Source organism: Rhizobium moroccans, assembly GCF_057559155.1.
On record NZ_JBHFJG010000009.1, the window covers coordinates 84,807 to 141,386 of the forward strand.

The following is a 56,580-nucleotide window of genomic DNA, read 5'->3' on the forward strand; positions in this document are numbered from 1 at the left end:
CGGGGGGGGGGCGGCGAAACCCCTAACCTCAGGCGGCGTCGGAAACGGCGGCGACGGCACCTTTTTGCCATGGAAACCCGCATCATGCTGAACAGGACGAATTCCTCCCCGACCGAAAGCCGTTCCAGGGAATGGTACAGATCCGCAACCCGCTGGACCCAGCTTACATTCGCGGAGGACGATCCGGCGCGCTACGATCCGGAGTTCTGGATCGACCTTTTCCGAAGGACGAAATCCAACGCGGTTTGCCTGTCGGCCGGCGGCTATATCGCCTATTATCCGAGCGATATTCCGCTGCACTACGTTTCGAAGTTCATCGGAGATAGCGATCCCTTCGGCGAGATCGTCGAGGGCGCACGCAGGTTAGGCATGCATGTCATGGCACGCGTGGATCCGCATGCCATACATGAGGAGGCCGCATGGGCGCATCCGGAATGGGTCGCGATCGACAAGGACGGAAATCCGCGGGAGCACTGGGCGTTTCCCGGTATCTATGTGACCGATGCGCTGGGAAGCTATAACCGCGATTTCACCACGGACGTCATCCGCGAGATCGTCGAGCGCTATGACATCGATGCGGTTTTTGCCAATCGCTGGCAGGGACATGGCATTTCCTACAGTGAAGAGAACCGAAAGCGCTTCCGCGACGAAACCGGCTTCGAGCTGCCGCTTGCCGCCGATGCAACGGATCCGGCATGGCAGGCATGGGCTGCGTGGCGCCGGCGCATTCTCACGGACCTCGTCATCCACTGGGACGAAACGGTCAAGGCGATCCGGCCGCATGCGTCTTTCATTCCGAACATGAGCGGCTCCTCGCTGATGGAATTCGATCTCTCGCTGATCCAGAAGCACTGCCCGATCCTTTTCGTCGACCACCAGGCGCGCCGGGGCGTGGAAGTGGGCTGGTCGGCAGGCCGGAACGGCAAGAGGATTCGCGGCACGTTTCGCGATCGTCCTGTCGGCCTGATCACCTCCATCGGCCCGGAGGAGGAATATCGCTGGAAGGATTCCGTGCAGAGTGGAGAGGAAATCAAGCTTTGGATCCATGACGGGATCGCCCAGGGGCTCTTTCCGTGGTTCACGAAGTTCAACGCCTGCGTTCCCGATCAGCGATGGGTCAAGCCGGTCGTGGAGGCCTTCAATCTGCATGCGGATATAGAGCCTTGGCTGGAGAACATGCAGCCAACCGCCGAGATCGCCGTTATCGATCCCTCGACCACACTGCGCCACTGGGCTCCCGAGGAGCGGCATCTCGCCGAAAGGAACGATCTCGGTTTCTATCATGCGCTGGTAGAAGCCCGCATACCGTTCGAGTTCCTTTCCGATCAGGTGATGACCCGGGAGGAACTGGATCGGTTCAAGCTGATCATCCTGGCCAACGCCACGTATCTGTCCGATGCGCAGTGCGAGGCGATCGATGCCTACGTCAGGCGCGGCGGCTCGGTGGTCGCGGCCAACGAGACGTCGCTCTACGATGCCGCCGGAAGACGACGTGCCGATTTCGGCTTGGCGGAAACCTTCGCCGCGTCGATGACCGCACCGGCGCGCGGCCCGGTGAAGAACACCTATATCGCCCTTTCAAGTACTCATCCTCTGAATGACGGCTACGAAGGCGCCTCGCGCATCATCGGGGGCACGCGGCTGATCGCGGTGGAACCGAAGGAAGGGGTGAGCACGCCGTTCCTCTATGTGCCGGATTTCCCGGACCTGCCGATGGAGGAGGTCTATCCACGCGAGGAGCCGAAAGGCGCTGCAATGGTCGCCCGCGACACCGGCTACGGCGGCAGGACCGTCTACATCCCGTGGAATATCGGCGAAATATTCTGGGAGGTCCTGGCCCCCGACCATGGCAGGCTGATCGCCAATGCCGTGAACTGGGCACTCGGGAAGGATCATCGCGTCACGGTCGAGGGAAAAGGCGTTCTCGACATCGCGGTTCACGAGAGCCGGGAGGCGCTTGCGGTCTGCCTTGTCAACCTGACCAACCCGATGATGATGAAAGGGCCGCTGCGGGAAATCTTCCCCATCGGTCAGCAGCGTGTTTCGGTGGCGTTGCCGCAAGGCTGTAAAGGCGCCTCCGCGCGGCTGCTCGTCAGCGACCAGGAGTGCATCTGCAGCGCAGTTCACGGCCGGGTCGAAATCGAAATACCTTCAATCGAGGCCATGGAGGTGGTCCATCTCACCTGGAAATGAGATGCATGCGAGGAGGGAGGAGAAATCATGCTCGCCTACATCATCCGGCGCGTACTCTACATGGTTCCGACACTGTTCGGCATGTCGTTGATCGCCTTCATGATCATCCAGCTTCCGCCCGGCGACTACCTGACATCGCTCCTGTCGACGATGGCGGATGGCGGGCAGAATCTCGATGAGGCGACGATCGCGCGCCTGCGCAGTCAGTACGGCCTCGACCAACCGGTCTATGTCCAATATCTCGTGTGGATCACGGGAATTCTGACGCGCGGCGATTTCGGCTATTCGTTCGAATGGAACCAGCCCGTATCGACCCTCATCTGGGAGCGCATGGGTTCGACCCTTCTGATTTCGCTGGCGAGCCTTTTTCTCGTCTGGGCGATATCCCTGCCGATCGGCATCTATTCGGCGGTGCGCCGCCATTCCTTCGGCGACCATGCCTTTACTTTCCTCGGCTTCATCGGCCTTGCGGTGCCGAACTTCATCCTTGCCCTGACGCTGATGTATGTCGGGTATCGTTTTTTCGGTCAGAGCGTCGGCGGCATATTCTCGCCTCAGTATGCCGACGCGCCGTGGAGCATGGCCAAATTCCTGGACATGCTGTCCCATATGTGGATTCCGTTGATCGTCATCGCCATGTCCGGCACGGCGGCGATGATCCGTGTGCTCCGCGCCAATCTTTCCGACGAGCTGAGCCGGCCCTATGTGGTGACCGCTCGCGCCAAGGGGCTTCCCGAGTACAAGGTGATCCTGAAATACCCGGTTCGCATCGCGCTCAATCCGTTCGTCAGCTCGATCGGGTGGGTCCTGCCTGATCTCGTTTCCGGGGTCACCATTACCGCGATCGTCCTCAATCTGCCGACCGCCGGTCCACTGCTGCTTCGAGCCCTGGTCGGCCAGGACATGTATCTCGCCGGCAGCTTTATCCTGCTGATGGGCGTCCTGACGCTGGTCGGAATGCTCATCTCGGACATCCTGCTTGCGGTGCTCGATCCGCGCATCCGGTTCAACTGATATCGAGAGGATCTGACCCATGTTGGCTGACAGCAGACCTCTCCCGTCCATTGATGCCGGTCCGGCGATAAGTCCCCTGAAACCGGGAGGTTCGATTACGTCGGAGGCCGCCGCCGGGCAATGGACCCTCATCCGGCACCGCTTTTTCCGCAACAAGGTCGCGGCATTCGCGGGATGCGTTATCCTGCTTCTCTACCTTGTCGGCGCATTCGCCGAATTCCTGGCGCCTGGGCTGCCGAATGCCTCCCGGCCGCAATATACTTTCGCACCGCCGCAGCGCATCTCCTTCTTCGCTCCGACGGCGGGCGGGGGGCACGAATTTCTTCCGCATGTGAAGGGTTACCGCATCGAGATCGAGCCGCAGGCCTTGCGTCGGACCTTCGTCATCGATGAGAACAAGGTGATACCCATCGGTTTTTTCGTCGACGGGCCGGCCTACAGGCTTTGGGGAATGATCCCCATGAAGACGCATCTTCTGGGTCCCCTCGACAGCCGTGAACCCATGTATCTGCTGGGATCGGACCGGCTCGGCCGCGATCTGCTCAGCCGGCTGATCTATGGGACGCGAATATCCATGTCGATCGGCCTTGTGGGCGTCGCGATCTCGCTCACGCTCGGCGTCGTCTTCGGAGCGATATCCGGCTTCTATGGCGGGTGGGTCGATACCGTCATTCAACGGATCATCGAGATCGTCAGCGCCATGCCGACGATCCCGCTTTGGCTTGGTCTGGCGGCTGCTATCCCGCTGACCTGGTCGCCCTTGTCGGTTTACTTCGTGGTGACGCTGATCGTCTCGCTGCTCGGCTGGACAGGTCTCGCCAGAGAGGTGAGAGGACGTTTCTTCGCCCTTCGCGGCGAGGATTTCGTCACCGCGGCGCGTCTCGACGGTTCCCGGGAGCGCCGGATCATCTTCCGTCATATTCTGCCGTCGCTGACCAGCCACATATTGGCGGTGGTGACCTTGGCGGTGCCGACGATGATCGTCGCGGAAACCTCGCTTTCCTTCCTGGGCGTCGGTCTGAAGCCGCCTGTGGTGAGCTGGGGCGTTCTCTTGCAGGATGCGCAGAATGTCCGCTCCGTCGCCACCGCTCCGTGGCTTCTGATCTGGCCAAGCCTGGCGGTCGTGACCGCCGTGCTTTCCTTCAATTTCTTCGGCGACGGGCTGCGTGATGCGGCCGATCCTTACGAGAGCTGAGAGGCGACATGACCATGCGGGACACCATGCTTTCTGTTCGCAACCTCTCTCTCGACTTCCACCTCAGGACGCACATTCTGCATGCCGTGCGCGATGTCAGCTTCGATCTGCGGCGGGGGAAGACGCTCTGCCTGGTCGGCGAAAGCGGATCGGGCAAATCCGTGACCGCCCGGGCATTGATGCGGATCATCGATAAACCGGGCCGACTTGTCGGCGGGCAGATCCTTCTCGATGGCCCGGACGGGGTGGTGGACATCGCTGCCCTTCCCGAACGCGGCCGCGAGATACTTGCCTTGCGTGGCGGGCGGATAGGTCTCGTATTTCAGGAGCCGATGAGTTCGTTGTCCCCGGTCCATACGGTTGGCTCGCAGATCATGGAGGCCATACGGCAGCATCGGAAACTCTCAAAAAAGGATGCTCGCGTCCGCGCGGCCGATTTGCTGCGGCAGGTGGAGATTCCCGATCCCGAACGCATGCTTGACCGTTACACGTTCGAGTTTTCCGGCGGTATGCGGCAGCGCGCCATGATCGCCATGGCGCTCGCCTGCGACCCCGATATCCTGATTGCCGACGAGCCGACCACGGCGCTCGACGTTACCACGCAGGCGGAAATCCTCGACCTCATCAGGAGGTTGCAACAGGAGCGCGGCATGGCGATGCTCCTGATCACCCATGACATGGGCGTCGTCGCGGAGACGGCCGACGACGTGGCGGTGATGCGCTATGGCCGGATCGTGGAAAACGGTCCGGTGGACCGGATATTTCACGCTCCGACGCATCCCTATACGAGACAGTTGCTCGATGCCACGATGAAGCTGGAAAGAGGCGCGGCCGGATCTCCGGCGACCGCGTTGTTCGAGGCGAAGGCGGTCGAACCCGTGATTTCGGTACGCGGCCTGACCAAGTCCTACGGTTCGGTCGGCAAAATCTTTGGTTTCGGCTCCGGAAATGGTGGCGCACTGAAGGCGGTCGATAACGTCGATTTCGACCTTTACCCAGGCGAAAGCCTCGGTATCGTCGGTGAGAGCGGTTCCGGCAAGACGACGCTCGGTCGTCTCGTTCTTCGCATCACGGAGCCGACATCGGGACGCATCACCTACAGAACGGCCGAAGGGCGCGAGATAGATGTAACGGATCTCAATAAGGCGGAGCTGCGGGCCTATCATCGCGATGTCAGGCTGATATTCCAGGACCCTTTCGCTTCGCTCAATCCCCGTATGACGGTAAGGCAGATTATCGCGGATCCGCTTCTCGTTTCCGGCAAGATGACGGATCGGCAGGCCGGTGAGAAAGTAGCCGAACTGCTGAAGATGGTCGGCCTCGATCCGTTGGCCATGGAACGATATCCGCATGCGTTTTCTGGCGGACAGCGCCAGCGCATAGGAATTGCCCGCGCGCTGGCGCTCGAGCCGCGCGTCATCATAGCGGATGAAGCGACCTCGGCGCTCGATGTCTCCATTCGCAGCCAGATTCTCGATCTGTTGCTGAGCATTAGGCAGCGGCTCGGCTTGAGTTTCTTATTCATCTCGCATGATATTTCCGTCGTCCGCTATTTCTGCGACCGCGTGGTGGTCATGCATAAAGGGCATATCGTCGAAACAGGCGATGCGGAGACCATCTGCACCGATCCATCCGCGCCATACACGCGCCGGCTGATCTCCTCGGTTCCCAACCCGGACCCTCGCAACAAGCGCATGCTCCACCGCATGCGTGCGTCCTCGTGAAATTGGAAAAGTGCATGCCGAAATCCGGCGCGATCCTCTTCATGCTTTGCACCAAATGATCGGGTATCTTTTATCGAGCGCCTTGCTTGCGTTGCGCGTGATGGCGGCGGATATCTGATGACATCCAGTCGGTGAAAGTCATAGCGGAGAGTTCCATGAATGTTGCTGCGCATGCCAGTTATCTCCAGAATCTCAGCTCCCGCGCCGGCGAACACAGAACTTTTTCGTGGTCTGACGGGCGCTTCGACGTGGCACGCCGCGGCTATACGGAATTCGTGGAAGGCGCCATCCGTTCCTCCAGTCACCTCATCATGGCTACACTTGAAGGCGGCGCGGCCCGCCACCGCTATGTGACCGATTGCGGATACAGTTATGACGGGATCGATGCCGCAGGCTGTGCCTCTCTTCTGCCGGCCCATACGGAGCGCCGTCTCAGGTTGGAGGCAGTCTCCTGGCGGTGGGCGAGCATCGCGATCTCACCCGACCGGTTCCGGGAACTGACCGACGGTGCGACTATCCGCGCCTTCAGCACTCGGGAAGATCCCTTCCTGGTTTCGCTCCTTGGTCAGCTCGCCTGGCACCAGGAGCAGGATGGCAAACTGGACATCACATATGTCGACGCGATGTCCCTGGCGCTCGTCCAGCACCTGAGGCTCCGCTACGGAAATGAAAATGCTCCGATCGTATCCCTACCGGGAAAGCTTCCTTCCTGGGGGATCCGCCGGATTAGGGAATATGTCGAAGCCCAGCTTCCGGGCGAAATCCGCGTCGCGGTGCTGGCAGATATACTGGGTCTTTCTGAAGGTCATTTCCATCGCGCATTCCGCGCGACGATCGGACGAACGCCGCTGCAATTCATAAACGAGCTGCGGGTACAAAAGGCGATTCAGATAATGGGCGAGCGCCCGACGAGCGTCACTGAACTGGCTCTGTCGGTCGGCTTTTCAAGCCCGACACATTTTGCGCGCGTGTTCCACAAAGTGGTCGGATGTTTCCCATCCGAATACCGTCCTCACTAAGATGTGTGATGGAAAGCAAGCGGTGCCTTCCGAATATGTCAGTTCCGTGCGGTTGAGATCAGGATCGTGAGCGACGGTTGCCCGCGAAGATCTTAATTCTGCGGCCTTTGCAACAGGCACGGAGACTGACATGACGGGAATTCAAAGGCGAACAATCTTGCAGGCGGCAGGTGCAGCCATAGGCGCTCTCGCCACCGGATCGCTGAGCGGCGGGCGCGCATTTGCCCAGGCGACTGGCGATCGGCCCATTATCAGGCGGGCCATCCCGAAGACCGGAGAGCAGGTTCCGGTTATCGGCCTCGGCACCTTCGAGACCTTCGACATACTGCCGGGCGAGCCGCGCGGGCATATCCGCGAGATCATCCGCCGCTTTCATGAGGCCGGTGGGCGGGTGATCGACACCTCGCCACTTTACGGCATGTCGGAGGTGAGTGTCGGAGACTTCGCCACCGAACTCGGCATTGCCGACGACCTGTTCATCACCAACAAGACCTGGACGACTGGCGAATGGCTTTCCGACGACAGCCATTCGGAAGCCCAGTTCCGCCGCTCGATGGAACGGCTTTGGCGCAGTAGGATGGACGTCCAGCAGGTGCACAGCCTGGAGAACTACGATCAGGTGCTGCATCTCCTCCGGCGCTGGAAGGACGAGGGCCGGGTACGCTATGTCGGCGTCACGCAGTGGAGCCCCGAATACTACGCCACCATGGAGCGACTGATCCGCACCGGCAACCTCGACTTTGTACAGGTAAATTACACGATCTTCTCGCGCCAGGCAGAGGAGCGCATTCTGCCGGCCTGCGCGGACAATGGCGTTGCCGTGCAAGTCAACATTCCATTCGAGAAGGCGCGGCTCTTCACCAGCGTGCAGGGCAGGCCGCTACCTGAATTCGCGACCGAGTTCGGAGCAGAGACCTGGGCGCAATTCTTTCTGAAATTCATCATTTCCCATCCGGCGGTGACCAATGTGGTTCCGGCGACCAGCAGCCCCGATCATCTGAGCGACAATATGGGTGCGCTTTATGGCGATCTGCCGGATGAGGCCATGCGCGTGCGGATGGTGCAGCACATGGAAGGGATCGAAGGCTTCGCGGAGACATTGAAGCAGCCGCCGTATCCAGGCAAGAACTATGGTGGCGTGGTGACTTGGCCGTTCAGGAGAGCTTGAGCCATGTCTCTTCGGTGCGCAATCCATCTTCTTCTGGGAACCGGGCTTGTCATGGGACTTGTTTCCACCGTCCGCGCGGAAGTGGGCGGGCGTGTAACTGTCGGAGATTTCGAGATCGACGCGACGGAAGTCACCATCGGCCAGTTCCGGGAATTCGCCGACGCCACCGGTCTCGAAACTGCCGCCGAGGAGTCCGGCGGAGGTTTCGAATGGGGTTCGGGATGGGAGCGACGTGCCGGCTGGACGGTCTATCGTCCTTTCGGGAGCGATGCGGCTTCCCTCGACGAACCGGCCGTTCATGTCAGCTGGCATGAGGCATCCGCCTATTGCCGTTGGCGTAACGGCCGGCTGCCGACAGCAAAGGAATGGCGTCTTGCCGCCTACCACGAAATGCGAGAGGCACCGGTCGGCTTCGAAACCGGCCGTCTTTATCGCTATTCCTCCGGCGAGACACCCGACGGCATGAACACGCGGGACGCAGACCCATGGTCTCGCCACGCACCGGTCGGATCGACGCCTCCCGGCGTTAACGGCCTCTACGACATGGGAGGAAATGTCTGGGAATGGATCGCCGATCGGCGCGGCGCAGACGCGCTGACCGCCGGCGGCTCCTGGTGGTATGGCGGCGATCAGACGACGTCGGAGGCCATGCAATGGAAACCGGCGGACTTCTACGCGGTCTATGTGGGGTTTCGTTGTGCGTACCAGCCGTCCTGATATCGGGCCGAAAACCCACCGAACGCAGCCATCGGTCGACGCCGCATCGAAGTTCGGCCTGAAGCGGCTCGACTGCGACCCGCCAGTCGATATCTGCTGGGGAACAAATGACCAAAAATCGGCCCTTCGGCACCTTCACGAAGATTACCGCTTCGGAATCTCCGCGTCGGGATATTGGATCAGTCGGTATCGCGGGGTAGACCACGTCATGGCGCCGGGTCGCCTGCAATTTGCAGAGCCTGGGGAAACGAGCCTCTGCGCGTTCGATGGGCAGGCCGAAGCAAGCTACCGCGTCATCGTCGTGAGCCCGGCTTCACTTGCGACCATTGATGAGGAGATTGAGGGGCGGCGCTCCCACCCTCCGCATTTCCGGGATCATCTTGTTCCAGATGCGCCGGGATGGCGATCATTCGCCCATGTTCACGCTGAACTGACAAAGCCGATGAGCAGGCTGGAGTCTTCTTCGATCCTTCGCGGCTTGATTGCTGATCTACTTATCAGGAACGTCAAGCAGTCTCCGAGGCCGGTTAAGCGTCATGACAGGGGACTGCAACTTGCTCGCTGTTTTCTGAACGACCAGATTGCGGCCAATCCTTCGCTCGCGGAACTGGCAGCCCTTGCTGGCTTAAGTCCATTCCATTTCTGCAGGCTCTTTCGCCAGGCGTTCGGATTGCCACCGCATGCCTACCAGAACCATTTGCGCATCGAGCGTGCCAAGCAGCTCTTGAGAAGCGGATACCCGGCTGCCGCGATCGCGAATGATTTGGGGTTCAGCGATCAGAGCCACTTTATTCGCCATTTCCGGCGCCAGGTTGGCATGACACCGCAAAACTACGTGCAGGGTTGGCTAGATTCTGGGTGAAAGCAGATCCTGGCTTCTGGAGCGTTGCAGCTTCGAAAATCAGAGCAACCGCGGTTGGAAAAGTCTGAGATGTCCAGGAGCCGTTTAGCCAGCGCCCATGGCGGCGATGCTGTGAACAGTGTCTCCATCTCCACAGCCGTTGCTAAGGCGCCCACTCTTCAACGCCGGTCGGCATGGAGCGAATGCGTAGCACGTCGCGCTTCGGCGGCACTTTAAACAGCCGGCCGTACTCGCGGGTGAACTGCGACACACTTTCGTAGCCGACGTCAAAAGCAGCACTGCTCGCCGAAAGGCCTTCGTCCAGCATCAGGCGGCGCGCCTCGATCAAGCGCAGGCGTTTTTGATATTGCCCCGGAGACAGCGAAAGCATCCGCTTGAAATGCGTGTGAAATGCGGTCAGGCCCATTCCTGCTGCCGCGGCGAGGCGTTCGGTGGATATTCGGGAGCGATATTCGGCCCGAAGAATGGCGACGGCGGCGGCCAGACGGTTAGCGTGGCTCGCGGGGTCGCAGAGCGTTGCCAATTCGGGACCATGTTTCCCCGACAGAAGCCAGAAATGCAGTTCGCGCATGATGCCGGGGTGAAGAAGCGGAATGGCGGTTGGCTGATCGCACAGTCGCATCAAGCGAAAGACGCAGTCCAGCGCCGCGGCTTCGGTGTCTTCGGTAAACAGGGTTGGCATGATCGAGCGGCGTTTTAGGCGCGCCGGCCCCAGATGGGCCGCGGCCTCCGAAAGCATCGCCATTTCAATCTCAATCGCGATGGCCATATAGGGTTCGCTTGGGCTGGCGCGCTCTATGCGCGTGACGATCGGCATGTCGGCGCTGACGATCGCCGATTGCCCCGCGGAGAATATCCGTTCCTCGCGCCCGACAACCATGCGCTTGGTGCCCTGCAGCACGATGATGACCAGGGGCCGGGTGATCGCATGCAGATCGCCGTGAGGCGCTTCCACGCATTTCAGCCGGAGGCCGGGCACCGGGGTCGGCGCAAGGCCTTCATGATTTCCATGCTGGCTGACATAGGCGCGGACGGCGTCTTTGAGTACATCCATGCGACGTCTCCGGAACGTGAGGTCCCAATCTAGCAGGATCGTCCGGCGACGTCACCGCTCCCGAAGAATCAGGCAAGTTTTTCGCAGCTGTTGGCAAGCGTGCTGCCGGCCTGCGCAGTATGTTTCGATTGACCAGAACCTGCCTGGATCGCAGCAAAAGGAGCGTCGGATGTCAAAAGACGAATGGGTCGAGGAAAGCGATAAAGGCCAATGCAGCGGATTTGGCCTTACCCGCCGAGACACGTTGAAGAGCGGCGCCGCCATCGTGGCAGTGTCGCTTTCAACACAAGGACCGAATTCAGCCGAGGCAGCAGCCGACCGCGCAGCACCTCTTCCGGTCACGCCGCAATACCCTTTGCTGGTGCGAACGACCGTCAACGGCGAGATGGTCGAAGTCGAGATCGATACCCGGACTTCCGTGCTCGATCTCTTACGCGAGCGTCTGGGACTGACCGGCGCGAAGAAGGGCTGCGATCACGGCCAGTGCGGAGCTTGCACCGTTCATGTCGACGGCAGGCGCGTCGCCTCTTGCCTGACCCTGGCGGCCAAGGTGGAAGGCGGGGAGGTCGTCACGATCGAGGGGCTTTCCGACGGCGATAATCTTCACCCGATGCAGCAGGCGTTCATCGATCATGACGCGCTCCAGTGCGGTTATTGCACGCCTGGCCAGATCATGGCGGCAGTCGCCTGCGTCGTCGAGGGCAATGCTACATCCAGGGAACGCATCCGCGAGTATATGAGCGGCAATATCTGTCGGTGCGGCGCCTATGCCGGCATCGTGGCCGCGATCGAGGATGCCGCTTCCAAGATGGGGAGGGGCTGATGCGACCGTTCAGCTACATCCGGCCGACGACGGCCGAGGAAGCCGTGAACGCCTTTGCCGATGCGGAGGCAGGAGCCCGCTTCATCGCCGGCGGCACGACGCTTTACGATCTGATGAAACTCAACATCGAACGGCCGACACACTTGATCGACGTGACCGCGATCGGAGGGCTGGCCACGATCGATACGAGCGGTGACCGGCTTCGCTTCGGCGCGCTTGCCCCGATGAGCGCGGTCGCCGCCGATCCGGTCGTGGCTGGTGATTACCCGGTTCTGGCCGAGGCGCTGTGGAAAGCCGCCTCGCAACAGCTCCGCAACATGGCGACGGTGGGTGGGAACCTGCTCCAGCGCACCCGCTGCATGTATTTCCGCAACGGCGTGGACGGCGTCTATCCCTGCAACAAGCGCGAGCCAGGCAGCGGATGCGCCGCGATTGGTGGGCTCGACCGCGGGCAGGCCGTGCTGGGGGCGAGCGGGTCGTGCAATGCAGTCTCACCCGGAGATTGGCCTGTCGCACTTACAGCGATGGATGCCAGCGTCGAGATCGTCGGCCCAGCCGGTCAACGCCGCGTGCCCATCGCCGAGCTCTATCGACTGCCAGGCGATACGCCGCACATCGAATTCTCGCTGGCACCCGGCGAACTGATCACGGTGATCGAAGTGCCCAGAGAAACGCTTGAGGCGGGGACGGCCCGCGGTTCGACCTATCACAAGATCCGCGACCGCGAATCCTATGCCTTCGCACTTGCTTCGGCCGCCGTGGTGCTCGAAATCGAAGACGATCAGGTGATCCGCGCCAGGATCGCGCTCGGCGGGGTGGCGACGCGCCCGTGGCGCGCTACCGAGGCCGAAGCCGTGCTTGCCGGACAGCGCCTGACGCCCGAGAGAGCCATCGAGGCCGGGCGAGCCGCGTTCCGGACGGCCCAGCCAGGTCGCCACAACAGATTCAAGCTCGAACTCGGCGCGCGCACGGTCGCCGATGCCCTTCTGATTGCCGCCGAGAGGAGCCGCTCATGAACACTGCATCGTTTCCCGACCGCGCCCGAGTCGATGCGCGAGACAAGGTTCTCGGCGCAACCGTCTATCCCGGCGACGTGCCGGTGGCGAGAATACTTCACGCGATGACGGTGCCGTCTCGCATCGCCAAGGGCACCTTGACGGCACTCGACACATCGGCGGCGATGCGCGTGCCGGGAGTGGTACGCGTGCTGACGCCGGATGATTTTCCTTCCCCGGCGCCGGTGAGCGAGGATGGCCCTCCGCCACCGCCGCCCACGCTCGAATGGCGCATCGCCTATCGCGGTCAGCCCATTGCACTGGTCGTAGCCGAAACGCTCGAGGCAGCGATCGAGGGCGCCGAAGCGGTTCGACCGAGCTACGCGCCGGAGCCCTTCGCTGCGCTGATCGACAGCGAGGATAGCGAGCGTGATCCGGGCGAAGACGTCGTTTTCGGCAATGCCGAGGTGGCGCTTTCGAGTGCGGCGACAACGGTGGAAGCGACCTATGTCTCGCCGACGCAGCATCACAATCCCATCGAGCTGCTGGTGACGACCGCGGTATGGGAAGACGGCCGCTTGATGATCTACGAATGCACCCAAAGCAGCGCGGGAACGAGAGGCGCGACCGCGCGGGCGCTGCGGCTCGATCCGGCGATCGTCGACGTGAAGAGCGCTTATATCGGCGGCGGCTTCGGGCAGAAAGGCGGGATCGGCCAGCGCCAGACGGCTCTGGTGGCGCAGGCGGCGATGCTGCTCGGCCGACCGGTGAAGATCGTCATGCCGCGTGGCCAGATATTCCATCTGGCCACCTATCGGCCGCACAGCCGGCATCATGTTCGCCTGGGTGCGGACGCCAACGGCAAGATGACCGCCGCCGTTTATGACGCCGAGCAGGAGCAGTCGCGCCACGGCTTCTTCCCCTGCGCCGAATATCACGAATCCACCTGCCGGCTGTACGGCATCGAAAACTATCGCGGCACGGCAGCCGACATCCGCATCGATCGACAGCCGCCGGGCTGGATGCGCGCGCCTCATCCTCAGGCGGCTTGCTTCGCTTTCGAGAGCGCGGTCGACGAACTCGCCCATAAGCTCGGTCGCGATCCGGTCACGCTGCGGCTGGCCAATGACAGCCGCATCGATCACCGGACCGGCAATCCGTATTCGTCGCGCTTCGTCAACGAGTGCCTCGAAGAGGGGGCGCGGCGTTTCGGCTGGTCGCGACGCACGCCGGAACCGGGCTCGATGACGGCTTCGGATGGGACGCAGATCGGCTGGGGTGTGGCCTGCGGGGCCTATCCGTCTATGATGGTGCCTGCGATCGCGACGCTGCGCATCGGGGCGGATGGGAGCACGCGATACGCGGTTTCGGGCCATGAAATGGGCCAGGGCATCCGCACGGCAATTGCCGCGGTCTTGTTGGAAGGTCTCGAGATCGATCCTGATCGGTTGGAGATCGTCATTGGCGACACCACTGCCGCTCCCCAACATATAACCGCGGGCTCCTGGGGGACCGCCGGCGCAATTCCCGCCACGGCCAAGGCAGTAGCGCGGATGCGGGAAGCGATGAGAGAGCTGCTCGCCGGACGCGAGATCGCGGGCAATCTGCACCGCCAGCTTTCGACCGTGCGGCGGCCTTTCCTGCAGATCGAAGTGTCTGAAGTCGGTCCGGGCCAGGGGCCTGAGGCGCTGCAGGCCTTGCGTCGCGGCGCCTATGCCGTCGCCGGACCGGAATACCCGAACTTCACAACGATGAGCTACATCGCCCATTTCGTTGAAGTCCATATTGAGCCGCGTACCCGCCGGGTGCGCGTGCCGCGCGTCGTCAGCATCGCCGATTGCGGGCGGGTCATCAGCCCCCGCACGGCGGCGAGCCAGGTACGAGGCGGCGTTGTCTGGGCACTGAGTGCGGCGCTGCGGGAGGCCACCGAGATCGATCCTCGTTACGGCGGCTATCTGAATAACGATCTTGCCGACTATGTCGTGGCGGTGAACGCCGATATCCGCGAGATCGATGTCGGCTTCATCGACCGGCCCGATCCTCTCGCCAATTCCACCGGCCTCAAGGGCCTCGGCGAAGTCGCGATGGTAGGAGCGTCACCAGCGATCGCAAATGCCATCTTTCACGCCACCGGCAAACGGCTGCGGGAATTGCCGATCCGCATCGAGCACCTCCTCTAACAGTCTGCTCACCATGGAAAGGAAGCATGGTGAGAAGGTACGGAAGGCAAGGAGACCACCATGTTGAAGGCATTGAGGCATCGCATACTGTTCAGCTTGATCATCGCAGCGGGGCTGACCGGCACCGCGGTGTTGGCGCATCACGGCGTGAGCGGGCAATATGATAGCTCCAGCCCCATCGTGCTCGCGGGCATGGTCACGCGCGCCACCTTCGCGCCACCGCATCCGGTTCTCTCCGTTCGCGTGGAGGGCCGTGAAGTTCCCGCACTCGACCCGAACCGGCCGGATGAGTTCACCGGACCGTTCATCGCTAGAGAGGAGGATATCGGCGAGGTTCGCGAGGTCGAGTTCTCTCCGGTGGGCGAATTCTATGCTCTTAGGGATCGGATCAGGGTAGGCGACCGGGTAACGGTGCTGGCGCTGCGCAATTGCCGGCCGCCGCATGAACTGCGCAGCTCCTGGATACAGCTATCGAGCGGCCAGGTCATCTCGTATAGCGGTGGTCTGCATCGACGGGTGGATGGATGCAGCTAGAAGGTTTGCCGCGGGAACAAGGCTAAGACGTCGCGGAAGCTCTATAGAGATTTTCACGCGGATGAGCCGTATGTTCTCTGATGACCTTCTCGGCGCTGTCGATTTCCTGAAGCAGGACCTCATAGCTCCATAGATCCGCGAGATGCTGCAGCACGAGCTTGATCTCGCTTTCGTCGAGAGGACAGTCGTTCAGCATGAGATGATGCAGCACGAGCCGTCGGTTGCCGGCAAGATCCACATCGACGATCTCGATCCTGGCGTCGCCCCAGCCTATGTCGTATTGCTGCGCAAGCTCGCGGCGGAGGCGTTTGTACCCACGCTCGTCATGGATCGCCGAAACCAGCAGGCCCTCGTGGATTTCGGGCGCGTCATGAAGCTGGAAGAGTCGCCATTTCCGGATGAGGTGCGGGCTTAGAAACTGGCGGATGAAGCTCTCGTCGCGATAATCGGCCCAGATCGCGCGCAGAACCTCCATCGGTTCGCCCTGGCCGGCGATATCGGGAAACCATTCGCGGTCCTCGTCGGTTGGGTCTGTCACGATCCTTTCTATGTCCTGCATCATCGCAAAGCCGAGCGCATAGGGGTTGATGCCGGAAAACCGCGGGTCGTCGTAGGTGGGCTGAAAGACGACGTTCGTGTGCGACTTCAAAAATTCCAGATGATTGCCGTCGCTGAGCTTCTTCCGCTCGTGAAGCCTCTGCATGATCCTGTAGTGGGTGTAGGTTGCCGCCCCCTCGTTCATCACTTTGGTCTGGCGCTGGGGGTGGAAGTACTGCGCGATATGGCGGACGATGCGTAGGATTTCCCGCTGCCACGGCTGCAGGCGTGGCGCCGATTTTTCGAGGAAGTAGAGGATGTTGTCCTGGGGCAGGCCCAGCGCTGCGCGGCGCTTCTCGAAATCCACGTCGGCGGCGCTGCGCTTGCGCGTACCCGGCACGGTGCGCCAGAGATCGTTGAATATCTGCTCCTCGTGGGCGCGCCGTTCCTGCTGCCGCCGCTCTTCGTCGCGCAGGTCGATCCTGGTCTTTCCGGCATAACGGTGGACCCCATGCGACATCAATGCATGGGCCGCGTCGAGCGTCGCTTCGACGGCCGCTTCGCCATAGCGGGCCTCGCAGCGGGCGATGTAGGATTTCGCGAACTCGAGATAATCCAGGATGCCCTCGGCATCGGTCCACAGCTTGAAGAGATAGTTGTTCTTGAAGAAGTGGTTATGACCGAAGGCGGCGTGGGCGATCACCAGGGTCTGCATGGTCGCCGTGTTCTCCTCCATCAGATAGGAGATGCAGGGAGAACTGTTAATGACGATCTCATAGGCCAGATCCCGCTTGCCGCCCCGATAGAGCGCCTCGTGATGGACGAAATGCTTGCCGAAGGACCAGTGGCGGTAGAAGAGCGGCATGCCTGTCGAGGAATAGGCATCCAGCATCTGCTCGGTGGTGATCACCTCGATCTGGTTCGGATAGACGTCGAGCCCGAGCTCGCCGAGCGCGATCTCCTCGCAGGCGTCATGGATGCGCTGGAGGGTCCCGAAATCCCAGTCGGCGCCTTGAAAGAGCTCAGCCGACGCTTTCGTCATGGTACCACCTCGGAATGTACCTGACCCTTTCGGAAGAGATCGTGAAAGACGGGAAATATCTCGTTCTTACGGCAGACCTTGCGCATCGAAAGGGGGCGCTTACCCGCATGGATATCTTGGTAAAGCTGCCAGAGCGTGGAGGAGGACGAAGAGGAATCGTCGTCCTCGTCGCCCACCTCGATATACGCGAAATACTGGCAGAGCGGCAGGATTTCATGCTCCAGCAACTGCCCTGCCACGCTGCCGTCGGAGTAGGAATTGTCGCCGTCCGAAGCCTGCGCGGCGTAGATGTTCCATTCGGTCGGATCGTAACGTTCCCCGATGATGGCGCGCATGGCTGCAAGCGCGCTGGAAACCATCGTGCCGCCGCTTGCGGGACTGTAGAAGAAGGTCTGTTCATCGACCTCTTCGGCCTTCTCGGTATGCCGGATGAAGACGATTTCCACTTTCTCGTACCGGCGGGTGAGGAAAAGATAGAGCAGGAGATAGAAGCGCTTGGCCAGGTCCTTCATGTGCTCGGTCATGGAACCGGACACATCCATCAGGCAGAACATCACGGCCTTGACGACCGGTTTTGGAGTATTTTCGAAACGGCGATACCGCACGTCGAGCGGATCGATATAGGGAACGCGCCGGCTCTTTTCGGTGAGCAGCTTCAATTCGGCCTTGAGCGCCAGGCGGTCCTCCTCGCTGTCGCATTCCTCTATGGCCCTTTCGAGGGCTTCGATATCCTCCTTCTTGGGCCGGTGAAGAGCGATGCGCCGCATCATGGCAAGCCGTGTGGTGCGGCCGACCGCGAGGCTAGAGGGCGGCCCCGAAACGGAATAGCCCGCCCGCACCGGAACGACCTCCGTCGTCTCGCTCAGCCGCCGCTTGGCAAGATCGGGCAATTCCAGCTCGTCGAGAAACATGTCGAGGAATTCCTCGCGTGTGAGAACGAAACGGAAGCTATCCTCGCTGTCGTCGTCCTCTCCCGCAAGCCTCGACCTGCCCGCCGCCGAGCCGACGGGCCGCGGAATGATGTCGCCTTCGACAAAAGTACGGTTGCCCGGCAGGATATAATCTCTCAGGCCTCCGGCGGCGCGGCGAAAGCCCGGCTCCCCCAAGCCGCCGATCGGAAGATGGATTTCGCCGCCATCGAGTACATCGCGGATTCCGCGGTTTTGCAAAGATTGCTTGATCGCTTGCTGTACGGCGTCCTTTGCTCGCCGCAGAAATCGTTGCCGGTTTTCCAGACTTTTACCGCGCGGGTTCAGCCGCCGGTCGATGATGTGCATGTCGGTACCTGGTCCGTGAGCATTAACCTGCCTGTTTTACGCGCATGTACCATTCCACAAGCCGCCGAACCTGTCGTTCGGTATAGCCGCGGCTGGTCATACGAGATACAAACTCGCTGTGCTTCTTTTCGGTTTCACCATCTTTTTTCGTACCGAAGGAAATTACCGGCAAAAGGTCCTCGACTTGCGAGAACATCCGCTTCTCGATCACCTCGCGAATTTTCTCATAGCTTGTCCAGGGCGGGTTCCTTCCACCATTGTTCGCCCGTGATCTCAGGCAGAACTTGACGATCTCGTTGCGGAAATCCTTCGGGTTGGCGATGCCTGCCGGCTTTTCGATCTTCGTCAGTTCCTGATTGAGCAGCTCGCGATCGAGAAGCTGTCCGGTATCCGGGTCCTTGAAGTCGACATCCTCTATCCAGGCGTCGGCATAGTCCACATACCGGTCGAAGAGGTTCTGCCCGTAATCCGAATAGGATTCCAGATACGCCTTCTGGATCTCGTTGCCGATAAACTCGGCGTAGCGGGGCGCCAGATCCGCCTTGATGAACTCGATATAGCGTTTCTCGGTTTCCTCGGAGAACTGTTCCCTGCGTATGGCCTGTTCCAGGACATACATCAGATGGACCGGATCTGCGCCGAGATCGGTCGTGTCGTGGTTGAAGGTCGAGGCAAGCACCTTGAAGGCGAAGCGGGTCGAAATGCCGTCCATCCCTTCATCGACGCCCGCAGCATCGCGATATTCCTGCACACTGCGGGCCCTCGGGTCGGTTTCCTTCAGGCTCTCGCCGTCATAGGCCCGCATTTTGGAAAACGCCGTCGAATTCTCGTGCTTGCGCAGGCGCGAGAGGACGGAAAAACGCGCCAGCATTTCCAGCGTCGCCGGAGCGCAAGGGGCAGCCGCCAGTTCCGAGCTCTCGATAAGCTTTTCGTAGATCTTCTGTTCCTCGGTCACGCGCAGGCAATAGGGCACCTTGATGACGCAGATGCGGTCGATGAAGGCCTCGTTGTTCTTGTTCGCCTTGAAGCCCTGCCATTCCGCTTCGTTCGAATGCGCCAGGATGACGCCCGAGAAGGGGAGGGCGCCGATATTCTCGGTGCCCATGTAATTTCCCTCCTGCGTCGCGGTCAGCAACGGATGCAGCATCTTGATTGGCGCCTTGAACATCTCGACGAATTCGAGGATGCCCTGGTTCGCCCGGTTAAGGCCGCCCGAATAGCTATAGGCATCGGGGTCATTCTGCGAATAGTGCTCGAGCTTGCGGATATCGACTTTGCCGACCAGAGACGAGACGTCCTGGTTGTTTTCGTCGCCCGGCTCGGTTTTGGCGACCGCGATCTGCCGCAGCCTCGAGGGCTGGATCCGCACCACGCGGAACCGCGATATGTCGCCCCCGAACTCATCGAGCCGCTTCAGGCACCACGGGCTCATGATGCCGCTGAGGCGCCGCGTCGGAATGCCGTATTCTTCGAGCAGCAGCGGGCCCATGGCGGCCGGATCGAAGAGATTGAGCGGGCTTTCGAAGACCGGACTCATCTCTTCGCCCGCCTTCAGGACGTAGATGGGATTGGCCTCCATCAGCTGTTTCAGCCGCTCGGCAAGGGAGGATTTGCCGCCGCCGACGGGACCGAGCAGATAAAGGATCTGCTTGCGTTCCTCCAGACCCTGAGCCGCGTGCCGGAAGAAGGAGACGATCCGCTCGATCGTATCTTCCATGCCGTAGAATCCGGGGAAGGACGGATAGGTGCGGATGGTTCTGTTCGCGAAAATCCGGCCGAGGCGTGCGTCCTTCGCCGTGTCCACGATTTCAGGTTCTCCGATGGCCGCGAGCAGGCGCTCGGCGGCATTGGCATAGGCCATCGGATCCTTCTTGCATATAGACAGGTATTCTTCGATCGACATGTCGGCTTCGCGCCGCGCTTCGTAGTTGCGCGTGAATGCGTCCAACAAGGATTCACCTAGCATCGGCCCCTCCAGTCAGGATTGCGCCACAGCCCAATGCCGCAACCATAAGAGGTGATGCGGCAATTTCCGAGAATCATTATTATGAAGATAGTACAGAACCGGGCCGGTGTAATGGCAATGCACAAAAAAGTGCATCGATGGAAAAAAATTCAGTGCAGCTCAGATACCCCTGATGGTCTCTGACCGCATTCAGAGGGAATTCTTGGCCTCAAGACGTGACGTGCCGCGAGCTTGCAGAACCGGGCAGAACCGGATTGTGAAGCTCCCCTCAATTGACTAAAGCACTGAGAGTTGTGCCATGGGGGGAGACGCCATGCGTGTTATCGGCAAGATCGAAGAGTTACGCGGCCATCTTCGGCAGCTTGCGGCTTCAGGAAAAAGCGTCGGCTTCGTCCCGACCATGGGGTATCTGCATGCCGGCCATATGGAGCTCGTCGAACGGGCAAAAGCCGAATGCGACATTGTGGTGGTGTCGATCTTCGTCAATCCTCTGCAGTTCGGCGCCAATGAGGATCTCACCCGATATCCCCGCGACCTGCCGCGTGATAGTGGAATGCTTGAACGCGCCGGCGTGGACATCCTGTTCGCCCCTGGTGTGGAGGAGATGTATCCCCGTCCGATGAAGACGGTCGTAGACGTGCCGGAACTTGGGATCGAACTCGAAGGTGCGGTGCGGCCCGGACACTTCGCGGGCGTGGCGACGGTCGTCTGCAAGCTGTTCAACATCGTCCAGCCACAGGCCGCTTATTTCGGTGAGAAGGATTACCAGCAGGTCGTCATCATCAAACGAATGGTCGAAGACCTCGCGCTGCCGGTCCGTGTCGTCGCGGTTCCGACAGTGCGTGACAGCGACGGCTTGGCGCTATCGTCGCGCAATGTCTACCTGAGCGAGGCGGAGCGCCGCGCGGCCGTGATCGTGCCCCGGACGTTGGCCGAAGCGGAGCGACTGGTCGAGGATGGCTTGACCGATCCCATGGAACTGGAAGAGAAGCTGCGCGCTTTTCTGGCGCGCGAGCCTTTGGCGAGCGCCGAGGTCGTCGCGGTGAGGGATGCTACGACCCTGCGGCCCGTGACCTCCATCATCGAGCCCGTGGTGATCGCACTTTTCGTCCGCGTCGGGTCCACTCGACTGCTCGACAACAGGGTCATTCATCCGCGACAGGGCGAAACAGGGAGGACCGAGCGATGAGCGCTCCCACGCGCCCAAAACGCCTCACGCCCCGGCATATCCAGGCGATGAAAGGCAGCGATCCGATCGTTTGCCTGACCGCCTACACAACGCCGACGGCGCGTCTGCTCGACCCCCATTGCGATCTGCTGCTGGTCGGCGATTCACTGGGCATGGTTCTCTATGGGATGGAAACCACCGTCGGCGTCACCCTTGAAATGATGATTGCGCACGGTCAGGCCGTGATGCGGGGAGCGGGCAAGGCCTGCGTGGTCGTGGATATGCCCTTCGGCACCTATCAGGAATCCAAGGAGGTCGCTTTCAGAAACGTAGTGCGCGTACTCCAGGAGACGGGATGCGACGCGATCAAGCTCGAGGGTGGAGAGGAGATGGCCGAGACCATCGGCTTCCTGTCGGCTCGTGGCGTCCCCGTTCTCGGACATATCGGTTTGATGCCTCAGCAGGTGAACACGGCCGGCGGTTACCGTTCGGTTGGGCATTCTGAACAGGAAGGCGAAAAGCTGCGGCGCGATGCAAGCGCGGTTGGCGGCGCCGGCGCATTCGCGGTGGTCATCGAGGGAACCGTGGAGCCGCTCGCCCGCGAACTGACCGGGTTGATCGATGTTCCAACCATCGGGATCGGCGCGTCGTCCGCATGCGACGGCCAGATCCTGGTTTCGGACGATATGCTTGGGCTTTTCAATGAGTTCACGCCGCGCTTCGTCAAACGCTATGACGAGCTCGGCCAGAGAATTTCCAGGGCTGCCGAGGAATACGCGGCCGACGTCCGCTCCCGCCGGTTTCCCGGACCGGAACATACGTTCAAGCCTCGGTCCTGACTGGCGAAGACGCTATGCCGGCTCTCGATGTGTTCGCGCTGTCAATTCGCCGGTTGCCGGCTATAAAGGCGCTTGATTGCCACTGGAGATGTGACCCGCGTGACGGCTGGACTTGCCCTTGCTGAACTCATAGCCGTATTGATCGCAGCGACCCAGGGGGAGCCGAAGGTCATGACCGTGAGGCGGGGCGAGGCACTGCCGTCGGGACCGTTCGAGCTCGGCCACAGGAGCCTGCAGGCGGGCTTGAGGGAATGGGTGCAGGACCAGACGGGTCATCCCGTCGGCTACCTGGAGCAGCTCTATACATTTGCCGATCGCGACCGCACGCATGAAAGCGCCCGATGGCGGGCGATCTCGATCAGCTATCTCGGCCTTGTGCGCGAGCAGGCGGCACCGGGTGCCGGAAACCCCGGCTGGCATGGTTGGTACGAATATTTTCCCTGGGAGGACCATAGGAAGGGCAGGCCGGAAATCCTGTCGGAAATTGCCGACCGGCTGCAGAGATGGGCGGAGGCGGAACCATCCCGCCGAGAATATCGGAAGCGCCGGGTCGAGTTCACCTTCGGTCTTGAGGGCGCTCCCTGGAACGAGGAGCTTGTCCTCCATCGCTACGAACTGATGTACGAAGCAGGCTTGGTTGCCGAAGCGGCCCCGGGGTCCGGTTCGGCTGGCCGGGCGATGTTCGCAGATCATCGCCGCATCCTGGCAACCGGTATTGCCCGCCTGCGCGCCAAGATCAAATACCGGCCGGTCGTCTTCGAACTGATGCCGGAAAGCTTCACGCTCCTGCAACTGCAGCGCACCGTCGAGGCTCTGGCCGGGCTTACCTTGCACAAGCCGAACTTCCGCCGGCTGATCGATCAGCAGGAGCTCATCGAGGAAACCGGCGAGGTCACAAGCGAGACCGGCGGCCGGCCGGCCAAGCTGTTCCGCTATCGCCACGCGGTGCTGGAAGAGCGGGCGCTATCGGGATCGAAACTTCCTCTTTCACGCAGTTGACATAAACTCTGTTTGAGAATATCTATGCGCTCTCGATATACTCACTTGGAGTATAATAGGAGTCGCGCATGAACTCGTCGATTTCGGCATCCTCACTTTACGATCGCGTCAGCCGCGTCATCCCCAAGGCCGAGTGGATGGCCTATGAGGCCGATGTCGAGGCCATCTTGGACCTCAAGCGCCGCCGCAACGCGGTGATCCTCGCGCACAATTATCAGACGCCGGAAATCTTCCATGGCGTTGCGGATATCGTCGGCGACAGCCTGGCACTTGCCCGCAAGGCGATAGAGGTGGATGCCGAGGTCATCGTTCTCGCCGGCGTGCATTTCATGGCGGAGACCGCAAAGCTCCTGAACCCTAAAAAGACGGTGCTGATCCCGGACATGGAGGCGGGCTGTTCGCTGGCGGAATCGATAACGCCGGAGGACATCGCGCTCCTGAGGCAGGCCCATCCCGGCGTGCCGGTCGTCACCTATGTCAATACGTCGGCCGCGGTGAAGGCGGCATCCGACATTTGTTGCACATCGGGCAATGCAAAACAGGTGGTCGAATCGCTCGGCGTTCCGAAAGTGCTGATGATCCCCGACGAATATCTTGCTCGCAACGTTGCGCGGGAGACGAGCGTCGAAATCATCGCCTGGCATGGCCATTGCGAGGTGCATGAACTGTTCAGCGCTGAGGATGTTCGGGATTTGCGCGAGGCCTATCCGGGCGTGACGGTTCTTGCCCATCCCGAATGCCCGCCAGACGTGGTGGCCGAGGCGGACTTTGCCGGCTCCACGGCGGTCATGTCCGATTATGTCGGGCAAAAAAAGCCCGCCCGCGTCGTGTTGCTGACGGAATGCTCGATGAGCGACAATGTCGCGGTCCACCATCCGGATGTGGAATTCGTACGGCCCTGCAATCTCTGTCCGCACATGAAACGCATCACGCTCTCCAACATCCGCAAAGCGCTTGAGGAGAACCGGCACGAGGTGATCGTCGATCCGGCGGTCGCCGTCGCTGCGCGCCGCGCTGTCGAAAGGATGCTCGCCGTATGACCGAGCAGCTCGATCATCTCGCCGGCCGCGTCGCGGTCGTCGGGAGCGGACTGGCCGGTCTGATGACGGCGCTGACGCTCGCTCCGCGCCCGGTCGTGCTTGTCACCCGCGCTGGCCTCGGCGCCGGGACGTCGAGCGCCTGGGCGCAGGGCGGCATTGCCGCGAGTCTTGGTGCCGATGACAGCGTGGACCTGCATCTGGCCGACACGCTTGCCGCCGGTGACGGGCTTTGCGATCCGGCCGTTGCGGCATCGATCCTGAAGGAGGCACCTGCGGCTATTGCCCTGCTGGAGAAATTCGGTGTCGGCTTCGATAGGGCCGGCAAGGGTGCATTCATGCTCGGCCTGGAGGCGGCCCATTCCCGCCGCCGCATCGTCCATGCACAAGGCGATGCCTCCGGTGCGGCTATCGTCCGGGCTCTGGTGCAGGCTGTCCTGCACACGCCTTCAATTTCGATCCTGACGGACGTGGAGGTCCGTCGGCTGCTCATGGATGGTGACCATGTCGCGGGCCTGCTCTGCGCGACTTCGAGCGGTGCTGCGGTCCTCCCGGCATCGCAGGTCGTGCTGGCGACGGGCGGGTTGGGCGGCCTCTATGACGCAAGCACCAATCCAACCGGTAATTTTGGTCAGGGCATCATGCTGGCGGCAAGGGCGGGAGCCATGCTTGCCGACATGGAGTTCGTGCAGTTCCATCCGACCGCGCTCGATTCTCCGAGGCGGCCGTTGGCATTGGTGAGCGAGGCGGTCCGCGGCGAAGGCGCGGTCCTGCTCAACGAGAAGGGCGAGCGTTTCCTCGCTCGTGAGCCGGGTGCCGAGCTTGCTCCCAGAGATGTCGTGGCGCGCGCCATCGGCGCCGAGATCGCCCGCGGCGGCCGGGTGTTTCTGGATGCTCGCAAGGCGCTGGGCGCGAGGTTTTCAAGCCGCTTTCCGACGATCGACGGGTTTTGTCGTGAAGCGGGCGTCGATCCATCGCGAGAGTTTATCCCGGTCCGTCCCGCCGTCCATTACCATATGGGCGGGGTAGCGACGGATGCCGGCGGCCGAAGCTCGGTTCGCGGTCTTTGGGTCGTGGGGGAGGCGGCATGCACCGGCCTTCACGGCGCCAATCGTCTCGCCAGCAATTCGCTGCTCGAGGCCGCCGTCATGGGCATGCGCGCCGCACGCGATATCGCGGGTCTGCCACAGGAATCAGAAGGAGGCCTCCCATCGGAGCCTCTGCCGGCCTCGCCGGACCTTGCGGTCATCCGCCCCATTGTGTCACGGCATCTGGGCGTGCTGCGAAACGCCGCTTCCACTCGCGAAGCGATTGCCGGGCTCCTGCCGCTAGTGGAGTGTGAGGGGCCTTCGTCTGATCCGGCAATCGTCGCCTTGCTGATAAGTGTCTTTGCGGAACTCAGGCAGGAATCGCGCGGTGCACATGCGCGCACGGACTTTCCTCTCAAGCTCGCCAAGCCTCAGCGCCGCGTCATGCGGCTCACTGATGCGCTTGAAGCCGCCCACGACATCCTCTCCCACTCGATTGCCAGGAGCGCCTGACATGCTTCTCTCTCCTCTTCCCAAGCTCATTCTGGAGCAGCCGGTTCGCGCAGCCCTCATGGAGGACCTGGGGCTCGCCGGCGATATCACGTCAGCTACGGTCATCCCTGCGGATCACCGCTCGACGGTGGTGATGGCTGCCCGCAAGCCTGGGGTTATAGCCGGCCTCGATGCCGCTGAATTGGCCTTCCAGCTCATCGATCCGGCGATCGTGATGAGCCGCCATGTGCCGGACGGTGCAAGCGTGAAGGCCGGTGACGTCATCGCGACGATCGAAGGCCCTTCGCGAGGCTTGCTGACGGCGGAAAGGACCGCTCTCAATTTTATGGGTCATCTATCCGGCATCGCCACAGTCACGGCGGAGATCGTGGCTGCAATCAGCGGGACGAGGGCATCGGTGGTCTGCACCCGCAAGACGACACCGGGACTTCGTGCTCTCGAGAAATATGCGGTTCGCGCCGGTGGCGGCATGAACCATCGTTTCGCGCTTCATGATGCAGTGTTGATAAAGGACAACCACGTTGCGATTGCCGGCGGTGTCGCCGAGGCGATCCGGCGCGCGAAAGCCGGGGCTGGCCACATGGTCAAGATCGAGGTGGAAGTCGACACGCTCGAACAGCTGCGCCACGCCATGGATATCGGCGTCGATGCCGTGCTGCTGGACAACATGACGCCGGAGGAGTTGCGCGAAGCGGTCGCGATCGTCAAAGGACGGGCCATTACGGAAGCTTCGGGTGGCATCACCCCTTCGAGCGCAGCCTCAATCGCCGGGGCGGGTGTGGACCTTCTATCGATCGGCTGGATAACCCATAGCGCGCCGACACTCGATATCGGGCTTGATTTTGTTTCCCCATAAAGCGTCGTTGAAGCTTTCTGCCGGCTCCTGTATCGGTTAGCTGCCTTTGCCGGACCGGCTGGCCGCAGATATCCAAATGGAACTTCGATAGTCGATGCTTACAAAAAAGGGCAAATACGGGCTCAAGGCGCTCATCCACCTGGCACAGCTCGAACCTGGCAAGACCGCCTTCATCAGCGAGATTGCCGAACAGAACAACATTTCGAAGAAGTTTCTCGATGCAATCCTTCTCGAGCTGCGCAAAGGTGGCATTCTGCGCTCCAAGAAAGGGCCTGGCGGCGGATATGCGTTGTCAAAGCCCGCATCGCAGATCTATGTCGGCCAGGCGGTGCGCATCCTTGACGGTCCGCTGGCGCCGATCCGTTGTGCCAGCAAGACCGCCTTCGAGCCCTGCGATGATTGCGATCATCCCGAAGATTGTCAGATCAGGCACTCCATGACGGACGTGCGCGACGCGATCGCATCCATCCTCGACAACATGACGCTGGAACAGATGGTCGCCAAGCGTTCGAGCGGCCTGCTCGACGGTGACGAGATCCGCGCTGGCGGCAAATAGCGTTTCAGAATTGCCCGTTGGGCAGGGGAACATTGCCGTTCAGATGGAAATCCCCGATTGCGTGGTGTTTCCAGCGGACCGGATCGTGAACGGTATGGGTGCGGGCATTCCGCCAGTGCCGGTCGAGATTGAGGCTCTCCTTCGTGGAGGAGGTGCCCGCAAGCTCGAAGAGGCCGTTGGTTGCCTCGAGTGCGGCTTCCGTCGTGAGGATCTTTGCCGCCGCGACAGCGAGTGAAGCCTCCACGGCCGCTTCCGGCGAGGGACTGATCTGTGCCGCGTCCACCTTGCGACCCGACCGCTCCAGAACCGCGGTCGCGGCTTCGATCTTAACGGCGATCGAACCCGCCCGGGCTATGGTCAAGGGGTCTTCGCTCGCCGTTTCAATTCCGATATTGCGGTTTCCGCGGGACTTTCCGCGAACGAAGCCGATCATGTCGGTAAAGGCGGCGCGCGCGATGCCGAGATCGACCGCGGCATGCAGGAGCTGTCCGAGGGAACCGAGTGGCGCATGCCGCTCCAGGCTGCTGTGATAGCCGATGACCGAGTCGGCCGGGACATACACATTCTTCAAGAGAACCGTACCGCTTGCGGTGGTCCTTTGCCCGAACCCGTCCCAATCGTCGGTGATTGTCAATCCGTCCGTCCGGCGCGATACGATGCCCATCGCCAGCCTGCCCTGATGGTCTTTGCCGAAGATCGCGATCCAGTCGGCGAAAAGGGCGCCGGTCGAGTAGTATTTGCGGCCGGTGATGCGATAGCCCATGCCATCCGGCACGAACCGCGTCTCGATATCTCCCGCTACGCCCGTTCCGGCTTCCGCGAGTGCATTGGCGAAGTGCTCGCCGGCAAGGGCGCGGGTGAAGAAATATTTCTTCTGCTCTTCGGTTCCGCTCAGCCGAAGCGCTTCGAGGATGTAGAAATGGCTCTGAGGGATCTGGCCGATGGAGCCGTCCGCCTCGGCCAGGATCGCGATCACCTCGGCCAGGAAAGCGTTTGAGATATCCGCGCCGCCATATTCGGATGGAACGGTGGTCCCCAGGAGACCCGATTGGGCTATAAGCTCCATCTCATCATAGGGAAGTATGCGTTCGCGATCGCGATGACTTGAACCTTCGGCAAGCCGGGCGGCCAGCGCGCTCGCCACCTCGATGGCTTCGTCTTCCGTCGCAAGATATGGAGCGACTGCCCTGATCTTTCCCGCCAAATGGAAAACCCTGCTCATTGCTCTACTCCCCGATCAAGCCCGTCATTGAGCCATGCGGCAGAGGCCGCGAGAAGAAATAAATCTTCAATTGCGCGACCGATGGCGACTAATCTTGCCCCGAGTAGGCTGCGGTAGAGAGAAGTCGCCCTAGTCTTCCAGATTGCGGTACTGGCCGTGGCTGTAAATCAGGGGTGAGCCGCCTCTCAGGGAAATCGCGATCACGCGCCCGATGATGATGGCATGGCTATGCCGCTCGATGATTTCCTCGACGTCGCAATCGATAGCGGCCAGGGAGCCGATCAGGGCGGGAGCCCCGGTCGCCAGCGTGGTCCATTCGGCGCTCGCGTAACGTTCCTTACCCTTTACGCCGCCCTTGCCTGCGAAGCGGTCGGCGACGGCCTGATGTTCCGCGGTGAGGATGTTCACGCAAAAATGGCGATGCCTTTCGATGACCGGCCAGGTGGAGGAGGAGCGATTGATGTTGACGATCATCGTCGGCGGCTCCACCGACAAAGCCGTGGCGGAGGTCACGGTGGCTCCCGTCCGATCATCTTCTCCCCCGGCGGTAACGACCGATACGGTTCCTGCGACATGGCGCATTGCCGCCTTGAGGGCGTCGGGCGCGAGGCTCTCCCGAGCAAGGGAGGGTGCGATCGATAATCTTCCTGCCAAATCCACGGCAATTCCTCCAGCAAATGAGGGGGAGCAATCTGCTCCTTCCTTGATGTCCGTCGAACGCTAAAGTCTATTAAATAAGTAGACAAACAAGATAATGATAAAGATCCCGGTTGCCGTAGAAGGTTTTTCCGCGACACGGGGCTGTTTGAGGAGAAAAGGTGAAACGCTTGCCAGGGCGTGGCGGGCGCCAAATCATGGCGGCGGGTGCGGGTTCGCGACGGCTTCAAGACGTGAAAATGTCGCGCCGCTGCGGATAGGAGTCATATGCGGCCAGCCGTTTGAAGGCCGTGCTCATTGGAAAACCAGGAGTGGCAAGTGGGCGCGACTTGGAAAATGATTTCCCTCTTCTTTCTCACAATCGGAAATATCTCCCTTCATTATCTACTAAATTAATAGACAAATAAGGTCATGATCAACCCGCCTCCGCGAGGTCATGATGTACGCAGTCAGCCTTCTCGACAAAAGCCCTATTCCCACGGGGGAGGGCGCCGTTGCCGCTCTTACCCATACGGTTAATCTTGCCAAGCGGGCCGAGGAGCTGGGGTATCGCCGGTTCTGGGTGGCGGAGCATCATGGCAGCACGGAGCTGGCGAGTTCCGCCCCGGAAGTTCTGATCTCCTGGATACTCGCCAATACCTCCCGTATCCGGGTTGGCTCGGGCGGAGTGATGCTGCAGCATTACAGCCCCTATAAGGTGGCGGAGGTCTTCAACCTCCTATCGTCGCTGGCGCCCGGTCGCGTCGATCTCGGTATCGGGAAGACCCCTGGCGGACTGCCAAAATCCACCGCCGCTCTGCAGGCCTATCGCACCGCCCGGCCGGAATTCGAAGCGCAGTTGGCCGATCTGACCGCATTTCTTGACGATGCCGTCGCAAGCCACTTGGACGACACCGTGCCGCTTGCAGGCCCAAAGCCCCCGGTGACGGCAGAGCGTCTCCTGCTTGGGGCAAGTCCGGACAGCGCGCGCCTTGCCGCGGCGCGGGGATGGAGTTTCGTTTTCGCGGGGCATCTCAACGGAGATCCGGAAAACCTTCGCATCAGCCTCGAAACCTTCCGAAGCGAAAGCGGCGGCAAGTCGGCCATTCTGGCCCTTGCGGCTTTCGCATCCGAAAACGCCGCACATGCCGCAGCACGGATCGGGGAGCTGAAGGTCTTCAAGGTCTTCCTGGACAACGGCCAGTCGGTGAGTCTTGGGCGCCGAGAACAGGCGGAGGAGTTCGCCAGACAGGCCGGCGCGAAGGAATACCGCATCGAGGAACGCAAGCCGAGCGTGCTGCACGGCACGCCGGCGAGCATTCACGAGGAGCTTTCACGCCTTTCGCAACTCCACGGCATCGAGGAGTTCGTTCTGGAGCCGCCCGCGGTGAGCGCTGACGAGCGACTAGCCTGCATCGAGCTTCTGGCGCGCAAGCCGCTTTCCGCAGCCGCATGATCTTTAAGGAGATATGAGATGAGCAAGAAGGTCCGTTTCGGTATCATGCTGCAGGGCGCGGGAGGGCATATGAATGCCTGGCGCCATCCGTCGAGCCCGGTGGATGCCAGCGTCAATCTGGAATTCTTCAAAAATACGGCATTGAAGGCGGAAGCCGCCGGCATCGCCTTCGCTTTCGTGGCGGACGGTCTCTACATCAATGAAAAATCGATCCCGCATTTCCTCAACAGGTTCGAACCGCTGACGGTGCTTTCGGCGTTGGCGACGGCCACCTCCAAGATCGGCCTCGCAGGCACCGTCTCCACTTCCTACAGCGATCCCTTCACCGTTGCCCGGCAGTTTGCCTCGCTCGATCTCCTGAGCGGCGGTCGCGCGGGCTGGAACGCGGTGACGACGCCGCTTGAAGGAACGGCGAGGAATTACAGCCGCCCGCATCCCGAACATGCGCTGCGCTACGAGATGGCGCATGAATATCTGGAGGTCGTCAAGGGCCTCTGGGACAGTTGGGATGATAGCGCCTTCGTGCGGAACCGCGAAACCGGCAAGTTCTTCGATCGCGAAAAGCTGCACAGGCTGGACCATAAGGGGCGGTTCTTCCAGGTGGAGGGACCGCTCAACATCCAGCGCTCGCCGCAGGGGCAGCCGGTTATCTTCCAGGCGGGCTCCTCAGATGCCGGCATCGGCCTGGCCGGCAGGCATGCGGACGCGGTCTTCACCCATGCGGTATCGCTGGAGGACAACCAGACTTTCTCACGCCGGGTGAAACAGGCGGCGGTCGCGCAAGGCCGCTCGGCGGACGACGTGAAGATATTCCCGGGCATCGGCCCCATCGTGGGAAAGACACGAGCGGAAGCTGAGGAGAAATACCGGATCATTCGCGACCTGATCTCGATCGAGGATGCGCTCGCCTATCTCGGGCGCTTCTTCGACCATCACGATTTCAGCGTCTATCCGCTGGACGAGCCTTTTCCGGACCTTGGCGAGATCGGCAAGAACAGCTTCCGCTCGACGACGGATCGGATCAAGCAGATCGCGAAGGAGAAGAACCAGACGCTGCGTCAGGTGGCGCTTGAGGCCGCAACCCCGCGTGAAGGCTTCGTCGGTGCAGCGGATGCGATTGCCGGCAAGATCATCGACTGGGTCGAAAACGATGCGGCGGACGGGTTCATCCTCGGTTTCCCGGTGATCGCGGAAGGCCTGGACGACTTCATCCGTCTGGTGGTCCCCATTCTTCAGGAGCGCGGTTATTTCGATCCGCATCTCGAAGGAAAGACGCTTCGAGACCATCTCGGACTGCCCTACCGCGAGAGCGTTTACGCGGCCGGGTCGCGGGAGACGGAAAAAGCACGGGCTTGAACAACTGAAAAGGGTGAAGCGGCCGCAAGCCGAACGCGCGGCGGCAAGACCCGGAAAGCAGAAGATCATGAACATCCATATAGACGGCGCGCGTCATCGCGACGACGCCGAACGGACGATCCTTGCCTCGATCGACGAATTCGTGGCGATCCGCAGGGACCTGCATCAGTATCCGGAGCTCTCCTTCCATGAGCGGCGGACTTCCGAAGTCGTGGCCAAATACCTCCTCTCCTACGGCTACGAGGTGACGGAGGGAGTAGGTGGCTATGGGGTGGTCGCCACGCTCAGGCGGGGGAAAGGCGGCAGGCGCATTGGTATCCGGGCGGATATCGATGCGCTGCCGGTCGACGAGGCAACCGAACTTGCCTATTCGAGCCGCAATCCCGGCGTGATGCACGCCTGCGGCCATGATGGCCACACGACGATCCTGCTCGCGGCCGCGCGCTATCTTGCCGAGCATGGAAAGTTCTCCGGCACGTTGACGCTGATCTTCCAGCCGGCCGAAGAGGTTGGGGCGGGCGCCCGCAAGATGATCGAGGACCGGTTGTTCGAGCGGTTCCCGGTGGACGCTGTCTTCGGTCTCCACAATTGGCCGGGTGTGACCGCCGGGCAATTCGGCTTCGTGGAAGGCCCGGCCATGGCCTCGGTCGATCAGGCGTTGATCCGCATCGTCGGCAAGGGCGGGCATGGTGCGGCACCTCACGAGGCGGTCGATCCCGTGCTCGCCTCGGCATCGTTCATCACCGCGCTGCAGAGCATCGTCGCCCGCAATGTCGATCCCTTGGAAATGGCGGTGCTGACGGTCGGCTCGATCCATGGCGGCTCGGCCTCCAATGTCATTCCCGAAAGCGTCGAGCTGAAGCTGACGGCAAGGGCCTATTCGCCGGAGGTCCGCGACAGGCTCGAACAGCGTGTGCCGGTTCTGGCGCAGGCGCAGGCGGAAAGCTTCGGCGCCCAGGCAGAGGTGAATTACCGCCGGGGTTTTCCGGCAGTCGTCAATCATGTCGAGGAAACCCGTTTTGCGCGCAGCGTGGCGGAATCGAATTTCCCTCCTGAGCAGGTTGCCAAGGACTTCCGCCCGCGGACAGCCAGTGAGGATTTCGCCTACATGCTGCAGGCACGGCCGGGGTCCTACCTCTTCGTGGGCAATGGCGACAGCGCGCCTCTCCACAGTCCTCAATACGATTTCAACGACGAGATCATTGCGCCGGCCGCACGGCTCTGGGTGCGGCTTGCCGAAGCCTTCCTGTCCTGACCAGCCGATGAAGAGGAGCGATCCCGTGAGCGACCGTTTTGTCTACACCACCACGCTTGATCCGCTGGCAAAGCCGCTGATCGAGGAACTGACCTTCGAATACGACAGCCGTTACGGCAGCTTCTACGATGCCGAGGGCGCCACCAAGGAAATGAACCGCTATGCGCCGGAGGTCTTCGCGCCGCCGAATGGCGGTTTCCTCCTGCTGCTGCGTGACGGTCAGGCGATCGCAGGCGGCGCCTTCATGCGGCACCAGGACGAAGGAACCGCCGAATTCAAGCGGATCTGGACCCATTCGAGCCTTCGCCGGCAGGGGCTTGCCCGAAGGGTGCTGGTTGAGCTGGAGGCGCAGGCGGCGCGGCAGGGCTATTCCCGCATCTATCTGACGACCGGCTTTCGCCAGCCGGAAGCCGTGGGGCTTTACCTCACCAACGGCTACACGGCCCTTTTCGACACCACGGCCGATCTGGAGACGATCCGCAAACTGCCCTTCGAAAAACTGCTTCCGGTCAAGGCCCAGGCCCGGCCGGTGCCAGCAGCAACACAGCCGGTCGCCGGCGCATTCCACAGCGCGTGAGGAGATCATCATGGCCGTTACGACCGATTTCGACGGTATCGTCGCCGAACCTCGAAAAACCACCGCCGCCAAGGGAGATTATTCCCACTACCGCATCGTTCCGGCGCGATATCCCGCTCGCACGGCGGGCACGATCTTCGCGCTGCTGGTCATCGCGGCGACGCTCCACTCCGTTCTCGGCAATCCCCGCTGGGGCTGGGACGTATTCGCGGAATGGTTCTTCGCAGAACCGGTGCTGGTGGGACTTGCGCGCACACTGCTCTTGACGCTGCTTGGCGCTTTCTTCGGGTTTATCCTGGGGACCGGGCTGGCGCTGGCGCGTGTCTCGCGCTCGCCGCTCTTGGCCGGCGTCTCCTGGACCTATATCTGGATCTTCCGCTCGATCCCGCTGATCGTGCTGCTGCTGATCCTCAACAATCTCGGCTATCTCTACGAGACGGTCACGGTCGGTGTGCCCTATACGGGCATCAATTTCTTCAGCTGGAACACGACCCAGCTCATCACGCCGTTTGCGGCGGCCGTCCTCGGCCTCACTCTGAACCAGGCGGCTTTCGCCTCGGAAATCATTCGTGGCGGCATCCTTTCCGTCGATCAGGGCCAGCTCGAAGCCGCATCCGCGCTCGGCCTGCCCCGCAGCCGCCAGGCATCACGGATCATCCTGCCGCAGGCGATGCGTTCCATCCTGCCGACGGCCTTCAACGACATCATCGGTCTGGCGAAGGGCACGTCGCAGGTCTACATCCTGGCCCTGCCGGAGCTCTTCTACACGATCCAGATCATCTACCGCCGCAATCTGGAGGTCATTCCCCTGCTTATGGTCGCGACCGTGTGGTATCTGGTGATCCTCACCGTCCTTTCGATCGTCCAGCATCATATCGAGCGGCATTATGCGCGAGGCGCGCTGCGCAACCCGCCGCCGTCGATCTTCACCAGCCTTTATCGCCGGATCGTCCCCAAGGCTGCCGAGCCGGCAAGGACGCCGGAAGTTGCGGACCGGCCGGTCGAACGCCGCGCCGCGGCAATCGCCCCCCTGCATTTCCGTGGCGGCGAGGTCACGATCCATGGTGTGTCGAAGAGTTTCGGCCAGCTGAAGGTCCTGGACGAGGTGACGCTCTCCCTTCCGGCGGGCAGCGTCACCACCATTCTCGGTCAATCGGGATCGGGAAAATCGACGCTCCTGCGTTCCATCAATCATCTCGAGCGCGTCGATGACGGCTTCATAGCTATCGACGGCGAGCTGATCGGCTACCGGCAGGATGGTGAGACGCTCTATGAGCTCAAGGAGAAGGATATCCTGAAGCGGCGCGTCGAAGTCGGCATGGTATTCCAGAACTTCAATCTCTTCCCGCATCTGACGGTTCTGGAAAACATTGCCGAAGCGCCGGTCAGCGTTCGCGGCAATACGCGCGAGCAGGCCTTGACCGAGGCGCGCGAGCTGCTGGCCCGCGTCGGCCTTGCGGATAAGGCGGATGCCTATCCACGACAGCTTTCCGGCGGCCAGCAACAGCGTGTGGCGATCGCCAGAGCGCTCGCGCTGAAGCCGAAGGTGCTGCTCTTCGACGAGCCCACCTCGGCGCTCGATCCGGAACTCGTCAACGAGGTCCTCGACGTCATCAAGGAACTCGCCCGCTCCGGAACGACGCTCGTCATCGTCACCCATGAAATCGGCTTTGCCCGTGAGGTATCGGACCTGGTGGTCTTCATGGAGCGGGGCCGGATTCTCGAAACCGGCTCGCCGGACAAGGTCTTCAGCCGGCCCGAGCATCCGCGCACGGCCGCGTTCCTCGCCAAGGTCCTCTGAACAAAAATCTCGAACAAGGAGACATCCCGCCATGACTTACAGATCAAGGATTTTCGGCCTCGCGATCGCAAGCCTGCTTTCCCTCTCCGGCTTCTTCGGGGCAACCGCCCAGGCGCAGGAGGTCGATCTTTCGCCCGAGCAGAAGGATCGCATCCGGGTCGAGCAGGTCGAAGCAGCGATAAAGCTCATTCCGGCCGACTATAAATTCGTCACGCCGGGAAAGCTGACAGTCGCTTCCGTTCCCGGCCGCTTGCCTTTCGCGGCCTATGCCACGGACAACAAGACGCCGGTGGGAAGCGAGCCGGATATCGCCCAGCTCGTCGCCGACAGCCTGGGGCTTGAGCTCGAACTGGTGCCGATCGCCTGGGCCGACTGGCCGCTTGGCGTCGCCTCCGGTCGGTTCGACGCGGCGATACACAACATCACCGTCACCGAGGAGCGCAAGGAGAAGTTCGATTTTTCGACCTACCGCAATGATCTTCTCGGCTTCTACGTGCCGCTGGAGAGCAAGGTCACCAGCATCACCAAGCCGGAGGACGTGGCTGGCCTCAAGGTGATCGTTTCCTCGGGCACCAACCAGGAGGAGATCCTGTTGCGTTGGATCGAGGCCAACAATGCGAAGGGCCTGCCGGCCAGCGAGGTGCAGTATTACGACGACGAGGCCGTGCTCGACGTAGCGCTCCAATCGGGCCGTGCCGATGCCTATCTCGGTCCCAACGCCACCTCGGCGTTCAAGGCGGCAAAGGAGAAGAAGACGAAGCTGGTCGGGACCTTCTCCGGCGGTTGGCCGCAGACCGCGGAGATCGCGGTCGCGACGCGGAAGGGTTCCGGTCTGGCGGACGCGATCACTGGCGCCCTCAACGAGCAGCGCAGACGCGGCAATTACGCCAAGGTGCTTTCGCGCTGGAACCTTTCCGCCGAGGCGGTCGCCGAGTCGCGCACCAATCCAACGGGCCTGCCGAAAAGCTGATGGGACGCAGGCAAGCCGAAAGGCGAGGGCGGCTCTCCCGTCCCGCCTCAACCCTCCTTCAATGGACAATACCCATGAACCTCACCAGAAAGATCGGCCGCGCGATTGCCGCTGGCCTCCTCACCTTGCCGCTTCTCGCCTATGGCGCCCTGGCGGCGGAAGACATTTTCGATCTGTCGCCCGATCAGCCAGGCCGCGTGCGGGCAGAGAAGGACCCGGCGGCGATCGCCGCCATCCCTCACGACTTCAAGTTCGTGTCGCCCGGCAGGTTCACCGTGGCGATATCGCCGGGCGGTCCGCCGCTCGCAACCTATGCGACCGATGCAAAGACCGTGGTCGGTGCCGATCCGGACTACGCACTCGCTGTCGCCGACAGCCTGGGTTTCGACCTGGAACTGGTGCCTGTTGCCTGGGCCGACTGGCCGCTCGGCCTTGTCTCCGGCAAGTATGATGCGGTGATCTCAAATGTCGGAGTAACCGAAGAGCGCAAGGAGAAGTTCGATTTCTCCACCTATCGCCAGGGACTGCACGGCTTCTTCGTGAAGGCCGACAGCGACGTCAAGGAGATCAGGGAGCCGAAGGACGCGGCGGGATTGAGCATCACCGTTGGCGCCAGCACCAACCAGGAACGCATATTGCTCAAGTGGAGCGATGAGAACGTCAAGGCCGGGCTGGAGCCTATCCAGCTGCAATACCACGACGACGAGGCGGCCCGGCTGGTGGCGCTGCGCGCCGGGCGGGTGGACGTTATCGTCCAGCCGCATGCACAGCTCGCCTACATCGCCGCTCGCGACAAGAACATCAAGCGCGTCGGCACGCTCTCGGCCGGCTGGCCGGAACGCTCGGATGTGGCGATCGCCACCCGCAAGGGGTCAGGGCTTGCGGACGCGCTGACGCTTGCGACCAATCACCTGATGAAGAGCGGCGCTTACGCCAGGCTTCTGGAGCGCTGGCAGCTCGCCGAAGAGGCACTGCCTCAATCGCAAACCAATCCGCCTGGACTTCCCAAGAGCTGATCCGCATCATGACAGACGCTTCGCTTTCCATTCGCCATATCGGCTTTCTCACGCCCGGAAACTATCCCGACGAGGATCCCGGCGGTGGGCTGGAAGCCTCGCTCAAGCTCTTCGAGGCGGGGGAAGCCTTGGGCTATGACAGTGCCTGGGTCCGCCAGCGGCATCTGGAGCATGGCGTCTCCTCGGCGGCGGTGTTTCTGGCGGCGGCAAGCCAGCGGACGAAGCGGATAGAGCTCGGTTCGGCGGTGATCCAGCTCGGCTACGAAAGCCCCTTCCGGCTTGCCGAGGATCTTTCCATGGCGGATGCGCTGTCCGGCGGGCGCTTGAATGTCGGCGTGAGCGCCGGGCCGCCGCTGCATGCCGAGCTGGTGGCGCCTCTGGTCTTCGACGGAGATTGGCGCAGCTTCGACTTTTCATATGCCCGCGTCGAGCGGCTGCTTGCCAATCTCGGCGGCGATTTCATCGGCGATGACGAAACCTATGTGGTCTCGCCCGGCAATCGCCAGCGGGCGCGGCTCCAGCCCTATGCCAAGGGGCTGCGGGACCGCGTCTGGTATGGGGGCGGCTCGCTCCGCTCCTGCGAATGGGCGGGAAAGGCCGGTCTCAACCTGATGATCGGTAATCTCACCTCGGGTGATGCCGGCGATGATTTCTTCAAGACGCAGGCGAGGCAGCTCCAGGCTTACCGCGCCGTCCTGCCGCCGGATAAGACGCCTCGCGTGGCCGCCGGCAGGGTGATCGTGCCGACCGACAGCGCCGACAGGAGAACGCGGGAGAGATATTGCGCATATGCCGCAAGCAGGCACGAGCGCACGCTGTCGCCGCAAGGGCCGCGCCGCACGCTCTTCAGCCGCGATCTGGTCGGCGGTTCCGACGAGATCCTGGAGCGGTTGCTGGCTGACGACGTGCTGCGGGAGGTACACGAATTGCGTCTGGAACTGCCCTACGAGTTCGCTCTCGAGGAATATGTCCAGATCATCACGGACTTTGCCGAAAAGATCGCGCCGCATCTGGGCTGGAAACCGTCGAGGGACACCAGCCTGGATCTCGATTCTCTCAATTTCTGGAAAGCATTCGCATGACCAAACAATGCACGCCGCTTCACACGCTGGGCATCAACACCCAGTCGTGCGGGCGGGATCGATGACTGAATACCGCGCACAGGCAGTCTTATTCGTCCCACCTTCCGCCTCGATCGAAAGAGGGGGGCGAGGGCAGGCCATCCGCAGTTAAGCATCGAACGCGAAAAGCAGACATACGAGTATTCGGCGCAAAGGGTCCGGGATCAGGCAGAAGACGTCCTGTCATACCCACCGGAGGAAGAGCTGGCTGTTGCTTGTACCCCGTGGAAGCCGAGCTTTTCGGAAATCTCACGTGAAGCGCGGGTGAGGCTTTCCAGATAACCGTCACGGTTGCGAATGCCGTCCTCGCGCGGCGCAACGAGGCAGAGCGTGGCGATACACACGCCGTCGGCCCGATGGATGGGCGCCGCAAAACAGTGGGTAAAGTTCTCGACCACGCTATTGAAGGTGAAGTAGCCGTCCTCGGTCGCCTTTCGGACCTGTGCGATGAACTCCTGCGGATCAAGCCGCTGGCCGTTCGGCAGCACGAAATCGCCGGGCGGAATAAAGTCAAGGATTTCCTCATCCGAGAGATGCGCCACCAACAGCCGGCCGGACGCCGTCCAAGGGATCGAGACCAACTCGCCGACATTTGCTGAGATACGGAACGGCCGCAGCCCCTCGCGCATCATCGCCACCGTGTACTTGTCGCCCTCGAGCAGGCACATCTGCGCCGTTTCGCGGGTTTCCTCGGCCAGGCGGACCAGCATGCGGTCGCATTCGCGCATCAGGTCGAATTGTTCTGCATAGGCGGTGCCGAGGAAATAGAGCTTGCGGCCGAGAAAGACGCGACCATCGCCGCCCTCATAATCCAGCATGCCGTGGCGCAGCAGCAGGTTGACCAGCTCGTAGATTGAGGAGCGCGGTGCGCCGATGGACGATGCGATCTCGTTCGGCCGCATGGGCTGACGCTTCCGGCGCAGGAATTCGAGAATCTCAAATGCCCGGTCCAGGCCGCGTGTGCGTCTCGATACGATGTCTTCGGCGTCAGCCATGAGGCTCCTCGAAAGAAGGATCGCAGCCCAAGAGGCCGCGATGCCAAAAATTCAGCTACGATCGGCGCGGTAGGCCACGCAATCGACCTCGACCTTGCAATCGACCATCATCCGCGACTGAACGCAAGCGCGAGCAGGCGGGTTCTCGCCGAAATACTCGGCATAAACGCCGTTGAAGCTCCAAAAGTCGCGGGGATCATCGAGCCAGACGCCGATGCGCACAATGTCTTCAAGACCGTAGCCGGCTTCCTTCAGAATGCCGATCATGTTCTCAATGGCCTTTCGGCTCTCGGACACGATGCCACCACGGACGATCTCGCCCTTTTCCATGGGAACTTGACCGGAGACGTAGAGCCAGCCGTTCGCCTCGACGGCGCGAGCAAAGGGCAAGGGCTGTCCACCAGCCCCGGTTTCGCCGGCGCCGTAACGTTTGATGGTCATGGGAATCTCGCTTTTCTTCTAGTTGAAACTTGATGTTTTCAGGAATTCCGCCAAGCGTTCCGTCCTAGGGCGAACGAACATTTCTTTCGGATCACCTTCTTCGCAGATCACACCCTGGTTCATGAAGATGACTCGGGAGGATACCTCGAAGGCGAAGCGCATCTCATGGGTGACGAGCAGCATCGTCATGCCATCGGCGGCGAGGCCCTTGATGACCTGCAGCACCTCGCCGACCAACTCCGGGTCGAGTGCGGAGGTCACCTCGTCGAACAGCATCAAGCGCGGATTCATGGCGATCGCGCGGGCGATTGCGACGCGCTGCTGCTGCCCGCCGGAAAGCTGGCCGGGATAGTGATCGGCGCGGGCTCCGAGCCCGACGCGCTCCAGCCATTTTTCGGCGATGGCACGGGCCTCCGCACCACCCATCTTCTTCACCTTGACGAGGCCGAGCATCACGTTTTGCGCTGCGGTCATGTGCGGGAAGAGGTTGAACTGCTGGAAAGCCATGCCGGTCAGCGCGCGTTGGCGGGCAATTTCCTTCTCGCCCTTACGGCGGCGTTGCGTACCTTCGACATGGTAGCCGATCTCCTCGCCGTCGAGTCTGATCGTGCCGCCCTGGAATTCCTCCAGCATATTGATGCAACGGAGCATAGTGGTCTTGCCGGAGCCGGAGGAGCCGATGATAGAGATTACCTCTCCCTCCCTGACCGTACAGTCCACGCCCTTGAGCACTTCGAGCAAGCCGTAGGTCTTACGCAGTCCTACGATTTCTAGGATTGTCTTTGCCATCGGTATAAACCCTTAGGTCGGCACAGCCGTCTTGCGCTCGACATATTTGCCGAAGCGCTCGATGGCGAAATTGACGACGAAATAGAGCAGGCCAGCGAAGAAATAGAACTGGAGGCTCATGAAGTTGCGGGAAATGATTTCCTGGGTTCGTAGCAGAAGCTCTGCCACACCGATCACGGATAGCAGCGTTGAGGCTTTAACCATTTCCGCGGCCGTGTTGACCCAGGTGGGCAGGAACTGGCGCAGCGCCTGCGGCCACAGGACGTTGGCGAACGTCTGGCTGAAGGTGAGGCCGATCGCCTTGGCCGCCTCGGTCTGGCCGATCGGAATGGCCTGAAGGCCGCCGCGCACGATCTCGCCCACATGGGAGGAGCAGAAGATCGCGAGCGCAAGAACGCCGGCCGCGAACGGGCCGAGATCGAAGCCCACGGCCGACGAGACATAATAGCTCGCCAGAACCAGCACGAGGACGGGGGTGCCGCGAACGATGTCGATATAACCCCGCACGACAAAGCGCAAAGGCAGCGATCCGTAGGTCAGCACAAGGCCGACGAACACGCCAGCTATCGAACCGAATACGATCGCGAGCAGCGAGATCGAGACCGTGACGCTGAGGCCGTTCAAGATGACGAAGCGGGCGATCCACAGCTGCTCGAGGAATGCGAAGAAATCCATCATGATCTCACCTCGAAACGGCCAGCCGGCGCTCAGCGAAACGCATCATCGCGGCCAGAATGGTGCAGGTGGCGACATACAGGCCAGATGCCACGATCCAAGTCTCGATGACGCGGAAGCTCTCGACATTGATTTTGCGCGCCTCGAAGGTCAGTTCCGGTACAGCGATCGCGGCGGCAAGCGAGGTATCCTTAAACAGTGAGATGATCGTCGACGAAAGCGACGGCAAGACGTTGCGGAACATCAGCGGCATGATGATAGAAGTGCGGATCTGCATCGGCGTCAGACCGATCGCCAATCCCGCTTCCGGCAATCCCTTGGGAATGGACAGAAGGCCCGCCCGAAACACCTCCGCGAGATAGGCGCCGGAATAGATCGCCAGGACCGCGATAAAGCTTTCGATTTTGCCGAGCCGCATGCCCATTTGGGGCAACGCGAAATAGGCGAACAGCACGAGTACCAGGATCGGCAAGTTGCGGATGATCGTAACATAGCCAACTGCCGGCCAACGCGCGGCGCGGCTTTTCGAGGTCAGCGCAAACGCGACCACAAGCCCAATCACGACGCCGATTAGAATGGAGATGAAGGCAAGTCCAAGGCTCAGCACGAGACCGGCCAGCAACTGGTCGAAGTTGCGCCAGACTACAGCGAAATTCAGTGTGTAACCCATGACAATCCGTCGTCAGGAGGAAATGGAACGGGAAAAACCTTCCCGCTCCATCGTCAGTTACTTGTACTCGACCGGGAAGCCGATTTGCGGCGGGGCAAGTTCCTTGCCAAACCAGGTCTTGTACGAGGTCGCATAGAAGTCGAACTCGACACCGGTCATCGCTTCGTGGAGTGCGGTATTGACGAAGTTCAGCCAATCCTGGTCACCACGCTTGACGCCGCAGGCGTAGGTCTGCGGGTTCCAGCCGTACCCGGCGTCCTTGTAGCGGCCGGGATTCTGGGTCATGTACCACGCGAGCGAGGACTGGTCGGTCGCAGCCGCATCGGCCCGGCCCGATTCCAGCGCCTGGTAGATGAGGTCGACGGAATCGTACTGGTCGACATTCGCTTCCGGCAAGGCGGCATGCACCATCGTCTCGGCATAAACGTTCTGCAGGACCGAGATGGTCACGGACGAACCGGCGGCCTTCAGTGCTTCGTAGTCGGCGTACTGGCCGCCCTCCTTCAGCATCAGTCCCACGCCTTCGCGATAGTAAGGAATGGTGAAGGCAACCTGCTGCGCACGCTCGCCGGTGACGGTCATGAACTGGCAGGTCAGATCCACCTTGTCAGTGGTGATATTCGGGATACGGGCATCCGACGACTGGTTGACATATTCGATCTTATCCGGATCGCCGAACAGCGCCTTTGCAACGATGCGGCCCATGTCAACATCGAAGCCCTGCAGCTTGTCGTCGGCGCTCTTGAAGTGCCACGGCGCATTGGTCGAGCCGGTGCCGAGGATCAGATGGCCACGAGCCAGAACCTCATCGAGCTTGCTGGTCTGCTGAGACATGGCTGGTACCGCCGACAGGAAAGTGGCAGCAGCGAGTATCAACACGCCGGTACGAAAAGAGTTAGTCATCGCGTTCCCCTTTTGTGACTATTCGAACGATGTCCAATATACCGGACGGCTGTCCATTTTACTGGATTGACGTATTCAGGCGCACTCGTCATAAATTGTCAATAGACCGTCCTACCGTTTTTCGGAGAAATGGGATTCGCGGGGCCTGACCGCCCAATCGCTACACAACGGCATTCGGAGATCGGCATGTCATTCGACCAGGATTATCTCAACGACATCGACACTCCGGCCGTGTTGGTGGATCTCGACATCGCCAAAGCGAATATCTCTCGCTTTCAGGATTATGCGAACGCGCATGGCATCAAGGTTCGCCCGCACATCAAGACGCACAAACTGCCGCTGCTTGCCGAGATGCAGCTCGCCGCGGGCGCGACCGGTATAACCTGCCAGAAGATTTCCGAAGCCGAGGCGATGGTTGCCGGCTGCGCCGCGATCCGTGATGTTCTGATTACCTACAACATTGTCGGCGAGCAAAAGCTGGTACGGTTGCGGTCGCTCGCCGAAAAGGTCCGACTGTCGGTAGTGGCCGATAGCGCCGAGGTGATCGACGGGCTTTCGCAGGTTTTCGCATCGTCCGAAAGGCCGCTGTCGGTGCTGGTGGAATGCAATACCGGTGCCAATCGTTGCGGCGTTGTAAGCCCGAGAGATGCCGACGTGCTTGCGGCGCGCATCGCGGAGGCACCCGGCTTGATTTTTGGCGGACTGATGACTTATCCGCCAGCCGCAGGTGAGGCGGGTGTGGAGGCGTTTATGACGGAGGCGAAAGCCTTGATCGAAGCCCGCGGCATCGCGGTACCGGTCATCACATCCGGCGGCACGCCGACCATGATGCACGCGGCGGATGCGCCGGTCGCCACGGAGTATCGGCCCGGCACCTATGTCTACAACGATCGCTCGCTCGTCGCTCGCGGCTCGTGCGGATGGAAGGATTGTGCTCTGACGGTTGTCGCTACGGTTGTATCGGTTCCAGCGAAAAATCGGGCAATTATCGATGCTGGTTCCAAGACGTTGACATCGGATCTTCTTGGCCTGACCGGCTACGGGCATGTTCTAGGTCGCGACGACATCGTCATCGATCAATTGTCGGAGGAGCACGGTCGCCTGGTGAGCGATAGACCAATTGATTTGAGGGTGGGCGAAAGGGTGCGCATCGTGCCGAACCACGCATGCGTTGTAACCAACATGGTTGACAGCCTGTTCGTGATCAGCGGCGGAAATGTCGCATTGAAACGGGTATCAGTCTCGGCTCGTGGGAAGGTGGTATGACCATCCGGAAACCGCGTACTTCATGCTTCGAATGACCTTGATGCCTAGCGAGTACGCTCTCGCCAGCAAAGCAGGCGATATTCGGGTCCGCATGGTTCGAGCCTGGGAAAGCGCATCCAGAGCCCGAAGAAGAAAGTCTGGGTCACGGAAAGATCGGAGAGGTCTTCAGCTGTGTAGCCTCACCTGCTCATAAAAGCGTCCCACTGTGCTTGCGATAACGCGCGATGACCGATTGGATATCGTCGCGGTTCTCCAGCCGGCAGGCGTTGGTTTTCTCAGGTGTATAACCAGCTTCTTTAAACGTCTGCGGTGGCGCCATGCTTTGCACACGGAATTCTGCATAAGCAAGATGGCGCGGTGTCCGCGGTCTATGCCGTGCACAAGCTCAAACTTCGTAAGCGGGCAGTCAGACATAACGGACGCCCGCTATCCCAGCTTCCGCTTTCCGCGCATCCGGGCATAACAGGTTGCTTTCTGGATTCGGCGATGCGCTCGCCATGAGTTAATCGCGATCATGACGCAAAGCGTCCGAAGCAATTATCGTCAATCCGAAGTCTCCATCGTCACCGCGGGCAGGAACCGCGGCAGGCGCAACGCGTTGTGTGTCGGAAGACAGAAGGAGAAAATAGATGCTCAAGGGTATTGTGTTGTGGGCGATGGGCGTTCCTATCTTCGTGATCATCCTGCTTTACATGTTTGTCTTCTAGACAGGCCATCAAAACCCGGTCTTGCGCAATCCGCAGGTGGTGACGCCACCATCAAGCGCCGCAACTGCAGCGCGGAGAGAATGGCAAAGCGCACTTCCTGCTCAGCCGTTCCATAGCGCCTAGTGCACGGACTTGCTGTCGTCGTCGCCGAGGAAGGAACGAATGCCATCCCTTTCGGTCGTGGCAAGAAATTCCTCCCACGCTTCGCTGTCGGTAGCGAAGCTGTCCTCCCACGTCGTCACATCTTCCTCCTGCGAGATCACCTCGAGGGTCCAGCCGTCGTTACTGCCGGCGGCCCTGTGAATGTCCACCAGGACCGTAACACCATCGTCTTCGAATTCGCCGGAAAGATCCGAATGCTCCAGCTTTGGTTCTTTCGTCATCGAGACCCGCTCTTCATCCAATGGCACCTATGGTTCCTGTCGTATCGCCTTCCAGAAGGTGTGCGAGAGGAACACACGCGACTATGTAGGCAGCAACACTAGTACCATAGGGAAATTCCCGGACATCGCAACGGCGGGTATGGCGCTGCCGTTTGCTTCAAGAACAAGGTGGGACTAGATTCCCGAGCAACCGGAGCCCCGGCCGAAGGAGGAGTAGTCCATGAAGCGTGCGTGGCCAGAGGAACTGAAGTCGATCTTCGATGATGCCGAGGAGGTGATGCTGGATATTCCGGCATCCGGGCGCGAAGGCGCAGAGCGCGCCAGCAAAACCCAGAGGGCAGCGTTGCGGATTCGCGTCACGCAGGAGGACTACCAGCGCATGTGGCCGCTCGCCGAAAAACGTTATCGGTTAGACGGCAGATATGCGGGCAAAGTGGCCACCCTGATTGCCAACAATCCCCTTTACTATACGTGGCATCCGGCCGATGGCGGAACCCTCGAGGGTACTTCCGACAGCGGTACGCCGTACACGATCAAATACATCGTCGTGTACCTCCTCCTGGACGCCGTGCGCGAGGAGACAGCAGCAGATTAGAGCCGTTGTGGCATCGCTCCTGAAGCGGTCATCATATGAGCAACGGTTCTCTGTCCATTCCGGGGCATCTGCTGGTCGTACGCCGGCACAATCCGTATTGGCAGCTTTGGGGTCGTCTGCGGTCTGACTGCTTTCCGAACGCTGGAGACGAAAGCGGCCATACCGCCGCGTTTCGCCGAAGTCCGCTATCGGCTCTAGGGGGACTAAATGGGGGCCTTCTAATCGGCAGGCGCTTACGGCTCGCTGGTTTCGTTATTTCTTCTTCGCTTGATCGTGATGCCACTTGATGGCGAAGAACATGCCCGTGCCTAACACGAGAACCTTGAACGGAAGGAAGACTATAGGGAACCAATCCCACATTTTGGATATTTCCAGGTTATTACTTGACGCTATATATTGTGGGGAGCACTACCTCAGAACTGCTGCATACAACATCAGCCATGTTGACGCAGATGAGATCATAACATTCCCATCACATGGCATAAGCGGGCTTGCCCATGTTGTCGGACCGGTTATTTCAGGCCGGTGACCGCTTCTGGCGCGCGATGCAGCCGTTGCACGGTCAATAGCAGGTGCCCGCGGAATATGGTGGTCCTTCAATCGGGGGGGCAAAGCTTCACGGCAAATCCGCCGAGCGCATTGTCCTAATCGTGTTCACCAGCCAGGCGATGCCGGTGTCCATCAGGGCGGCTTTCGGGACCACCAGGTTCATCTTGAACCGGCCAAGGTCGATCGGAGCATCCACGTGCTCTATGCCGAACTTCGTTTCAAACATCTGGACGAAGTGGCGCGGCAATGCGCCGACCAGTTCGGAATCAGCCAGCACCGCCAGTGCCAGCATGAAGTTCGGTACGGTGAGCGCGACCTCCCGTGTCAGTCCCTGTTGCGCGAGAACAGCGTCAACAAAGCCGAACGGATCGGCAGAATGGGAAACGACGAGGTGCTTCATCTCGCAATAGCTGGCAAGGGTGGTCCCCGATTTCAACGGATGCCCGGCGCGCATCGCCACCACGAAATCCTCCTCATAAAGCAGTTCATGCTGGAAGCGGGCGGGAATGTTGTCGTGAGGAATGATTGCGATGTCTATCGCCCGCCTTTCGAGGTCGATCAGGGCATCGCCCCAGGCTGATGCCATGGACGTTTCTCCAGGCCGGGGCAGCAATTGGCGCACCCCAAGCGAAACACCCGGAGCGTTGCTGGCGAGTTTCTGCAGAAGAGGGTGGAGAAGCACGGAAGATGCTCCGTCAGGCGCCCCGATGGTGAAGCGGCGCGACGAGCGTTGCGGGTCGAAGGCCTCGGAACTGATGATGATCTGGCGCGCCCGCTCGAGCACCTCCGCTACCGGCCCGGCAAGTTCCAGAGCCCGATCGGTCGGGACGACGCCTCTCGGCGTCCTGATGAAAAGCGGATCGCAGAGGAGGGCACGAAGCCTCCGCAGCCCATGACTTACCGCGGACGGCGAAAGGTTGAGGCGTTGAGCTGACCTGCCCACATGGCGTTCTTCCATCACGGCTTCAAACAGCACAAGCAGGTTAAGGTCGGTCCTCGATAGATCAATATGGTTCAGCATATCGCTGAAATCATATCATTAGATTCAGCATATGGAAGATGGCATGTCCTTCGTCATACCCATCGAGGCAAACGAGACCAAAGGAGGCGCCATGTGCATCTGGAATTCGAGTTTTAGAAAAGCAGCAGCGAAATGGGCGAGGACCGCAGGTGCCACGTCACGCTGCACCCTGGCCGCCGTCGCATGTTCAGAGCTCTTGCTCCTCGTTCAACCGAGCTTGGCCGCCTCGTCGGAGACAGTCGCCGAGCTTATCCGACGCACAGAAGAACAGGCACGCGCGTTCAATGCCGGGGACATGTGGAGGTGGCACGGGATGATCCGGCTGTCGGATGACTTCACCTTGATGCAGCCGTTCGGCGGGCCGATGAGCCACGGTTTTGACGCCAGCCCGGCGCGTCTTGCCGAGCTGTCGCGTTCCTTCCGGAACGGCGAGGCGAAACTCGAGAGGGTAATCAGCTATGCCTCCGATGACCTGGTCGTCCTCGCCTTCGTTGAGCGCCAGCATGGGGAAGTCCTCGGTTTACCCGATCAGGACTGGTCGCTGCGGGTCACTCAAGTCTACAGGCGCCAAGGGCCGCATTGGCAGCTCGTTCATCGCCATGCCGACCCCCTCGTGCGACCGATTGGATTGGACCAGGCTTCGGCGCTGGCGCGCGGGGAATGAACGGCGCGTCCCAACGCCAGCGGAGTGCCTGACATGAATTCCTGGATCGAGATCATCGGGTTTGCCGGCAGCGTCCTGACCGTGATCACCTACCTGACGCAGCGCATGGTTCAGCTTCGCATGATGGCGATAGCAAGCAGCCTTTGTTTCGCCGTCTACGGAACCATGATCTGGAGTCCGCCGCTGATCTTGATGGAGGCAGTGCTCCTGCCCCTCAACGGATGGCGACTCTACCAGATCGCAAGAGAGCAGGCTTGATCCGCAGAGCAGCGGGCTCCCACATATGAGCGCGACCGGCGGCTTCCGCTATACCGCGCGTAGGCGAGGCGAAGCCGCCGACGGGGCAATGTCTGCTTTCGAGCAGGTTTGATGACGGTCTTAATGACCGCCATGGAGGCGCAAACCGGAAGCTACTTCGCGTTGGCCCGAAATGGCCGTCTGCGAAAGTGCAGCGCCGCCACCGGCGACGCTGATTGGTAGCTCTTCTATCCGCTGATCCCCTGGACTGCCGAGGCGAGTGGCGCGAGTGCTTCCATCTCTGGCTCCGTAAGGATCATGGACGCTGCCGCGACGTTTTCCAAGAGACGACTGCGCTTACGCGTTCCTGGGATCGGCACCGATTTGACGTTGAGCTTGCGACTTTGGGCATAAAGCCAGGCAAGCGCAATCTGCGCCGCCGCGATGTCCTCGACCTCTGCGACCAGCAGCATGTTTGCCGCACGGTTTTCAGTTGAAAACCTTGGGAAATGCTGGCGAGCATCGGTGTTGGTCAGGGATGTTGCGAAAGCCCGGCCGGTCAACATGCCACGCCCAAGCGGGGAATATGGCACCACCGTCACACCGAGTTCGGCCGCGGCGGGGATCACGTCGTGTTCGATATCGCGCGTGAAGATCGACCATTCCGATTGAAGGGCCGCGATGGGATGAATGGCATGCGCCGCGCGCAGCTCGGACGCGCTGACAGCGGACAAACCAACCCACTTCACCTTGCCCGCTCTGACGAGTTCAGCCATGGCACCGATGGAATCCTCCAGCGCCACCCTGTTGGTCCGGCGATGCCTGCCGCCTCTATCCCTCGAACACGCTGTACGCTAGGCTCTGACCACGCCATATCATTTCGTCGGCTGAGACCGCACCGTGAGTTTATTTCCATCTGGATCGCGAAGATATGCGACGAACGCCCCATTCGGGCGCTCTGCAGGTGGGCTCTCGATGGCCGTGCCACCATGCGCGATACCGGCGGCATGCCACGCCAGAACATGTTCGGGGCTCGCGGCGGCAATACCGATCGTCCCACCGTTGGCCGCAGTCGCTGGCTTACCGTCGATCGGTTTCGTGATCATCAAGCGACCGCCCTCATGGGCGTAGATCAGTCGGCCTCTCGCATCCATCTCGCCGGACTTGCCTCCCAATGCAACAAAGGTGGCGTCGTAGAAGCTTCTCGCCTGCTCCAAGTCGTTGCTTCCGATCATGACGTGGGTGAACATGTTTCATCTCCTGTAGGATGCTTCTGTATCGGTATTTCCTGACGTTTAAAGCTCGAAGTGCCTTAACGTGACGCCGATGCCAAGATGATATCTGCTTTCAGGCAGGCGCGATGACACCCCTATGACCGATATGGAGGCGCCTGATCGCCGCCGTGCGTGAACGCGTCAGCGTCCAGCCAGGCGACATGCTCAGTTTTTGACCGGACCTCGGTAAATTACATCTTTTTGACGCGGTAACGGGGCAGAGGCTCGCGCCAGCAGGTTAATTCTCTGCTTTCGCAAATGCATCATCGAGGACGTGAGCGACCTCGTTGCCGATCTGGAGAAGGGCTTCGCTGCGGCGAGGACGGCGTGAGGCTATCGCTGCATGCCCCAGCGGCGTACGGTGACGTTCTCGATGAGGCGGAAGACCACGCCCTCGACCACCAAGCCGATGATGATGACCATGGCAAGTCCGGCGAACACCTTGTCGGTGAAGAGTTCATTACGGTTGCGGAAGATGAACCAGCCAAGGCCCCCGGTCGAGGAACTGACCCCGAAGACGAGTTCGGCGGCAATCAGCGTGCGCCAGGCGAATGCCCAGGCGATCTTCATGCCATAGAGGATCGAGGGTAATGCCGCCGGTATCAGGATGCGCCAAACATAGCCAGGCCCATTTAGGCCGTAATTGCGACCGACCAGACGTTGGGTTTCGGGCACGCTTTCGAAGCCGCTCAGTGTGGCGAGCGCGAAGGGCCAGAGAACGGCGTGGACCAGCACGACGAGCAGGCTCCTTTCACCCAGCCCGAACCAGAGCATGGCGAGCGGCAGAAGCGCAATCGCGGGCAACGGGTTGAACATGGAAATCAGCGTTTGCAGGAGCTCGCGGACGAAACGGCTGACGACCGCAAGCGAGACGATGGCAAAGGCTGCCGCGATCGCCATCACATAGCCCTTGAGAAGGACGGTCAACGATGTCCAGGAGGCGGTAAGCAGGTTTTCGGTGGTCAATGCCTCCCACAGCGCCGCCATGGTGGCGGTGAAGGTGGGGAATAGGATCGGTTTGGCACTGAAGCGGGCTGAAAACTCCCAGATCAGGGCAAGCAGCGCCAGCACCAGGACCTTTCGAAGGAGCGCCGAGTTCCGGGCGAAATCGCGGAGGCGGTCGAGCACCTGGGATTTTGCGGGCGTGCCGACCAAGGAAAGATCAGACATGTTCGGGAATTCCTTTCCGGGCCTTCGGCGAAAACAGCAGATCGTGCACTTCGCGCGACAGGGATTCGAGGCGGGGACTGCCGACATCGCTGCGAGCGAATCCGCTTGTGTCGAGACTGGTAATCGTCCGCCCCGGATGCGGGCTCAGGAGATGCAGCTTCGTGCCGATCAGAATCGCTTCCTCTATGGAATGGGTGACGAAAAGCAGCGTGAAACCAAGCTCCTCGGCAAGATCGAGAAGCTCGCCCTGGAGCTGGCTGCGGGTGAGCGCGTCGAGTGCTGCGAAGGGCTCGTCCATCAAGAGCACGTCGGCGTCGGTCACCAGTGCGCGGGCGATCGCGGCGCGCTGCTTCATGCCGCCCGAAAGCGTGTGCGGATAGCTGTCGAGGACCCGTTCCAGGCCGACCTTCTTCAGCGTTGCCTCGGTGCGGTCGCGGATTTCCGTCTTTGCGAGCGGGCTTGCCATGTGGAGCGGAAACTCGACATTCTGGCGCACCGTCTTCCACGGCAGAAGCTGATCGAATTCCTGAAAGACGACGATGCGATCCGGACCGGGACCTTTGACTTCCCGGCCCCGCACCCTGATCGTCCCGGAAGCAGGTTTGAGGAAGCCCGCCACGGCTTTCAGGATAGACGACTTTCCACAGCCGGAGGGGCCGAGAAGCACGAGCCGCTCGCCCTCTCCGGCGCGGAAGGAGACATCGTCCACCGCCCGGACGGTTCCGGCCGGGGACGGGTAATCGAGGGTAAGGCGGTCGACTTCGAACACCGCCACCGGGAAGGGGTCGCGCGCCAGCATGGTTCAGCTTCCGCTTTCGTTATGCAATTCCTCGAAAGTGTAGTCCTTCCAGCTCTCGGCTTTCTTTTTGATGGCGCCGGTCCGGTGGAGGAAATCGGCAAAGACATAGGAGCGGGACGGGACGACGGTGAATTTGCTTTCGGGAGATTCGATCAGCGACTGCACGAAGGCGGGATCGAACTTCGAGTTTTCGACCCGGACATAGGTTTCCGCCGCCGCCTTCTTGTTCGCCTCGATCCAGGCGTCGGCTTCCTTCAGAGCTTCGAAAAAGGCCTGGAAGGTTTTCGGGTTTTCCTCGCGCCAGTCGGTCGTGGCATAGAGATAGGTCGGGGTCACCGGGCCGCCGAGGACGTCGTAGGAAGAGAAGACCTTGTGGACCTTGGCGTCTTTCAAAGCTTGCTCCTGGAACGGCGTATTGGACAGATGCGAGGTGATCTCGGTGGAGCCGGAGAGCAGCGCGCTCGTCGCGTCGGGATGCGGCAGGCTGACCGTGATGTTGTCGAGCTTGTTCTGGTTGCCCTCGCCGAACTCCTTCTCTGCCGCGATCTGCAGGATGCGTGCCTGGACCGAGACGCCGACGGCGGGAAGCGCGATCTTGTCGGACGTGGTCAAATCCTTCAGCGACTTCACGTTCGGATTGTTGGTGACGAGGTAATTCGGCTGGTTCGCGAGCCCCGCGACGATCTTCACGGCGCCGTCGGTGCGGTCCCATAGCGTCAAGAAGGGGCCTATACCGGCCGCGGCGATATCAATCGAGCCGGAAAGAAGCGCGGCATTGATGGCATCACCGCCAGAAAGCTGCGCCCATTCAACCTTCACCTCCTCGAGACCGAGCGTTTTTGCGTGTTTCTCGATCAGGTTCTGGTCGCGGATCACGTGCAGCGGCAGGTAGAGCGTGCCAAACTGCTGGGAAATGCGGATAAGTCCTTCGGCGGAGGCGCCGGTCGCGGGCGTGAGCACGCTCAGTGCCAGAGCCGCGGCGGCGGCGAGCTTGAAGGGTTTCGGCATGGATGGACCTTTCGAGAGACAGACGTGAAGGTGTGGAGGGGACTTCGCGGTCAGCCCGCGGCATTGGCGAGTTTCGAGCCACCGTAATTGCCGACGGCGAATTCGTTGGCGACGCTGCCGCGGAGCCCCTGATTTCGGTTGCGGTCGATACCGAGCAGCGGGAAGAGGAGTTCGCCGACGCGATAGGCCTCTTCGAGATGCGGATAGCCCGAGCCGATGATCGTATCGATACCGAGCGCCTGGTATTCTCGTAGCCGTTCAGCCACCTGTTCCGGCGTACCGACGAGGGCGGTGCCGACACCGGTGCGTACCAGTCCCACGCCGGCCCAGAGATTTGGCGCAACCAGCAGTTTGTCGCGGCGACCGCCATGCAGGGCGGCCTGTCGGCGCTGGCCGACGGAGTCCATTTCCTGTTGAAAACGCCGGTAGCTGCGCTCGATCTGCTCGTCGGAAATATTGCCGATGAGCTGGTCGGCTGCGCGCCAGGCGTCTTCCTCATTTTCGCGCACGATGAAGTGGATGCGCATGCCAAAGCGGATCTTGCGACCGGTTCTGGCGGCCTTGGCGCGAACGGATTCGATCTTCTCCTTCACCTGTTCCAGCGGCTCGCCCCAGGTGAGATACATGTCAACGGCATCGACCGCGAGGTCCTGGCCGGCCTCCGAAGAACCACCGAAATAGAGGGGCGGATGCGGCTGGCCGATTGGCGGGAAATCGGAACGTGCGCCCTTGAGCTCGTAATACTTGCTTTTGAAATCGACGGTCTCGCCGGCGAGCAGCCGTTTCCAGATATCGAGGAACTCTCCGGCCTGTTCGTAACGCTCGTCATGGCCGAGAAAGATACCGTCGCCGGCCAGTTCCGTGGGGTTGCCGCCGACCACCACGTTGAGCAACAGCCTTCCGTTGCTCAGGCGGTCGAGGGCTGCGGTCTGGCGTGCGGCAAAGGTGGGCGAGGTGACGCCGGGGCGAAGCGCAACGAGGTATTTCAGCCGCTCGGTAACGACCGAAAGGCCGGTCGCGGTGATCCAGGAATCCTCGCAGGACTGACCTGTCGGCAAAAGCACGCCTTCGAAGCCGAGCTCGTCGACGGCGATCGCAACCTGCTTGAAATACCGGAATTCCGGTTTCCGGCTCAGATGATCCGTGCCCAGATAAGTACCATCTCCATGGGTCGGGATGAACCAGAAGAAGTTCAACGGTCCGGCGGCGATCATCAGCGTCTCCTTTTCGAATGCAGAGGAGAGGCTAAACACGACCTATTCGATAGAGAAGAAAGATTATTCTGTTCTCATCGGCACGGCGCCATACGGCAACTAAGGTGAGGGCTTGCGGGCGAACGGCATTTCATTTGCTGTCGCGAATTGCGTCTTCGGCCCTTGGCAAGGCATTTTCCCGAGGATAAACATGAGTAAATTTCTCAGGCTTAAGCTTGCGCGGCACCTAGGATCCAGACTTGCATTGGGATCTACAACAGTTATTCCGGCGGCATTCCAAGGAACTCTTACGGTTTCTGCGTCGCAGCGGCGTGTCGGAGGATACGGCGTCCGATCTTGTTCAGGATGCCTTTTTGCGGCTCGCCGCCATGAGCCCGGCTGCGGGCGAGGTCGTCGGCAATCCGCGCGCCTATCTGTTTCGGATATCCCGCAATCTCTCGATCGATCATGCCCGCGCGCATGCCGTTCAGAGCCGGTATATCCAGCCGGGGCTTCCGGCGGAAATCGCGGAAGCCAAGCCCTCCGCCGAGCTGGAGGTGGATTTCAAGCAGCGCGTCGCTCGGCTGGAAAGGGCGATCCAGACCTTGCCTGAACGGCAACGTCAGGTCTTCCTGCTCCACAAATATGAAGAGCTCAGCCATGCTGAAATTGCCGAGCGGCTCGGAATTTCCAAGAGCATGGTCGAAAAGCATGTGATGAAGGCGCTTGTCCATCTGCGCGACAGCCTTGCCGATCTTTTGAACTAAAAATCTCCGCCCCAGGTGTGGTCAGATATCCATTTATCCGTCTAAGGAATGATTTCTTGGCCAAAAGGCATGATTCAGGGCACAAATGGCTCGCCTCGATGACGATATGACACCGGAAGAAAGAAAGCGGCAGGCGCTTTCCTGGTTTGTCCGCATGAATTCCGGCGAAGCCACGGCTTCCGATCGCAGTGAACTCGCCATATGGCTTGCGGACTGTCCGGAAAATCGGGAGGAATATGCGCGGCTCCAGCGGATGTGGTCGGACCTCGATCATGCCCGTGCGCCTGCCCTCCATGAAAGGAACGGCAGCCGAACCCAGGCTGCCCGGTTGTCGAGGCGCGGCCTGCTGGGCGCCGGTGCGATGCTGGCTGCCGCCGGCGCTGCGGCGTGGATGGGCGGGGCAACCGATTATCTTTATAGCGACCAGTTCACCTCGGTCGCCGAGATTGGTGAGTTCACGCTGGATGACGGAACGCGCGTGACGCTCGATGCCGACAGCGCGCTTTCGCTCGATTATACCGCCTCCCGGCGCGGTCTCGTGCTCCATCGCGGCCGGGCCTATTTCGATGTCGCCCGAGACGAAGCACGGCCCTTTTCCGTCGCCGCGGCCGGAGGCACTGTGACGGCGCTTGGAACGCAGTTCGTCGTGCATCTCTGGGAGGATGCGGTGACAGCAAGCGTGCAGGAAAGCGCCGTTTCGGTCGTCGCGCCCAATGGCGCCGGTATTCGCGTCAATGCGGGAGAGGTCGTCTCCTTCAGCCGGGGTGGTCTCGGTCTCGTGGAGGGGGCGGATACGGAGGCCGAGACGGCCTGGCGTCGCGGCCGGTTGATTTTCGAGGACAAGCCGCTCGGCCGGGTCGTCTCGGATGTGAACCGCTACCGCAGGGGCACGATCCGAATTCTCGACGACAGGCTCCGGAATTTACGCGTCAGCGGCATTTTCGACGTCGGCAATCCGGATGGCGTGCTCGATGCGATCGTCGAGACATTGCCGGTCCGCGCGTTCGAAATCACGCCATACGTCGTCCTTCTGCTTCCGGCTTGAGCATCGTGATTTTTTTCATCTCCAGGGGTGAGGTGGAGATCACCTGATCCGTCTTAGCGCATGTGTGGCGAAAGCCGCCAAGCGGGTAGTACGGACAGGAACGGGGATCATGGTACGCGTCGCGTCAAAGGGACAGCACAAGAACACGAATATGCAACGGCTCGCCGCAGCCCTGTTTGCGAGCGCGGCGTTGCTGCCGTTTGCGACGCTGGCGCAAGACACTATACCCACCGTTTCCCGTGTCAGCCAGCCGGCAGCGGCCTCCTATTCCATCCCGGCTTCATCGTTGAGCGCCGCGCTGTCAGCCTTCGGCGACCGCACAAATCTTCAGGTTCTCTATCCGGCGGCGCTTGCGCGCGGCAAGCAATCGCCGGGCGTAAACGGCGTAATGAACAGGAAGCAGGCATTGGAGCGGCTGCTTGCCGGAACAGGGCTTGCCTATCGTTTTGCCAATCCTGGCACGGTCACCATCCATGCGCCTGCCGGAGACGTCGTCACGGGCAGCACCGGTGACGGCTCGACCATCCTTCCCACGATCGTCGTCCAGGGCGAGAGCGCGGTCGGGCCGGTCGATGGCTACGTGGCGCGTGTGAGTTCGGCGGGCACCAAGACGGATACGCCGCTCATCGAGACGCCGCAGGCCATCTCTGTCATCACCGCCGACCAGATGTCCAATCAGGGTGCGAGCTCTATTGCCAGTTCGCTTTCCTACACGCCGGGCGT

At 61.1% G+C, this 56,580-nt stretch carries 54 protein-coding genes (1 of these 54 cut by a window edge); 34 read left to right on the forward strand and 20 right to left on the reverse strand.

What is annotated here, in order from left to right; translation table 11 throughout:
* Window positions 1-84 precede the first annotated feature (84 nt).
* The 8 genes from ACE04I_RS06650 (at window position 85) to ACE04I_RS06685 (ending at window position 9,892) form a co-directional block, all read left to right on the forward strand.
* A complete protein-coding gene (locus tag ACE04I_RS06650) occupies window positions 85-2,193 on the forward strand; it encodes a family 10 glycosylhydrolase (protein WP_046796635.1) in 2,109 nt (702 codons plus the stop codon).
* 27 nt (window positions 2,194-2,220) lie between these two features.
* Window positions 2,221-3,207, forward strand: a complete 987-nt coding sequence (locus ACE04I_RS06655) for an ABC transporter permease (protein ID WP_046796509.1) — start codon at window positions 2,221-2,223, stop codon at window positions 3,205-3,207.
* Window positions 3,208-3,226: 19 nt separating this feature from the next.
* A complete protein-coding gene (locus tag ACE04I_RS06660) occupies window positions 3,227-4,402 on the forward strand; it encodes an ABC transporter permease (protein ID WP_046796510.1) in 1,176 nt (391 codons plus the stop codon).
* 8 nt (window positions 4,403-4,410) lie between these two features.
* Complete coding sequence (locus ACE04I_RS06665) at window positions 4,411-6,126, forward strand: ABC transporter ATP-binding protein (protein WP_487206787.1); 1,716 nt, start codon at window positions 4,411-4,413, stop codon at window positions 6,124-6,126.
* A 155-nt stretch (window positions 6,127-6,281) separates the two neighbouring features.
* Window positions 6,282-7,145: a helix-turn-helix transcriptional regulator gene (locus tag ACE04I_RS06670; RefSeq protein WP_487206788.1), complete on the forward strand. Its 864-nt coding sequence runs from the start codon at window positions 6,282-6,284 to the stop codon at window positions 7,143-7,145.
* Window positions 7,146-7,275: 130 nt separating this feature from the next.
* Entirely contained in the window at window positions 7,276-8,313 is a 1,038-nt protein-coding gene (locus ACE04I_RS06675; protein WP_046796512.1) for an aldo/keto reductase, read from the forward strand.
* A gap of 3 nt (window positions 8,314-8,316) precedes the next feature.
* A complete protein-coding gene (locus tag ACE04I_RS06680; protein WP_487206789.1) occupies window positions 8,317-9,030 on the forward strand; it encodes a formylglycine-generating enzyme family protein in 714 nt (237 codons plus the stop codon).
* Window positions 9,011-9,892: an AraC family transcriptional regulator gene (locus ACE04I_RS06685; RefSeq protein ID WP_170986326.1), complete on the forward strand. Its 882-nt coding sequence runs from the start codon at window positions 9,011-9,013 to the stop codon at window positions 9,890-9,892. Before ACE04I_RS06680 ends, ACE04I_RS06685 begins: the two co-directional genes overlap by 20 nt.
* A gap of 142 nt (window positions 9,893-10,034) precedes the next feature.
* Here ACE04I_RS06685 and ACE04I_RS06690 read toward each other — a convergent pair whose 3' ends face one another.
* Window positions 10,035-10,946 (reverse strand): AraC family transcriptional regulator, encoded by a 912-nt coding sequence (locus ACE04I_RS06690; protein ID WP_046796514.1) that lies wholly within the window; start codon window positions 10,944-10,946, stop codon window positions 10,035-10,037.
* Window positions 10,947-11,115: 169 nt separating this feature from the next.
* Between ACE04I_RS06690 and ACE04I_RS06695 the strand changes: the two genes are divergently transcribed.
* Genes ACE04I_RS06695 through ACE04I_RS06710 form a run of 4 tightly spaced genes read left to right on the forward strand, consistent with a single transcriptional unit; the run spans window position 11,116 to window position 15,478 of the window.
* Window positions 11,116-11,769 (forward strand): (2Fe-2S)-binding protein, encoded by a 654-nt coding sequence (locus ACE04I_RS06695; protein ID WP_046796515.1) that lies wholly within the window; start codon window positions 11,116-11,118, stop codon window positions 11,767-11,769.
* On the forward strand, window positions 11,769-12,785 hold the full coding sequence (locus ACE04I_RS06700) for an FAD binding domain-containing protein (protein WP_046796516.1): 1,017 nt from the start codon (window positions 11,769-11,771) through the stop codon (window positions 12,783-12,785). The genes ACE04I_RS06695 and ACE04I_RS06700 overlap by 1 nt, the downstream gene beginning before the upstream one ends.
* Window positions 12,782-14,944 carry a xanthine dehydrogenase family protein molybdopterin-binding subunit gene (locus tag ACE04I_RS06705; RefSeq protein ID WP_487206790.1) on the forward strand — a complete coding sequence of 721 codons (2,163 nt, stop codon included), beginning with the start codon at window positions 12,782-12,784 and terminating at the stop codon, window positions 14,942-14,944. Before ACE04I_RS06700 ends, ACE04I_RS06705 begins: the two co-directional genes overlap by 4 nt.
* Before the next feature lie 60 nt (window positions 14,945-15,004).
* Window positions 15,005-15,478 carry a DUF6152 family protein gene (locus ACE04I_RS06710; protein WP_046796518.1) on the forward strand — a complete coding sequence of 158 codons (474 nt, stop codon included), beginning with the start codon at window positions 15,005-15,007 and terminating at the stop codon, window positions 15,476-15,478.
* 22 nt (window positions 15,479-15,500) lie between these two features.
* Here the strand turns inward: ACE04I_RS06710 and ACE04I_RS06715 are convergent, their stop codons facing one another.
* From ACE04I_RS06715 to ACE04I_RS06725, 3 genes are read right to left on the reverse strand one after another with little or no spacing between them, the layout of a single operon-like run.
* Window positions 15,501-17,057 carry a SpoVR family protein gene (locus ACE04I_RS06715; protein WP_046796519.1) on the reverse strand — a complete coding sequence of 519 codons (1,557 nt, stop codon included), beginning with the start codon at window positions 17,055-17,057 and terminating at the stop codon, window positions 15,501-15,503.
* Entirely contained in the window at window positions 17,054-18,334 is a 1,281-nt protein-coding gene (locus tag ACE04I_RS06720; RefSeq protein WP_046796520.1) for a YeaH/YhbH family protein, read from the reverse strand. The genes ACE04I_RS06715 and ACE04I_RS06720 overlap by 4 nt, the downstream gene beginning before the upstream one ends.
* A 22-nt stretch (window positions 18,335-18,356) precedes the next feature.
* Window positions 18,357-20,300 carry a PrkA family serine protein kinase gene (locus tag ACE04I_RS06725; RefSeq protein ID WP_046796521.1) on the reverse strand — a complete coding sequence of 648 codons (1,944 nt, stop codon included), beginning with the start codon at window positions 20,298-20,300 and terminating at the stop codon, window positions 18,357-18,359.
* A gap of 313 nt (window positions 20,301-20,613) precedes the next feature.
* Here ACE04I_RS06725 and panC point away from each other — a divergent pair, with 313 nt between their 5' ends.
* From panC to ACE04I_RS06760, 7 genes are all read left to right on the forward strand, one after another.
* The gene (gene panC / locus ACE04I_RS06730; RefSeq protein ID WP_487206791.1) at window positions 20,614-21,489 is read left to right on the forward strand and encodes a pantoate--beta-alanine ligase; all 876 of its coding nucleotides are present in this window, start codon (window positions 20,614-20,616) and stop codon (window positions 21,487-21,489) included.
* Window positions 21,486-22,307: a 3-methyl-2-oxobutanoate hydroxymethyltransferase gene (gene panB / locus ACE04I_RS06735; protein ID WP_487206792.1), complete on the forward strand. Its 822-nt coding sequence runs from the start codon at window positions 21,486-21,488 to the stop codon at window positions 22,305-22,307. Before panC ends, panB begins: the two co-directional genes overlap by 4 nt.
* A 99-nt stretch (window positions 22,308-22,406) precedes the next feature.
* Window positions 22,407-23,306, forward strand: coding sequence for an NUDIX hydrolase (locus ACE04I_RS06740; protein WP_046796524.1), 900 nt, complete (start codon window positions 22,407-22,409; stop codon window positions 23,304-23,306).
* Between the two features lie 68 nt (window positions 23,307-23,374).
* A complete protein-coding gene (gene nadA / locus ACE04I_RS06745) occupies window positions 23,375-24,346 on the forward strand; it encodes a quinolinate synthase NadA (protein WP_487206793.1) in 972 nt (323 codons plus the stop codon).
* The gene (locus ACE04I_RS06750) at window positions 24,343-25,884 is read left to right on the forward strand and encodes an L-aspartate oxidase (RefSeq protein WP_487206794.1); all 1,542 of its coding nucleotides are present in this window, start codon (window positions 24,343-24,345) and stop codon (window positions 25,882-25,884) included. Before nadA ends, ACE04I_RS06750 begins: the two co-directional genes overlap by 4 nt.
* 1 nt (window position 25,885) lies before the next feature.
* Window positions 25,886-26,740, forward strand: coding sequence for a carboxylating nicotinate-nucleotide diphosphorylase (gene nadC / locus ACE04I_RS06755; protein ID WP_487206795.1), 855 nt, complete (start codon window positions 25,886-25,888; stop codon window positions 26,738-26,740).
* 94 nt (window positions 26,741-26,834) lie between these two features.
* Entirely contained in the window at window positions 26,835-27,296 is a 462-nt protein-coding gene (locus ACE04I_RS06760; protein WP_046796528.1) for an RrF2 family transcriptional regulator, read from the forward strand.
* 4 nt (window positions 27,297-27,300) lie between these two features.
* On the opposite strand, the gene ACE04I_RS06765 is transcribed toward ACE04I_RS06760, so the two are convergent.
* Complete coding sequence (locus ACE04I_RS06765) at window positions 27,301-28,518, reverse strand: SfnB family sulfur acquisition oxidoreductase (protein ID WP_487206796.1); 1,218 nt, start codon at window positions 28,516-28,518, stop codon at window positions 27,301-27,303.
* A 129-nt stretch (window positions 28,519-28,647) separates the two neighbouring features.
* Window positions 28,648-29,178: a flavin reductase family protein gene (locus ACE04I_RS06770; protein ID WP_046796530.1), complete on the reverse strand. Its 531-nt coding sequence runs from the start codon at window positions 29,176-29,178 to the stop codon at window positions 28,648-28,650.
* A gap of 433 nt (window positions 29,179-29,611) precedes the next feature.
* Here ACE04I_RS06770 and ACE04I_RS06775 point away from each other — a divergent pair, with 433 nt between their 5' ends.
* From ACE04I_RS06775 to ACE04I_RS06810, 8 genes are all read left to right on the forward strand, one after another.
* A complete protein-coding gene (locus ACE04I_RS06775) occupies window positions 29,612-30,610 on the forward strand; it encodes an MsnO8 family LLM class oxidoreductase (RefSeq protein WP_046796531.1) in 999 nt (332 codons plus the stop codon).
* Window positions 30,611-30,628: 18 nt separating this feature from the next.
* Window positions 30,629-31,966, forward strand: coding sequence for an LLM class flavin-dependent oxidoreductase (locus ACE04I_RS06780; protein ID WP_046796532.1), 1,338 nt, complete (start codon window positions 30,629-30,631; stop codon window positions 31,964-31,966).
* A gap of 67 nt (window positions 31,967-32,033) precedes the next feature.
* Window positions 32,034-33,221, forward strand: a complete 1,188-nt coding sequence (locus ACE04I_RS06785; RefSeq protein ID WP_046796638.1) for a M20 aminoacylase family protein — start codon at window positions 32,034-32,036, stop codon at window positions 33,219-33,221.
* A gap of 25 nt (window positions 33,222-33,246) precedes the next feature.
* Complete coding sequence (locus tag ACE04I_RS06790) at window positions 33,247-33,798, forward strand: GNAT family N-acetyltransferase (RefSeq protein ID WP_046796639.1); 552 nt, start codon at window positions 33,247-33,249, stop codon at window positions 33,796-33,798.
* Window positions 33,799-33,808: 10 nt separating this feature from the next.
* Entirely contained in the window at window positions 33,809-35,599 is a 1,791-nt protein-coding gene (locus ACE04I_RS06795; protein WP_487206797.1) for an amino acid ABC transporter permease/ATP-binding protein, read from the forward strand.
* 31 nt (window positions 35,600-35,630) lie between these two features.
* A complete protein-coding gene (locus ACE04I_RS06800; RefSeq protein WP_046796533.1) occupies window positions 35,631-36,569 on the forward strand; it encodes an ABC transporter substrate-binding protein in 939 nt (312 codons plus the stop codon).
* Window positions 36,570-36,643: 74 nt separating this feature from the next.
* Window positions 36,644-37,585, forward strand: a complete 942-nt coding sequence (locus tag ACE04I_RS06805) for an ABC transporter substrate-binding protein (RefSeq protein WP_487206798.1) — start codon at window positions 36,644-36,646, stop codon at window positions 37,583-37,585.
* An 8-nt stretch (window positions 37,586-37,593) separates the two neighbouring features.
* A complete protein-coding gene (locus ACE04I_RS06810) occupies window positions 37,594-38,667 on the forward strand; it encodes an LLM class flavin-dependent oxidoreductase (protein ID WP_487206799.1) in 1,074 nt (357 codons plus the stop codon).
* 203 nt (window positions 38,668-38,870) lie between these two features.
* Here the strand turns inward: ACE04I_RS06810 and ACE04I_RS06815 are convergent, their stop codons facing one another.
* From ACE04I_RS06815 to ACE04I_RS06840, 6 genes are read right to left on the reverse strand one after another with little or no spacing between them, the layout of a single operon-like run.
* Window positions 38,871-39,701: an IclR family transcriptional regulator gene (locus ACE04I_RS06815; protein ID WP_046796535.1), complete on the reverse strand. Its 831-nt coding sequence runs from the start codon at window positions 39,699-39,701 to the stop codon at window positions 38,871-38,873.
* 51 nt (window positions 39,702-39,752) lie between these two features.
* Window positions 39,753-40,142, reverse strand: a complete 390-nt coding sequence (locus tag ACE04I_RS06820) for a RidA family protein (RefSeq protein ID WP_046796536.1) — start codon at window positions 40,140-40,142, stop codon at window positions 39,753-39,755.
* An 18-nt stretch (window positions 40,143-40,160) separates the two neighbouring features.
* Window positions 40,161-40,931, reverse strand: coding sequence for an amino acid ABC transporter ATP-binding protein (locus tag ACE04I_RS06825; RefSeq protein WP_046796537.1), 771 nt, complete (start codon window positions 40,929-40,931; stop codon window positions 40,161-40,163).
* Window positions 40,932-40,943: 12 nt separating this feature from the next.
* Window positions 40,944-41,609: an amino acid ABC transporter permease gene (locus ACE04I_RS06830; RefSeq protein ID WP_046796538.1), complete on the reverse strand. Its 666-nt coding sequence runs from the start codon at window positions 41,607-41,609 to the stop codon at window positions 40,944-40,946.
* A 4-nt stretch (window positions 41,610-41,613) separates the two neighbouring features.
* The gene (locus tag ACE04I_RS06835; RefSeq protein ID WP_046796539.1) at window positions 41,614-42,276 is read right to left on the reverse strand and encodes an amino acid ABC transporter permease; all 663 of its coding nucleotides are present in this window, start codon (window positions 42,274-42,276) and stop codon (window positions 41,614-41,616) included.
* 57 nt (window positions 42,277-42,333) lie between these two features.
* A complete protein-coding gene (locus ACE04I_RS06840; protein ID WP_046796540.1) occupies window positions 42,334-43,179 on the reverse strand; it encodes a transporter substrate-binding protein in 846 nt (281 codons plus the stop codon).
* A gap of 186 nt (window positions 43,180-43,365) precedes the next feature.
* Here ACE04I_RS06840 and ACE04I_RS06845 point away from each other — a divergent pair, with 186 nt between their 5' ends.
* Entirely contained in the window at window positions 43,366-44,445 is a 1,080-nt protein-coding gene (locus tag ACE04I_RS06845) for a D-TA family PLP-dependent enzyme (protein ID WP_487206800.1), read from the forward strand.
* 826 nt (window positions 44,446-45,271) lie between these two features.
* Here ACE04I_RS06845 and ACE04I_RS06850 read toward each other — a convergent pair.
* The gene (locus tag ACE04I_RS06850) at window positions 45,272-45,535 is read right to left on the reverse strand and encodes a hypothetical protein (RefSeq protein ID WP_487206801.1); all 264 of its coding nucleotides are present in this window, start codon (window positions 45,533-45,535) and stop codon (window positions 45,272-45,274) included.
* A 220-nt stretch (window positions 45,536-45,755) separates the two neighbouring features.
* On the opposite strand from ACE04I_RS06850, the gene ACE04I_RS06855 reads away from it, so the two are divergent.
* Window positions 45,756-46,130, forward strand: a complete 375-nt coding sequence (locus ACE04I_RS06855) for a hypothetical protein (RefSeq protein ID WP_046796543.1) — start codon at window positions 45,756-45,758, stop codon at window positions 46,128-46,130.
* Window positions 46,131-46,746: 616 nt separating this feature from the next.
* Here the strand turns inward: ACE04I_RS06855 and ACE04I_RS06860 are convergent.
* On the reverse strand, window positions 46,747-47,700 hold the full coding sequence (locus tag ACE04I_RS06860; RefSeq protein ID WP_046796544.1) for a LysR family transcriptional regulator: 954 nt from the start codon (window positions 47,698-47,700) through the stop codon (window positions 46,747-46,749).
* Window positions 47,701-47,743: 43 nt separating this feature from the next.
* Between ACE04I_RS06860 and ACE04I_RS06865 the strand changes: the two genes are divergently transcribed.
* Window positions 47,744-48,364 carry a YybH family protein gene (locus ACE04I_RS06865; RefSeq protein ID WP_245282156.1) on the forward strand — a complete coding sequence of 207 codons (621 nt, stop codon included), beginning with the start codon at window positions 47,744-47,746 and terminating at the stop codon, window positions 48,362-48,364.
* A gap of 24 nt (window positions 48,365-48,388) precedes the next feature.
* Window positions 48,389-48,622, forward strand: coding sequence for a YgjV family protein (locus ACE04I_RS06870; RefSeq protein ID WP_280950074.1), 234 nt, complete (start codon window positions 48,389-48,391; stop codon window positions 48,620-48,622).
* A gap of 227 nt (window positions 48,623-48,849) precedes the next feature.
* On the opposite strand, the gene ACE04I_RS06875 is transcribed toward ACE04I_RS06870, so the two are convergent.
* The 6 genes from ACE04I_RS06875 to ssuD all read right to left on the reverse strand — a co-directional run bounded on the left by ACE04I_RS06875 (window position 48,850) and on the right by ssuD (window position 54,066).
* On the reverse strand, window positions 48,850-49,404 hold the full coding sequence (locus ACE04I_RS06875) for an aldo/keto reductase (RefSeq protein ID WP_280950075.1): 555 nt from the start codon (window positions 49,402-49,404) through the stop codon (window positions 48,850-48,852).
* Window positions 49,405-49,476: 72 nt separating this feature from the next.
* Window positions 49,477-49,851, reverse strand: a complete 375-nt coding sequence (locus tag ACE04I_RS06880) for a VOC family protein (RefSeq protein ID WP_046796546.1) — start codon at window positions 49,849-49,851, stop codon at window positions 49,477-49,479.
* Window positions 49,852-50,208: 357 nt separating this feature from the next.
* Window positions 50,209-51,045: an ABC transporter permease gene (locus ACE04I_RS06885; RefSeq protein WP_046796547.1), complete on the reverse strand. Its 837-nt coding sequence runs from the start codon at window positions 51,043-51,045 to the stop codon at window positions 50,209-50,211.
* Entirely contained in the window at window positions 51,038-51,844 is an 807-nt protein-coding gene (locus tag ACE04I_RS06890) for an ABC transporter ATP-binding protein (protein WP_046796548.1), read from the reverse strand. The genes ACE04I_RS06885 and ACE04I_RS06890 overlap by 8 nt, the downstream gene beginning before the upstream one ends.
* A 3-nt stretch (window positions 51,845-51,847) precedes the next feature.
* Window positions 51,848-52,852, reverse strand: a complete 1,005-nt coding sequence (locus ACE04I_RS06895; RefSeq protein WP_046796549.1) for an ABC transporter substrate-binding protein — start codon at window positions 52,850-52,852, stop codon at window positions 51,848-51,850.
* A 50-nt stretch (window positions 52,853-52,902) separates the two neighbouring features.
* Complete coding sequence (gene ssuD, locus ACE04I_RS06900; protein ID WP_487206802.1) at window positions 52,903-54,066, reverse strand: FMNH2-dependent alkanesulfonate monooxygenase; 1,164 nt, start codon at window positions 54,064-54,066, stop codon at window positions 52,903-52,905.
* A 239-nt stretch (window positions 54,067-54,305) separates the two neighbouring features.
* Here ssuD and ACE04I_RS06905 point away from each other — a divergent pair, with 239 nt between their 5' ends.
* From ACE04I_RS06905 to ACE04I_RS06915, 3 genes are all read left to right on the forward strand, one after another.
* Window positions 54,306-54,812, forward strand: coding sequence for an RNA polymerase sigma factor (locus tag ACE04I_RS06905; RefSeq protein ID WP_046796551.1), 507 nt, complete (start codon window positions 54,306-54,308; stop codon window positions 54,810-54,812).
* Window positions 54,813-54,918: 106 nt separating this feature from the next.
* A complete protein-coding gene (locus tag ACE04I_RS06910) occupies window positions 54,919-55,857 on the forward strand; it encodes a FecR family protein (RefSeq protein WP_245282157.1) in 939 nt (312 codons plus the stop codon).
* Between the two features lie 109 nt (window positions 55,858-55,966).
* Window positions 55,967-56,580, forward strand: partial view of a TonB-dependent siderophore receptor gene (locus ACE04I_RS06915; protein WP_487206803.1) — the beginning only. It continues 1,840 nt past the right edge of the window; 614 of the gene's 2,454 nt are visible here — the first part of the coding sequence; the start codon lies at window positions 55,967-55,969; its stop codon lies beyond the right edge, outside the window.

Bases quoted from the DNA above. Each gene is read 5' to 3' on its own strand.
- ACE04I_RS06690 (WP_046796514.1), bottom strand. From the start codon at position 10,946: ATGGATGTACTCAAAGACGCCGTCCGCGCCTATGTCAGCCAGCATGGA.
- ACE04I_RS06750 (WP_487206794.1), top strand. From the start codon at position 24,343: ATGACCGAGCAGCTCGATCATCTCGCCGGCCGCGTCGCGGTCGTCGGG.
- ACE04I_RS06765 (WP_487206796.1), bottom strand. From the start codon at position 28,518: ATGAGCAGGGTTTTCCATTTGGCGGGAAAGATCAGGGCAGTCGCTCCA.
- ssuD (WP_487206802.1), bottom strand. From the start codon at position 54,066: ATGATCGCCGCCGGACCGTTGAACTTCTTCTGGTTCATCCCGACCCAT.
- panC (WP_487206791.1), top strand. From the start codon at position 20,614: ATGCGTGTTATCGGCAAGATCGAAGAGTTACGCGGCCATCTTCGGCAG.
- ACE04I_RS06705 (WP_487206790.1), top strand. From the start codon at position 12,782: ATGAACACTGCATCGTTTCCCGACCGCGCCCGAGTCGATGCGCGAGAC.
- ACE04I_RS06910 (WP_245282157.1), top strand. From the start codon at position 54,919: ATGACACCGGAAGAAAGAAAGCGGCAGGCGCTTTCCTGGTTTGTCCGC.
- ACE04I_RS06720 (WP_046796520.1), bottom strand. From the start codon at position 18,334: ATGCACATCATCGACCGGCGGCTGAACCCGCGCGGTAAAAGTCTGGAA.
- ACE04I_RS06860 (WP_046796544.1), bottom strand. From the start codon at position 47,700: ATGCTGAACCATATTGATCTATCGAGGACCGACCTTAACCTGCTTGTG.
- ACE04I_RS06820 (WP_046796536.1), bottom strand. From the start codon at position 40,142: ATGACCATCAAACGTTACGGCGCCGGCGAAACCGGGGCTGGTGGACAG.
- ACE04I_RS06835 (WP_046796539.1), bottom strand. From the start codon at position 42,276: ATGGGTTACACACTGAATTTCGCTGTAGTCTGGCGCAACTTCGACCAG.
- ACE04I_RS06880 (WP_046796546.1), bottom strand. From the start codon at position 49,851: ATGTTCACCCACGTCATGATCGGAAGCAACGACTTGGAGCAGGCGAGA.
- ACE04I_RS06780 (WP_046796532.1), top strand. From the start codon at position 30,629: ATGAGCAAGAAGGTCCGTTTCGGTATCATGCTGCAGGGCGCGGGAGGG.
- ACE04I_RS06865 (WP_245282156.1), top strand. From the start codon at position 47,744: ATGTCCTTCGTCATACCCATCGAGGCAAACGAGACCAAAGGAGGCGCC.
- ACE04I_RS06675 (WP_046796512.1), top strand. From the start codon at position 7,276: ATGACGGGAATTCAAAGGCGAACAATCTTGCAGGCGGCAGGTGCAGCC.
- nadA (WP_487206793.1), top strand. From the start codon at position 23,375: ATGAACTCGTCGATTTCGGCATCCTCACTTTACGATCGCGTCAGCCGC.
- ACE04I_RS06680 (WP_487206789.1), top strand. From the start codon at position 8,317: ATGTCTCTTCGGTGCGCAATCCATCTTCTTCTGGGAACCGGGCTTGTC.
- ACE04I_RS06665 (WP_487206787.1), top strand. From the start codon at position 4,411: ATGACCATGCGGGACACCATGCTTTCTGTTCGCAACCTCTCTCTCGAC.
- ACE04I_RS06715 (WP_046796519.1), bottom strand. From the start codon at position 17,057: ATGACGAAAGCGTCGGCTGAGCTCTTTCAAGGCGCCGACTGGGATTTC.
- ACE04I_RS06655 (WP_046796509.1), top strand. From the start codon at position 2,221: ATGCTCGCCTACATCATCCGGCGCGTACTCTACATGGTTCCGACACTG.
- ACE04I_RS06710 (WP_046796518.1), top strand. From the start codon at position 15,005: ATGTTGAAGGCATTGAGGCATCGCATACTGTTCAGCTTGATCATCGCA.
- nadC (WP_487206795.1), top strand. From the start codon at position 25,886: ATGCTTCTCTCTCCTCTTCCCAAGCTCATTCTGGAGCAGCCGGTTCGC.
- ACE04I_RS06890 (WP_046796548.1), bottom strand. From the start codon at position 51,844: ATGCTGGCGCGCGACCCCTTCCCGGTGGCGGTGTTCGAAGTCGACCGC.
- ACE04I_RS06805 (WP_487206798.1), top strand. From the start codon at position 36,644: ATGAACCTCACCAGAAAGATCGGCCGCGCGATTGCCGCTGGCCTCCTC.
- ACE04I_RS06850 (WP_487206801.1), bottom strand. From the start codon at position 45,535: ATGACGAAAGAACCAAAGCTGGAGCATTCGGATCTTTCCGGCGAATTC.
- ACE04I_RS06885 (WP_046796547.1), bottom strand. From the start codon at position 51,045: ATGTCTGATCTTTCCTTGGTCGGCACGCCCGCAAAATCCCAGGTGCTC.
- ACE04I_RS06815 (WP_046796535.1), bottom strand. From the start codon at position 39,701: ATGGCTGACGCCGAAGACATCGTATCGAGACGCACACGCGGCCTGGAC.
- ACE04I_RS06810 (WP_487206799.1), top strand. From the start codon at position 37,594: ATGACAGACGCTTCGCTTTCCATTCGCCATATCGGCTTTCTCACGCCC.
- ACE04I_RS06785 (WP_046796638.1), top strand. From the start codon at position 32,034: ATGAACATCCATATAGACGGCGCGCGTCATCGCGACGACGCCGAACGG.
- ACE04I_RS06760 (WP_046796528.1), top strand. From the start codon at position 26,835: ATGCTTACAAAAAAGGGCAAATACGGGCTCAAGGCGCTCATCCACCTG.
- ACE04I_RS06855 (WP_046796543.1), top strand. From the start codon at position 45,756: ATGAAGCGTGCGTGGCCAGAGGAACTGAAGTCGATCTTCGATGATGCC.
- ACE04I_RS06895 (WP_046796549.1), bottom strand. From the start codon at position 52,852: ATGCCGAAACCCTTCAAGCTCGCCGCCGCCGCGGCTCTGGCACTGAGC.
- ACE04I_RS06800 (WP_046796533.1), top strand. From the start codon at position 35,631: ATGACTTACAGATCAAGGATTTTCGGCCTCGCGATCGCAAGCCTGCTT.
- ACE04I_RS06795 (WP_487206797.1), top strand. From the start codon at position 33,809: ATGGCCGTTACGACCGATTTCGACGGTATCGTCGCCGAACCTCGAAAA.
- ACE04I_RS06700 (WP_046796516.1), top strand. From the start codon at position 11,769: ATGCGACCGTTCAGCTACATCCGGCCGACGACGGCCGAGGAAGCCGTG.
- ACE04I_RS06660 (WP_046796510.1), top strand. From the start codon at position 3,227: ATGTTGGCTGACAGCAGACCTCTCCCGTCCATTGATGCCGGTCCGGCG.
- ACE04I_RS06830 (WP_046796538.1), bottom strand. From the start codon at position 41,609: ATGATGGATTTCTTCGCATTCCTCGAGCAGCTGTGGATCGCCCGCTTC.
- ACE04I_RS06670 (WP_487206788.1), top strand. From the start codon at position 6,282: ATGAATGTTGCTGCGCATGCCAGTTATCTCCAGAATCTCAGCTCCCGC.
- ACE04I_RS06650 (WP_046796635.1), top strand. From the start codon at position 85: ATGCTGAACAGGACGAATTCCTCCCCGACCGAAAGCCGTTCCAGGGAA.
- ACE04I_RS06845 (WP_487206800.1), top strand. From the start codon at position 43,366: ATGTCATTCGACCAGGATTATCTCAACGACATCGACACTCCGGCCGTG.
- ACE04I_RS06825 (WP_046796537.1), bottom strand. From the start codon at position 40,931: ATGGCAAAGACAATCCTAGAAATCGTAGGACTGCGTAAGACCTACGGC.
- ACE04I_RS06775 (WP_046796531.1), top strand. From the start codon at position 29,612: ATGATGTACGCAGTCAGCCTTCTCGACAAAAGCCCTATTCCCACGGGG.
- ACE04I_RS06840 (WP_046796540.1), bottom strand. From the start codon at position 43,179: ATGACTAACTCTTTTCGTACCGGCGTGTTGATACTCGCTGCTGCCACT.
- ACE04I_RS06695 (WP_046796515.1), top strand. From the start codon at position 11,116: ATGTCAAAAGACGAATGGGTCGAGGAAAGCGATAAAGGCCAATGCAGC.
- panB (WP_487206792.1), top strand. From the start codon at position 21,486: ATGAGCGCTCCCACGCGCCCAAAACGCCTCACGCCCCGGCATATCCAG.
- ACE04I_RS06725 (WP_046796521.1), bottom strand. From the start codon at position 20,300: ATGCTAGGTGAATCCTTGTTGGACGCATTCACGCGCAACTACGAAGCG.